Source organism: Streptomyces sp. NPDC042100, from assembly GCF_055582325.1.
Map to the genome: position 1 here is coordinate 259,396 of NZ_JBVJDK010000011.1, position 49,863 is coordinate 309,258.

A 49,863-nucleotide genomic window follows, 5' to 3' on the forward strand; every position below is an offset into this window, starting at 1 on the left:
CCGACTCCGTGCCCGCAGGTTCGGGTGTGTGAGACGAGGAATCGTCCGTGTGCGAGGCCCCGGCCGCTGAGAAGCGGCCGGGGCCTCGCACTGTTCGCTGTAGTGAATAGTTGAGTTGCTGTCGCGAATCCGGTGGAGTGCGGAGCGGCACGCCACCGGCCGTCGCTGGGCCCTGTCGTCACACTCCGGCCTGCCGACAGGCCCTAGGCCCGCAGCAGCGCCCAGATCCCCACGGCGAAGCAGACCAGCGCCGCGCACAGCACGGGGACGGCCACGCGCGCGGGCGGCAGCGGGCGGCGCACGGGAGTGTCGGGGGCATCCGGGGCAGGGCCGGGAGCCGGGGCGTACGCGGGGGCGGTCACCGGCCGCGTGGGCGGCAGGGGGTGCGGCGGGGCCAGGCGGAAGCCGGTGGTGACGGGGGCGGCGGCCGGGGTGGTGACCGGGGTGACCTGAGTGCCGGTCGGGTCGGCGGGGCCGGTGGCCGCGTCCGGGGCCGCGTCCGGGACGGGATCCGGCGCCGGATCCGGTACGTCGGTGGGCTCGCCCACGGGGCCGGGGCCCGGCGGGCGGGCGGGCTCAGGACCGGTCGGGCCGAAGCCGACGGGCAGCGGGCCGAGCTGGTCGAAGACCTCGACCGGCTCCTCGGCGGACGTCGGCTCGGGCAGCAGTTCCAGCGCGGCGCCCAGCGCCTTGCGCGCGCCCGTGGCGGTCCGGAACCGGGCCTGGGGGTCGGGCTGGAGCAGCCCGGCCAGCACCTGCCACAGGGGCTCCGGGATGCCCTGGGGGGCGCCGGGGGTGCCGTGCGCCAGGAAGTACTCCACGAGGGCCGGGCCGTCCGGCTTGCGGCCCTGGAGCAGGTGGAGCGCGACCAGCCCCACGGCGAACAGGTCGGCGGGGAAGTCCGGTTCGGCGCCCTGGAGCTGCTCGGGCGCGAAGTAGCCGGGCGTGCCCATCACGTGGTCCGCCTCGGTGAGCCGGGGCTCGCCCTTGCGCATCGCGATGCCGAAGTCGGAGAGCCGCAGATGCGGCCGCCCGGTCCCGGTCGGGTCCAGCAGGACGTTGGCCGGCTTGATGTCCCGGTGCACCACCCCCTCCGCGTGCACCGCGGCCAGACCGGCCAGCAGCTGGTCCAGCAGCACACATGCGAAGCGGGGCGGCAGGGCGCCGTAGTCCCCGATCAGCCGGGCCAGCGAGCCGCCCGCCGCCAGGTCCATCGTGAAGAGGACCTGGTCGTCGTCGGCGGCCCAGCTGGCCGGGGCCAGGACGTGCGGGTGGTCGATCCGGAGCGCCTGCTCGCGGACGAAGCGCAGGAGGGTGTGGGCGTCGCTCTGCTGGAGCACCTTGGCCGCCACGTACCGGCGCCGCCGGTGGTCCCAGGCGCGCCAGACCGCCCCCACCCCGCCCCGGCCGATCGGGTCGATCAGCTCGTACCGACCGGCGAAGACCTCACCCATCGCGCCGCGCCCGCCCCCCTGCCGACGCGGCCCCCGCCGTCCGGCGTCAGTTCTGGTGCGCCTCGTAGTGCGCGACCGCGTCCGCGGTGCGCCCGGCGCCGTACACCCGGAGGAACTCTGCCAGTTCGGGGTGGGCCGGGGCGAGGGAGTCCGCCGCGTCGATGATGTCGCCGGCCGCGGAGACCGAGCGGAGCAGGGACTGGATCTCGCGGACGACCCGGCGGACCGTGGGCGCCCCCGCGCCGGTGGTGGCCTGGCCGCTGGCGGTCAGCACGGAGCCGCCCTGGGACTTCTTGATCTCGTCCATCCGGTCGGTGGCCTCGGCGGCGCTGACGCTGCCGTCGGCGACCTGGCCGGCGAGCTCCTGGAGGGCCTGGACGCGCTGCACGACCGCGGGGTTGCCGATCTTGGCCCGCTGGCCGCTCATCAGCTGGGAGAGCATGGGTGCCGACAGTCCGAGCACGGCCGCCAGCCTGGCCTGGTTCAGCCCGAGATCGTCGATCAGCCGACGGAAGAGCGCCCCCAGCGGCTCCCCGTACCAACTGCGCTGAAGCTCCCGGGCTCTGGCCGTGGCTTCCTGCTGCGCTGTATCCATCACTTCTCCCCATCCCTGCGGTTCGCCACTGCGAACCTCGATCAGCATCTTACGGAGAGTGGTCGCCGTCGGGGAGTCCCCATCTTTTTGCGGGATACGGCCTCCGACCCGGTACTCTGGTGTCGTTCCGGGGCCTTAGCTCAGTTGGTAGAGCGCTGTCTTTGCATGGCAGATGTCAGGGGTTCGACTCCCCTAGGCTCCACGCGTGCACCCCTTCCAGGATGTGGAAACACAGCCCGGGAGGGGTTTTTCGTCGTTCCGGCCGCTCCCGGTCCCTCCCGGCTGATTCCCGGTCGATTCCCGGTCAATTCCCTTGTCCCGCGCGGGTGTCGGGCTCCCGAGTGGCCCACCTGACGTGCCCCGAAGTGGACCAGAGGCCGTGGGCCACCCCCCACTATCGTCGTGTCCATGCCGAAGATCGCCGGGAACCCCGCCCGCACCCACCGGGTGCTGCTCCTCGCCCAGCTCAGCAACTCCGTCGGGGACGGGGCCTTCTACGTGACCTCGGCGCTCTACTTCTCCCTCGTCGTCGGGCTCTCCGCCGCCCAGATCGGCGCCGGGCTCGCCCTCGCCTGGGGCGTCGGGTCGATCGCCGGGGTCCCGCTCGGCGGGCTCGCCGACCGGCGGGGGCCACGCGGCACCTCCGTGGTGCTCGCCCTGGCCACCGCGGGGGCCGTCGCCTCCTTCCTGTTCATCCGCTCCTTCCCGCTCTTCCTGCTCGCCGCCGCCGCGTACGCCACCGCGCAGAGCGGGCTCGCCGCCTCCCGGCAGGCCCTGCTCGCCGGGCTCGTCGAACCGGCCGCCCGGGTCGGGATGCTGGCGAAGGTCCAGGCCACGCTCAACGCCGGGCTCGCCGTCGGCGCCGCGCTCGGCGGGCTCGCCCTGCACGCCGGCACCCGGGACGCCTACCTCGCCGTCTTCGCCCTCGACGCGCTCGGCTTCCTCGGCTGCGCCCTCCTCCTGCGCCTCCTCCCGGCGCTCGCCGGGAGCGGGGCGGCGGGCTCCGGCGGGGCACGCCTGGAGGTGCTGCGGGACCGCCCGTACGCCCTGCTCACGCTGCTGAACGCGGTGCTGCTGCTCCGGCTGCCGCTGCTCAGCCTGGCGTTGCCGCTCTGGATCACGCAGCGCACGACGGCGCCCGGCTGGACGGTGTCGGCGCTCTTCGTCCTCAACACGGGGGCGGTGATGCTCTTCCAGGTGCGGGCCGCCCGCTCGGTGACCGGGCTGCCCGAGGCGGTGCGCGCGGTCGGGCGCTCCGGCCTGGTGATGCTCGCCTCGTGCGCGGTGTTCGCGGTGACCGCCGCCGGCTTCGGGCCCTGGCCGACGGCCGCCGTGCTGGTGCTGGGCGCCGTCCTCCAGGTGAGTGCCGAGATGCGCCACTCCGCCGGGTCGTGGCAGATCGGCCTCGGCCTCGCGCCGGCCGGCCGGGTCGGGCAGTACCAGGGCTTCTACGGCTCCGGCGTGCCGGTCGCCCGGACCCTCGGGCCGCTGCTCGTCACCACGCTGCTGATCGGCGGGGGAGCGGCCGGCTGGCTGGTGCTGGGCGGGATCTTCCTGGTCACGGGCCTGGTGACGGGGCCCGCGGTGCGCTGGGCGGAGCGCTCCCGGGCGGCGGCCGGGGCGGGCGCGGGACCCGGTGCGGCCCCGGCCCCGGGGGATCCGGTCGGCGCCCGCTGAGCCGGACGGGTGGTGTTCATCGGAAGAACTGCGCGGACGCGGCGTCGCTCCGGGATATCCCGGAGCCCTTCCTCATCATGAGGAAGGTACGAAAAGCGCGCAATCCGAAATGAACCATCCGAGAACGCCCGTAGCATCACGAAAGTGAGGGGTCATGGCCACCGCCAAGGTCAAGCAGTTCTGGACCGCCTTCATCTCCGTCCTCTTCGCCCTGCTCGCCTCCCTCGGCCTGGCCACCCCGGCCGCCGCCGCCCCGCAGCCCGCGCTCCAGCAGGGCGAGGAGCCGGCCGTCGCCGGCGGCACCGGGACCGCCGCCGCGCGTCCCGCCGCCTCCGTACCCGCGCAGCGGAGCCATCAGTGGCGTACGGCGCGGGGCAGCGCGCTGCCGCCGACCATCAAGCAGCGCATCGGCGCCGAGGCGCACGGTTCCTCCCCCGCCGTCCGTCACCTGCGGGCCGCCGCCGCCCAGGCCGGCACCGACGCGGCCGACCCGGCCGACGAGCTCGCCGGCGCGGCGCTGTCGGCGCCGTCCGCGCCGTCCGTGCGGGCCGCTCGCGCCACCCGGGTCGCGCAGGCCGCGTAGGGCGCGGCGGGATCCTCCGCGCGCGCCCTCGCGTCCGACCGTGCTCCGCACGGTGAACGGCCGGCGATCAGCGACGCTCCTCGTCGCGGCCCGCGGCCTCCGCGTCGGCCTCCTTGGCCGCCACCTCGGGATCGAGTGACGCACCGCCGTCGTCGACGGACGACAGCCCGGTCTCCTCGTCCACCTCGGTGGGAGCCGGCGGCTCGACCAGCCAGTCGGGATTGGCCTGCTTGTCCCACCACCTCCAGGCGCAGAACGCGCCGACCGTCAGCACGCCGAGGACCAGCACCCCCTTGGCGAGGCGTCCGGCCCTGGCCCGACGCTCGTGCTGCCGCACGATCTTCTGGATGTCCCCCGGCGTCACCTGACCGCGCAGCGCGGCCCAGGCGGCAGTCGAACGCGACCCGGCCTCGTCGAGGACCGGAGTGGTCGCGGCGACCGCGTGCTCGACACGCGGCACGGTGTAGTCGGTCGCCTGACGGGCGGCCTTGCGGGTCACGGCCGCGGCGCGATGCGCGGCCTCGTCGACCCGCGGCGGCACATGCGGCGCGAGATGGCAGTCGTACTGCCGACGCGCCTGAGCGCGCGCCTGCGACGCGGCCTTCGAGACCTTCGGGCCCAGCCGGTCGCGTGCCTCCCGCCCATACAGCACGGCCTGGTCTCTGGCCGATTCCGCGTACGGCGCCACCACTTCCGCGGCGTGCAGGACGCTCTCCTTCGCCGAATCTGTCGCGGCGCGCACGCTGTCCATGCGGGTCACAGGATTCCTCCTCCTCGGTGGCGATGTCGGTTTTTCACCTTTCCATCCTTTTCGAAATCATGCCTGTCCGACCGTGCTCCGGCATGTGGGGCGGGCATCCGGGGCATGGGAGGATCGGAGCGCGGGCGCAGCCGCGCCGGCGCGAGGTGGAGGAAGGCGGATCGTGCCCCAGCAGTACGCGACTCTGAAGACCAGCCAGGGCGACATCGAGATTCGGCTGCTGCCGTTCCACGCTCCGAAGACGGTCAGGAACTTCGTCGAGCTGGCCACCGGTGAGCGCGAGTGGACGCACCCGGCGACCGGTGAGGTCACCACGGCGCCGCTCTACGACGGCACGGTCTTCCACCGCGTGATCAAGGGCTTCATGATCCAGGGCGGCGACCCGCTGGGGAACGGCACGGGCGGTCCGGGCTACGAGTTCGCCGACGAGTTCCACCCCGAGCTCTTCTTCGACAAGCCCTACCTGCTCGCCATGGCCAACGCCGGTCCGGGCACCAACGGCTCGCAGTTCTTCATCACGGTCGGCGCGACGACCTGGCTGAACCGCAAGCACACGATCTTCGGCGAGGTCGTGGGCGCGGAGAGCAAGGCGGTCGTGGACGCGATCGCGACCGCCGAGACCAACGCGCGCACCGAGCGCCCGGTCGAGGACGTCGTCATCGAGAGCGTCGTCGTCGAGACCCGCTGACCCGTCCCGGCCGCGTCTCGTCGGCCGCGTCCCAGCGGCTGCGTTTCGTCGGCCTCGCCCTTCGGCCGCGTCTCGGCGGCCGCGTACGGGAACCCAGACGCCCCGCCCGTCCGTCAGGAGGGCGGGGCGTCGTCGTCGGCCCCCGCCCGTCCCGCCCCACCATCACGGCACCACCGCCGCACCACCCACTCGTCCCCGGGAGGACGCCTCATGGACCCGCAGTCCGGTCTGCCGCGCTGCTACCGCCACCCGGACACCGAGACCGGGATCCGCTGCACGCGCTGCGAGAAGCCGATCTGTCCGCAGTGCATGGTCTCCGCCTCCGTCGGCTTCCAGTGCCCCGACTGCGTGCGCACCGGCTCCGGCACCGGCCACGCGCCCGACGCCAACCGGCCCAGGACGCTCGCGGGCGGCCGGGTGCGCTCGGACGGGCGGCTGGTCACCAAGGTCCTGATCGCGGTCAACCTGGCCCTGTTCATCCTGGTCCAGGTGCTCGGCGACCGGTTCACGGACCGGCTGGTGATGATCGGGCACGCCTACAACCCGCTGCTCGGCGAGGTCGTCGGTGTCGCGGACGGCCAGTGGTACCGGCTGCTGACCTCGGCCTTCCTGCACCAGGAGATCCCGCACTTCCTCTTCAACATGATCGGCCTGTGGGTGATCGGCGGGATCGTGGAGCCGGAGCTCGGGCGGATCCGCTACGCGCTGGTCTGCCTGCTCTCGGGCCTCTCCGGCTCGGTGCTCGTCTATCTCGTGGCCGCCCCGAACCAGCCCTCGCTCGGCGCCTCCGGCATCGTCTACGGCCTGATCGGCGCCTGGGTGGTGCTCGCCCGCCGGCGGCGCTACGACATGCGCCCGGTCTTCGTCTTCGTGGCGATCTCGCTGCTGCTCACGTTCACTCGTCCGGGGATCTCCTGGGAGGCCCACATCGGCGGTCTGGTGGGCGGCGCGCTGGTGACGTACGTGATGGTGCACGCGCCCCGGGAGCGGCGGGAGCTGGTGCAGTACGGGGTCTGCGCCTTGGTGCTGCTGCTCGACCTGGGGATGGTGCTCTTCCGCACCGCGGCGCTCACCTGAGCGCGAGGGGCTCTGGACGAGCTCTGGAAGGGCTGGGGACGGGCTTCGGCGAAAGCTTTCCCCAGAGTTATCCACAGTGCGTGGCGGGGTGGCCGCCCTGGTCGGGACATGACCGCGCCCCCCGCCTCTGAGCAGGTGTTTTCTCTCAGAGGCGGGGGGCGGGGGAATCCTCGAACGGAGTTCGCGCGGTCGTACCGGCGTCAACACCGTGGGAGTTATCCACAGATCTTCGTAAGTTATCCAGTGCTGTGCACAACGCTGTGGATAACCTCAGGGCAGAGCTTGACGCGTGGCGGGCGAGCCGCTACTTCCACTGCGTCGAGACGCCGAAGCCGGCGGCGATGAAGCCGAAGCCGACCACGATGTTCCAGTTGTTGATGGACTTGAGCGGCAGCGTGCCGTCGGTGACGTAGAAGACCACGATCCACACGAGCCCGATGGCGAAGAGCGCCAGCATCACGGGCGCCACCCAGCTGCGGTTCGTCAGCTTGATGGAGGCGGCCTGCTTGGAGGCGGGCGGCGGCGTGTAGTCGGCCTTCTTGCGGATCCGTGACTTCGGCACGAGGGACTCTCCTGTCGATGCGCTGCGTGACCGCGCAGGGAACTGTGGCTGGCGCCGGGATGTGACGCAGGAGGACCGCTGCGTCCCCCGGGCGTCCGTTAGCGTAGTGGTTCCGCGGCACCGAAGGGGATCAGGGTACGTTGAGCAATTCCGCCGACACTCCCGCAGGGCCGGGCCGAACCGCGAGGTGGCGCCCCGTCCGGGTGCTCACCGCTGCCGTTTTCGCCCTCGCCGGACTGATCTTCGTCACCAGCTTCAACACCGCCAAGGGCACCAATCTGCGCACCGACGCCTCCCTCCTGCGGCTCTCGGACCTGATCGAGCAGCGCAGCCACAAGAACGCGGGCCTCGACGAGACCACCGCCGCCCTGCGCCGCCAGGTCGACGCCCTCGCCGCCCGCGACGACGGCTCCACCCGGGCGCAGGACGAGCGGCTGCGCGCCCTGGAGGCGGGCGCCGGCACCGCCGAGACCGCCGGGCCCGGCCTCACCGTCACCCTCGACGACGCCCCGCCGAACGCCCAGGCCGCCCCCGGCTACCCCGAGCCGCAGGCCAACGACCTGGTCATCCACCAGCAGGACCTCCAGGCCGTCGTCAACGCCCTGTGGCAGGGCGGCGCCAAGGGCATCAAGGTCATGGACCAGCGGCTGATCTCCACCAGCGCCGTCCGCTGCGTCGGCAACACCCTGATCCTCCAGGGCCGCGTCTACTCGCCGCCCTACAAGATCACCGCCGTCGGTGACCGGGGCACCCTGAGCAAGGCCCTCGCCGACTCGCCGGCCCTCCAGAACTACCAGCTGTACGTGAAGGCCTACGGCCTCGGCTGGAAAGTCGACGAGCACAAGGCGGTGACTCTTCCCGGCTACTCGGGCACAGTGGACCTCCACTACGCGAAGCCGGTGAGCTGACCGGTCCGCCGACCGGGAGGGGGCCGGGGTGCCCGTGACGGCGGGAACGAGGGTGCGGCCCGCGGCCGGACCGCCGCCCGGCGGACGGGCCCTGCGGCTGGCTGTACGGACCCTCAGCGAGCTCTGCGTCACCGTCGGCGCCCTGATCGTCCTCTTCGTCGTCTACGTCCTGTACTGGACCGGCGTCCAGGCCGGCAGCGCCACCGCCGGCCAGCTCGACACCCTCCAGCGCGAATGGGTCGACCGCCCGGCGGCCGCCGCACCCCCGGGGGACTCCGCCGGCGCCCCGCGCGCGGCGGCGCCCCCGAAGCCGTACACCCCGGGCAAGGGCTTCGCCGTCATGTACGTGCCCCGACTCGGCGCCGACTGGGAGTGGCCCGTCCTGGAGGGCACCGCCACCGGCGACCTCAAGAAGGGCCTCGGCCACTACACCGGCACCGCCCGCCTCGGCTCCACCGGCAACTTCGCCGTCGCCGGCCACCGGCGCACCTACGGCGACCCCTTCAAGGACTTCCCCCGGCTGCGCCGCGGCGACGCCGTCGTCCTCACCGACGGCACCACCTGGTACACCTACCGGATCGACCGCGCCCCCTACCGGACCGTCCCCACCGACGTCGGCGTCATCGACCCGGTGCCCCGCAAGTCCGGCTTCGACGGGCCCGGCCGCTACCTCACCCTCACCACCTGCGACCCCGAGTGGGGCAGCAGCCACCGCCTCGTCGTGTGGGCCCACCTGGACGCCACCCAGCCCGTCTCCGACGGTCGTCCACAGGCTTTGGACAGCTGACCCCCCAGCGCCCCCGCGCCCCGTACTCTGGTCCCCGTAACGAACGGAAGGGGCGGCGGACGTCATGTACGGATGGATCTGGCGGCATCTGCCGGGCAACGCATGGATAAGGGCGCTGATCTCGGTCGTGCTCGTCCTCGCGGTCGTCTACGTCCTCTTCCAGTACGTGTTCCCCTGGGCGGAGCCGCTGCTTCCGTTCAACGATGTGACGGTGGACGGCCAGTGAGCGCGCGAATTCTCGTCGTCGACAACTACGACAGCTTCGTCTTCAACCTCGTTCAGTACCTGTACCAGCTCGGCGCCGAGTGCGAGGTGCTGCGCAACGACGAGGTGGAGCTGAGCCACGCCCAGGACGGCTTCGACGGCGTGCTGCTGTCGCCCGGTCCCGGCGCGCCCGAGCAGGCCGGCGTCTGCGTCGACATGGTCCGCCACTGCGCCGCCACCGGCGTGCCGGTCTTCGGCGTCTGCCTCGGGATGCAGTCGATGGCCGTCGCCTACGGCGGGGTCGTCGACCGCGCCCCCGAGCTGCTGCACGGCAAGACCTCCCCGGTCAGCCACGAGGGCAAGGGCGTCTTCGCCGGGCTGCCCTCGCCGTTCACCGCCACCCGCTACCACTCGCTGGCCGCCGAGCCCGCCGCCCTGCCGGCCGAGCTCGAGGTCACCGCGCGCACCGAGGACGGCATCATCATGGGGCTGCGCCACCGCGAACTGCCCGTCGAGGGCGTTCAGTTCCACCCGGAGTCGGTGCTCACCGAGCACGGCCACCTGATGCTCGCCAACTGGCTGGAGCAGTGCGGCGACAAGGGGGCCGTCGCGCGGTCGGCGGGCCTCGCGCCGGTGGTGGGCAAGGCCGTCGCGTGACGAGCGGGTCGCCATGGTTCCGGGCGACGGACGTGCCGGAGGGCGAGCCGCGCCCCCAGGAGCCCGGGGACGTGCCGCCCCAGGCCGGATACCCGGCGGGGCCCCCGCCGCCCGCGTACGAGGCCGGGACGGGCGCCTACGCGCCGATACCGGGCCCGGAGGGCTACCAGGCCCCCCAGCACCCCCAGCCGCCCCAGGAGGGCTACCAGGGCGCCTACACGGCCCCGTACACGCCACCCGCGCCGGCCGCCTACGAGACGCCCGCGCCGGCCCCGTACGAGACGCCCGCGCCGGCCGCCGGCTACGAGCAGCCCGCCCAGCCCGCCCAGGCCGCCTACGAGGCACCCGCGCGGGCCCCGTACGAGCCGCGGCCCGCGCCGACGCCGTACGAGCCGCAGGCCGCGCCCGAGCCGACTCCCGCGCCCCGGCCCGGGTCCGGGCGCCGGGCCACCGCGCGGCCCGTGCACGACACGCCGGTCTACGGGACGCCCGTCTTCGAGGAGCCCGGGACCGCCCCCGGCGCCCCGGTACCCGCCCCCGACGGCACCGCGCCGCTCCCCGGCCCCGGCCGGGCCGAGCGCCGGCGCGCCGCCCGCCGCAAGGGCCGCGGCGCCCCCGGGCCCGCCACCGCGGGCACCGCCGCCACCGGCCCCGCCGGGCCGCGCGAGCCCGCCGCCCCGCTCTCCCGCGTCGAGGCCCGGCGCGCCGCCCGCGCCGCCAAGGACAGCGTCGGCGTCGTCCTGAGCCGCGCCGTCGGCGAACTCTTCATCACCTTCGGCGTCGTCATGCTGCTCTTCGTCACCTACCAGCTGTGGTGGACGAACGTCCGGGCCGGCCAGCAGACCGACAAGGCCAAGGAGCAGATCGAGAACTCCTGGTCGCAGGGCTCGGGCGGCGACGGCACGCCCGACGCCTTCGAACCCGGCCAGGGCTTCGCCATCATGTACATCCCCAAGCTGGACGTCGTCGCCCCGATCGCCGAGGGCATCAGCAAGACCAAGGTCCTCGACAAGGGCCTCGTCGGCCACTACGGCGAGGGCAAGCTGAAGACCGCGATGCCCGGCGACAAGCAGGGCAACTTCGCCGTCGCCGGCCACCGCAACACCCATGGCGAGCCGTTCCGCTACATCAACCAGCTCAAGCCCGGCGACCCGATCGTCGTCGAGACCCGCGACGCCTACTACACGTACGCGATGGCGAGCATCCTGCCGCAGACCTCCCCGTCGAACGTCTCGGTGATCGAACCCGTCCCGAAGGGCTCCGGATTCACCGGACCGGGCCGCTACATCACCCTGACCACGTGCACGCCCGAGTTCACGAGCACGTACCGCATGATCGTCTGGGGAAAGCTGGTCGACGAACGCCCGCGCAGCAAGGGGAAGCCGCCCGCGCTCGTAGGCTGATCCCCACGAGACCACCCACTTTCGACGGGACGACCTAGTGGCACGTGCGCGCAACCGGATCGCCGGGATCATCAGCGTCTTCGGCGAACTCCTCATCACCGCGGGCCTGGTCCTCGGCCTCTTCGTCGTCTACTCGCTGTGGTGGACCAACGTGATCGCCGACCGCGCCGCCGACAAGGACGGCGACCAGGTCCGCGACCACTGGGCCGACAGCGGCCCCGGCGCGCTCGACACCAAGGACGGCATCGGCTTCCTGCACGTCCCCGCCATGGGCAACGGCGAGGTCCTCGTGAAGAAGGGCACCGGCAGCGGCGTCCTCAACAACGGCGTCGCCGGCTACTACACCGACCCCATCAAGTCGGCCCTGCCGCAGGACAAGCAGGGCAACTTCACGCTCGCCGCCCACCGCGACGGCCACGGCGCCAAATTCCACAACATCCACAAGTTGAAGAACGGCGACTCGATCGTCTTCGAGTCCAAGGACACCTGGTACGTCTACAAGGTCTACAAGACGCTCCCGGAGACCACGAAGTACAACGTGGACGTCCTCCAGCCGGTCCCCAAGGAGTCCGGCAAGACCCGGCCCGGCCGCTACATCACCCTCACGACCTGCACCCCGATGTACACCTCGGACTACCGCTACATCGTCTGGGGCGAACTGGAGCGCACCGAGAAGGTCGACGCGAAGCGCACCCCGCCCCCCGAACTCAACTAGGACCTGTCGTCCACAGGTCCCAGACCCGCCGCCCCACGACGACGTAAGCCCCGGCATCCAGGATGCCGGGGCTTACTCACGTACCGCGCGGGGTCCTAGCCGAACCAGCCCCCGCCGCCGTCCTTCTCCGTCTTCACGTTGACCGACTGGTTCGGCTGGCCCTGCGTGCCGGGCGTCGGGTCCTGCTCCTTGATGCGGGCGTCGCCGCTCGCCGGACCGTCCACGTTCCCCAGCTGGTAGCCGAGCGCCGTCAGCGTCGCCCGCGCCTGGTCGATCGTCATGCCGACGATCGGCGGGACGGGCTGCGTGTTCTGCTGCGGGCCCTTGGAGACCTTCAGCACGACCTGCACGTCCTTGGACTGGTTCGTGTTCCCGTTCGGGCTCTGGCTGATGACCGTGCCCGCGGGCTGGTCCGAGTCCACGTCCTGCCGGGACACGTTCGTGAAGCCCAGCACCTGGAGCTGCTGCACCGCCACGTCGTACGTACGGCTGGTGACGTCCGGAAGCTGCGACTTCTGCTTCTTCGCCACCGTGATCGTGACCTTGGAGTCCTTCTCCGCCTGGGAGCCGCCCTTGGGGTTCTGGCTCAGGACCTTGCCCGGCTCCTCGTCGGACTCCTCGGTCTTCACCACGACCTGGAAGCCCTTGCCGCGCAGGGTGTCCTCGGCGCGTGCCTGCGACTGCTCGACGACGTCCGGGACCTCGATCTGCGGCGCGCCCTCCGAGACGACCACGGAGATCGTCTCGTTCATGTTCATCTTCGCCGTCGGGTCGTACGCCGGCGTCTGCGAGCAGATCGCGCCCTTCGGCTGGTCACAGCGCTCGGTGCCGGTCTGCGCGACCTTCACCTGCGCGTTGACCGCCAGGCCCTCCGCTTCCTTCAGCGTCTTGCCGACGAACTGCGGCACCGGCACCTGCTGGGCGCCTTCCTTCTTGTCGAAGATCGAGACACCGACGAAGATCGCGCCCACCAGCACCAGCAGACCCGCCAGGATCAGCAGGATCGTCGAGGTGTTCGACTTCTTCTGCCGCCGCCGGTCCGGACGGTCGTCGTACCCGCCGTAGCCGCCGTCGTCCCCGTTCACCGGGGGCAGCATCGTCGTCTGGCCCGCCGGGTCCGCCTGGCGCAGCGCCGTCGTCGGCTGGTCCTCCGGGTAGCCGCCGTAGCCGCCCCCGTACCCGGCCGCGCCCATCGCGACGCTCGCCGCGACCGGCTGCCCGTCGAGGCACGCCTCGATGTCGGCCCGCATCTCGTCCGCGGACTGGTAGCGGTAGTCGGGGTCCTTGACCAGCGCCTTCAGGACGATGGCGTCCATCTCGGGCGTGATCTCGGGATCGAACACGCTCGGCGGCTGCGGCTCCTCCCGCACGTGCTGGTACGCGACGGCGACCGGCGAGTCGCCGATGAACGGCGGCCGGACCGTCAGCAGCTCGTACAGCAGGCAGCCCGTGGAGTACAGGTCGGAGCGGGCGTCGACCTGCTCGCCCTTGGCCTGCTCCGGGGAGAGGTACTGGGCCGTGCCGATCACCGCGGACGTCTGGGTCATGGTCATGCCCGAGTCGCCCATGGCGCGCGCGATGCCGAAGTCCATGACCTTGACCTGACCGGTACGGGTCAGCATCACGTTCGCCGGCTTGATGTCGCGGTGCACGATCCCGGCGCGGTGCGAGTACTCCAGCGCTTGGAGGATGCCGACGGTCATCTCCAGCGTGCGCTCGGGCAGCAGCTTGCGCCCGGAGTGGAGCAGCTCACGCAGCGTCGAGCCGTCCACGTACTCCATCACGATGTACGGGATGGAGACACCGTCGACGTAGTCCTCGCCGGTGTCGTAGACCGCGACGATCGCCGGGTGGTTGAGCGAGGCGGCGGACTGGGCCTCCCGGCGGAACCGGGCCTGGAAGGACGGATCACGGGCGAGATCCGCCCGCAGCGTCTTCACGGCCACGGTGCGGCCGAGCCGGGTGTCGTGCGCGAGGTACACCTCGGCCATGCCACCACGGCCGAGCACCGAGCCCAGCTCGTACCGGCCGCCGAGGCGACGCGGCTCTTCCATAGCTACTCCAGCCCTCTCCGTCTGTCCCGACCGCACCCGTGTGTGGTCCGGCGGTGTGTGCTGTTCGCGCATACGCTACCGGCCGCGGGACGGCGCTTCGTCCGTCGGCCGCCACCTGATACCCGACCGGTATGCGGCCCCGGACCCCGCCACCGGCTCAGCTCTTGCTCTTCAGCACCGCCTTCATCACGGCCTTGGCGATCGGCGCGGCCAGGCCGCCACCGGAGATGTCACCGCGGTCGGTGCCCTGCGAGTCCTCGACGATCACCGCGACCGCGACCGGAGAACCCTGCGCCGTCCTCGCGTACGAGATGAACCACGCGTACGGGCGCTTCGCGTTCTTCTCGCCGTGCTGCGCCGTACCCGTCTTGCCGCCGACCTTCACGCCGTCCATGCCCACGGCGGCGTTGCCACCGGTGCCCTTCTCGACGACGTTCTCCATCATCTGCTGGATGAGCTGCGCGTTCTTCTGCGACAGCGGCCGGCTCATCTCCTCCGGCTCGGTCTTCTTGATGATGTCCAGGTTCGGCGCGGTCAGCTGGTCGATCATGTACGGCTTCATCAGCTTGCCGTCGTTGGCGATCGCCGCCGTCACCATCGCCATCTGCAGCGGCGTCGTCGCCGTGTTGAACTGGCCGATCGACGACAGCGCGTTGCCACCGCGGTCGGCGTTCTTGTCGTACACCGACGCCGCCGAACGCACCGGCGTGAACTGCTCGGCGTTGAAGCCGAACTTCTCCGCCGTCTCCAGCATCTTGTCCCGGCCCACGTCGTCGCCCAGCTTCGCGAAGACCGAGTTGCAGGAGATCCGCAGCGCCTCGTTCAGGCTCGCGTTCGCGCAGCCGCCGTGCTGGTTCTTCATCGGCATCGTCGACAGCGGGATCTTCCAGCCCTCGGGGGTGTCCGTCGCCGCGTTGATGTCCGTGACCTTGCCGCTCTCCAGCGCCGCCGCGGCCGTGACGACCTTGAAGACGGAGCCGGGCGGGTAGATCTCACGCAGCGCCCGGTTCAGCTTGGGCTTGTTCTTGTCCTTCTCCAGCGCCTGCCACGCCTTGGCGTCCTTGTCGTGGTAGCCGGCGAAGGAACCCGGGTCGTACGAGGGGGTGGACGCCAGCGCCAGGATCTTGCCGGTCGACGGCTCGATCGCCACGACCGCGCCCGTCTTGTTGCCGAGCCCGTTGAACGCGGCCTTCTGCGCGGCCCCGTTCAGGGTGGTGACGACGTCGCCGCCCTTCTTCTTCTGCCCTGTGAACATCGACAGCGTCCTGTCGAAGAACAGCCGGTCGTCGTTGCCGGTGAGGATGCCGTCCTCGATCTTCTCCAGCTGGTTGGCGTCGAAGGCCTGCGAGGCGTACCCCGTCACCGGCGCCCACATCGGGCCGTCGATGTACGTCCGCTTGTACGCGTAGAAGTTGTCGCCCGAGTCGACGGAGCCGGTGATCGGCTTGCCGTCGACGATGATGTTGCCCCGCTCGTTGGAGTAGCGCTCGATCTGGACCCGCTTGTTCTTCGGGTTCGCGTTGAGCTCGTCCGCGCGGACGAACTGGAGCCAGTTGTCCCGCACCAGCAGGGCGAAGATCAGCAGTCCGCAGAAGATCGCGACACGGCGCAGCGGCTTGTTCACGGACGGACCACCTGCGTCATCTCGGCGTCGGGGTTCGGGGCGGGGGAGGGCGCGGGCCGCCGCGCGGTGTCGCTGATCCGGATCAGCACACCGATCAGCGCCCAGTTGGCGATCACGGACGAACCGCCGTACGCCAGGAACGGCATCGTCATACCGGTCAGCGGGATGAGGCCCATCACACCGCCGGCGACCACGAAGACCTGCAGCGCGAACGCGCCGGACAGGCCCATCGCCAGGAGCTTGCCGAAGGGGTCGCGGGCCGCCAGGGCGGTGCGTACACCCCGCTCGATGATCAGGCCGTACAGCAGCAGGAAGACCATGACGCCGGCCAGGCCCAGCTCCTCGCCGACCGTGGCGAAGATGAAGTCCGAGTTCGCGGCGAAGCCGATCAGGTCCGAATTGCCCTGGCCGATCCCGGTGCCGAGGATGCCGCCGGAGCCGAAGGACATCAGCACCTGCGTCATCTGGTCGCAGGCGTTTGCCATGTTGGAGCCCTCGGCGGCCGTCTTCAGGCACTCGAACGGGTCGAGCCACGCCGCCACACGCGACTGCACGTGGCTCGCCGTCGACCCCACGACCACCGCGCCGCCCGCCGACATCAGCAGACCGATGACGATCCAGCTCGTCCGCTCCGTCGCCACGTACAGCATGATCACGAACATGCCGAAGAACAGCAGCGAGGTGCCCAGGTCGTTCTCGAAGACCAGGATCAGCAGGCTGACCGCCCAGATCGTCACGATCGGGCCCAGGTCGCGCCCGCGCGGCAGGTACAGCCCCATGAACCGGCGGCTCGCCAGCGCCAGCGCGTCCCGCTTCACCATCAGATAGCCGGAGAAGAACACGGCCAGGACCAGCTTCGCGAACTCACCGGGCTGGATCGAGAAACCCGCGACGTTGATCCAGATCTTCGCGCCGAAGACGTCCGAACCGAGCCCCGGCACCAGCGGCAGCAGCAGCAGCACCAGCGCCGCCACCATCGAGATGTACGTGTAGCGCTGCAGCACCCGGTGGTCCTTCAGCACCAGCAGCACGCCCACGAACATGGCGATGCCGATCGCCGAGTACAGCATCTGCTTCGGCGCGTCCGGACTGAACGAGCCGTACGCGCTCGTCGCCCGCTGGATCAGCCGGGGCGACTGGTCCAGCCGCCAGATCAGCACCAGCCCCAGCCCGTTGAGCAGCGTGCCCAGCGGCAGCAGCAGCGGGTCGGCGTACGGCGCGAACTTGCGCACCACGAGGTGCGCGACGCCCGCGAGCAGGGCCAGCCCCGCCCCGTAGCCGAGCATGCCCGGCGGCACCTTGCCGTCGATCGCCAGACCGACGTTCAGATACGCGAAGACCGGGATGGCGACGGCGAACGCCAGCAGCGCCAGCTCGGTGTTCCGCCGGCTCGGCGCCTCGATGGCGCCGATCGTGGTCGTGTTGGTGACAACGCTCATGTGGTGAAAGGCCCCCTACGGGTCTGCCTACTGCTTGCCGCAGTTCGAGGCCAGCTTCTGCTCTTCCGCGGTCAGGGTCGGACCCGGGGACGGTGCGGCTGTGGTCGGCTTGGCGTTCGGCGAGGCGGTGCCGTCCGCGGGCGGCGGCGTGCTCGCCTTGTCCGCGGCGGCGGCAGCGGCCTTGCGGCGCTCGTCCGACTTCTTGCAGGCCGAGGCCTGCGCGGCGAGCTCGGTGATCTTCGTCTGCGCCTTGTCGAGGCCGCCACCGGCGATGGTGTCCTCGACCTGCTTGCGCTGGTACTCCGGCAGGTACTTGAGTTCGATCTCGGGGTGGTCCTTCTCGACCTCGGAGAGCTTCACCCACGCCAGGTCCTGGCTGATGCCCCGGTACAGCGCCACGTGCTCGTCCTTCGAGCCCACGAAGTACTGGGTCTGCGTCCAGCGCCACCCGCCGTACAGCGCGCCGCCGACCACGGCGAGCGCCAGCACCAGCAGGAACGAGCGCTTCAGCCACACCCGGCCCGCGGACCGGGGCTTCTCGAAGTCGTCGTCCCCGTACGCGCCGAAGGAGCCCTGCGGAGGCATCCCCCCGTAGCCGTGGTCGTCACCGCTGCCGGGCGGACCGAAACCGCCGGCCGGCGGCTGCTGGTGCGGCGCCGGCCGGCCCAGCCCGGAGGCCCGGCCCGCGGGCGTGTGCATCGCACCGCCGTCGTTCAACTGCGCCTGGTTCTCGGCGACCGCGCCCACGATCACGGGGGTGTCGCTCAGATGACCGGCGAGGGTGTCGCCGCCGTCGACGTCCAGGACGTCCGCGACGATCACCGTGATGTTGTCCGGGCCGCCGCCGCGCAGCGCGAGCTGGATCAGCTCCTGCACCGTCTCCTGCGGGCCCTGGTAGCTGGCGAGGGTCTCCTCCAGCGTCTGGTGCGACACCACGCCCGACAGGCCGTCCGAGCAGACCAGATAGCGGTCCCCGGCCCGTACCTCGCGGATCGAGAGGTCGGGCTCCACATGGTCGCCGCTGCCCAGCGCCCGCATCAGCAGCGAACGCTGCGGATGCGTCGTCGCCTCCTCCTCGGTGATCCGGCCCTCGTCGACGAGCCGCTGCACCCAGGTGTGGTCCTGCGTGATCTGCGTCAGCACCCCGTCGCGCAGCAGATAGGCGCGCGAGTCGCCCACGTGCACCAGACCGAGGCGCTGCCCCGTCCACAGCAGGGCCGTGAGCGTCGTGCCCATGCCCTCCAGCTGCGGGTCCTCGTCGACCATCATCCGGAGCTGGTCGTTGGCGCGCTGCACCGCCGTGCCGAGCGAGGTGAGGATGTCCGAACCGGGGACGTCGTCGTCCAGCGTCACCAGCGTCGAGATCACCTCGGACGAGGCGACCTCACCGGCGGCCTGACCGCCCATGCCGTCGGCGATCGCGAGCAGTCGCGGACCCGCGTAACCGGAGTCCTCGTTGCCCTCGCGGATCATGCCCTTGTGCGAGCCCGCGGCGAACCGCAGAGACAGACTCATGCCCACCTGCCCTGTCGGTGCCGCATCGGGGTGCCGTCGGTCTCGAGCCACACTGCCCACCCTCCGGTCGGGAGCACGTAACCGCCCCGGCCCGCTGCCCGGGCTGCCACGCGCTCCCGGCGGCGGCCCTTCGTGGGGACCGTCCCGGGGCGCTCGCTCCGCTCGCGCTCAATCATGACGTAGCACTACTTCCGAAGCTCGATGACGGTCTTGCCGATCCGGATCGGCGCGCCCAGCGGAATCGGCGTCGCGGTGGTGAGACGGGTCCGGTCGAGATACGTGCCGTTCGTGGACCCGAGATCCTCGACGATCCACTGGCCGTCCCGGTCCGGGTAGATCCTGGCGTGCCGGCTGGACGCGTAGTCGTCGTCCAGCACGATCGTCGAGTCGTGGGCCCGGCCCAGCGTGATGGTCTGGCCCTGCAGGGCGACCGTCGTGCCGGTGAGGGTGCCCTCGGAGACGACGAGTTTCGTCGGGGCGCCGCGGCGCTGCCGCCCGCCGCCACCGCCGCCGGCCGCGGCCTGCTGGCCGCGCTGCTGCGGGGGCGCCGCCTGGCGCGCGGTCTGCTGCGGGCGCGCCTCCTGGCGGCGCGAGCCGCGTTGGGTGACCCGCGTGCCGAACAGGTCACTGCGGATGACCTGGACGGCCACGATCACGAACAGCCACAGAACGGCCAGGAAACCCAACCGCATGACCGTCAGGGTCAGCTCTGACATTGCCCCCGCTTCACCCTTCGGCTTGCCGGTAAACGATGGTGGTGCTGCCCACGACGATCCGCGAGCCGTCGCGGAGCGTAGCGCGGGTGGTGTGCTGCCCGTCCACCACGATGCCGTTGGTGGACCCGAGATCCTGGATCGTCGAGGGCGTTCCGGTCCGGATCTCGCAGTGCCGGCGGGAGACGCCGGGATCGTCGATCCGCACGTCCGCGTCGGTGCTGCGGCCGAGGACCAGAGTCGGGCGGGAAATCTGATGACGGGTGCCGTTGATCTCGATCCAGCGGCGCACCTGGCCGCCCGCCGGGGAGGCGGGCCCCGGCCCGCCGGGCCGGGCCGCGGCCGGAGCCGTCGGACGGTGGCCGGGCATCGCGGGGGCACCCGGCGGCGGGGCCGCGGGCATCGGCGGAGCGCTGGCCGGCGAACCGCCCTGCGGATAGCCGTAGCCGCCGCGGGCCGACTGCTGGTGCTGCGGCTGCTGCGGCTGCTGCGGCTGCTGCGGCGCCTGCTGGCCCTGCGGGGACTGTGACGAACTAGACGCGAGCGTACGGCTGCGCACCCGGTACAGACCGGTGTCGAGGTCGTCGGCCTTCTCCAGGTGGACCTTGATCGGGCCCATGAAGGTGTACCGCTGCTGCTTGGCGTAGTCCCGGACCAGACCGGCGAGCTCGTCGCCGAGCTGACCCGAGTAGGGGCTGAGGCGCTCGTAGTCCGGCGCGCTCAGCTCCACGATGAAGTCGTTGGGGACGACGGTCCGCTCGCGGTTCCAGATCGTCGCGTTGTTGTCGCACTCGCGCTGGAGCGCGCCGGCGATCTCGACGGGCTGGACCTCGGACTTGAAGACCTTGGCGAAGGTGCCGTTGACCAGACCTTCGAGTCGCTGCTCGAACCTCTTCAGGACTCCCATGGGGCACCTCCTCCGTCGTTGTCGTCCTGGTACTGCTTACTGATCGTATCCACGCGTCGGGAAATCGGCTGGTTCCCCTTCTCTGCCCTGTGGACGAGTGTCACCCCTCACAGACCTTCCGCAGACCCTCGACGACCTTCTTCGCGGACCTTTCGGCGGGCCGTCCCCACGGATCGTAGAGGCGCCCTGTGGACAGTGTCCCGCACCCGGCGCCGGAGCAGGAGGGCCCCGTGCGTCACTCGTCGCCCACCCGTCCGTCACGACCCCGGGACTCGGCCCGTCCTCCTTCGCCTTCCTTCACCTTCCTTCGCATTCCTCCACCTTCCTCCATCACGCCGTGTCCACTGTCACTGCCCCCTTCCTCCCGCTGCCCTTCCTCCCGCTGTCCTTTCTCCCGTCCTTCCTCCTCCCGCTGCCCTTCCTCCCCACTCCTCGTCATCCCAGGCGGGCCCGAAACAACGGATGTGAATCCACCGCCTCCGACGTGCTAATCTTCAGATGTCGCCAGGCGGACGGGCCGAAAAGCCAAGAAGCTCGGAGACCACCCAATGCGCGGGTGGCGGAATAGGCAGACGCGCTGGATTCAGGTTCCAGTGCCCGAAAGGGCGTGGGGGTTCAACTCCCCCCTCGCGCACCAGACGGAAGCCCCGCAGGTCGAAAGACCTGCGGGGCTTCCGCGTGTTGTGGTCGGGGTCTGGGCTGGTACCGGGGATCGGCGCCGCTGCCGGTCGGTCCGGGTACGGGGTCCGAGGTCGGGGTACGGGGTCGGGGTACGGGCCCGCCGGGGGCCGCTCGGGCAACGACGTTCGTCGGTGCGGGGCGCGACGAAAGAGGACGGCGGGCGGACGAGCGGGCCGCCTATCGTGCGGACGTGGAAGCTCCTCCGAAGATCAGCACGTGGCCCGGCGCCGCCTGGCGATGGTTCGTGTCGCCCGGCGACTGGTCGCGCCGCAGGACCGCCGGCGAAGTGATCCTCGCCCTCGTGATGGGCCTGCTGGCCGCCGGTACGCAGGACGTGCTCCAGGCCGGCGAGGGCTGGGGGCTCGCCGGAGTCGCCCTGGGCTCCGCCGCGTTGTCGCTGCTGCGCCGCAGGCTGCCCGCGACCGTCCTCGTCGTCACGTCGCTCCTCGCGCCCTTCGTGCCCGGACTCCTCGCGCTGCTGATCCTCATCGGCTGGTCCGCGGGCCGCTACATCGCGGGCGCGGGGCGGGCCCTGGCCGCGTTCACCACGGCGTACGTGCTGAACGTGGCGGGCACGGTCGTCGAGGCGTGGGACGAGCGCATGATCCTCACGCTCTCCTTCATCACCACGCTCTACTTCTTCGCGACCACGCTCGCCCCGGGCCTCGCGCACCGTTACTGGACCCAGCGGCGCACCCTGCTGCACGCCCTGCAGCAGCGCAACGCGCAGCTGATCAGGGAGCGGGCGATGGTCGCCGGGCAGGCGCGGCTGCGCGAGCGGCAGCGCATCGCGCAGGACATGCACGACAGCCTGGGCCACCAACTCGCCCTGATATCGGTGCACACGGGCGCCCTGGAGGTCGACCCGAACCTGACCGACCGCCAGCGCGAGGTCGTCGGCGTCCTGCGGAACGCGTCGGTGGACGCCATGCACGAGCTGCGCGAGGTCGTCGGCATCCTGCGGGACGGGGTGGAGGCACCCGACGAGGGCGGGGGCGTCGCGCTGACGCGGCCCGGGGACGAGACGGGCCGGGCGGCGCGCGGCACCGCGGGCATCGAGGGGCTGGTGGCCGCGGCCCGTTCGGCCGGGACCGCCATCGAGCTGGCCCGGCACGGCGAGACCCGGCCGCTGGCACCGGCCGTCGACCACGCCGCGTACAGGATCGTCCAGGAGGGCCTGACGAACGCGTACAAGTACGCGCCGGGGGCTGCCATCTGCGTCGAAGTGCGCTACGAGCCGGACGCGTTCGTCGTCGAGGTCCTCAACGAGCGGGCGACGGCCGAGCCGACCGACGTCGTCAGCGGCGGACAGGGCCTCACCGGGCTGCACGAGCGGGCCCGGCTGGTCGGCGGCATCGTCCACGCGGGCCCGGCGGACGGCGGCGGCTTCCGCGTCGCGGGCGTCCTGCCGTACGGGGCGGTCGAGGCTACCCCGTACGTCGAGCCGGACCCGGTGACGGCGGCCCTCCACCTGGGCGCCACGGCGCACGGGGTCCCGCCGGGCGGCGTTCCCGCCGATCCTTTCGTCGACGCGGCCGACGACTTCCGGCAGCAGTCACGACGGCTCCGCCCGCGGGACGGTGGGCGGACCGCGGTCGGAAAGCCCGACTGGACGGTGACCGAACGGGAGTGGGCGATGGCGATGCGCGCGGGCAGGGGCAGGAGCACGGGCGGAGGGATAGCGATCGGGTGCGGGATCGCCTTCGCGTCCCTGGTGCTGCTGCTGGTGGCGGGCGCCTTCGGCCTCTACTTCCTGATGGGTTCGATGCAGGACGGGATGATCGGGCCGGGCGCGTACGACGCCGTCAAGGTCGGGCAGAGCGAGCAGGAGGTCCGCGAGCGGCTTCCTTCGGGTGACACCATCGCCACCACCGGTCTGCACGGCAAGGGCCCCAAGGAGCCGGAGGGTTCCTCGTGCCTGGTGCTGATGAGCTCGGAGACCGGGGAGAGCTCGCAGAGCGAGCCTGTTTTCCGGTTCTGCTTCAAGGACGGCAAGCTGATCGAGAAGAAGTCGTACGAGGTCGTGCGCTAGACGGGACCGGCGCGGCGCCGACGCGGGAGTCGGGGCGCGAGCCGTTGGGGAGTGGCTGTGGCAGGGCGCCAGCAGATCAGGATCGTGATCGCCGATGACGAACCCCTGATCAGGGCAGGGATCAGGATGATCCTCACCTCGGACCCGGAGATCGAGGTCGTCGCCGAGGCGGCGAACGGCCGGGAGGCGGTCGACCTGGCCCGGGCGCACGCCGCCGACGTCCTGCTGCTCGACATCCAGATGCCGGTCCTCGACGGGCTCTCCGCCCTGCCGGAGCTGCGCCGGGCGGCGCCGTCGACACGGGTCATCGTGCTGACGACGTTCGGCGAGCGGGACAACGTCCTGCGGGCCCTGGAGCACGGCGGCGCGGGTTTCCTGCTCAAGGACACCGCGCCGGCCGAGCTCATCCGCGCCGTGCGGGCCGCGGCGGCGGGGGACGCGTATCTCTCCCCCGCCGCGACCCGCCACGTGGTCGAGCAGCTGGCCTCCGGGCGGGAGGCGTCACGGGCGGAGCAGGCACGGACCCGGCTCACGGCGCTCAGCGAACGGGAGCGGGAGGTGCTGGCCCTGTTGGGCGAGGGTCTGTCCAACGCGGACGCGGGCCGACGGCTGCACATGAGCGAGGCGACGGTGAAGACGTACGTGAGCCGCATCCTGGCCAAGCTGGGCTGCGAGAACCGGGTCCAGGCGGCCCTGCTGGCCCGGGACGCGGGCCTCTGACTCAGCCCTCGGTGCCCGGGAAGCCCGGGGCGCCCGCCGCGTTGTAGCGGAGGAGGTAGGCGGCGAAGCGGGAGAGGTCCTCGGCCGACCAGTCCTTGAGGCGCTCCTCGAAGACCGCCTGGCGGCTGGCAAGGGTGGAGGAGAGGAGCCCGGTGCCCTTCTCGGTGGGGTGGAGCACCTGGACCCGGTGGTCGTCCGGATCGGGGCGCCGCTCGACCAGGCCCAGCTTCTCCAGCGTGCCGACCTGGCGGCTGACCGTCGACTTGTCCAGCAGGTAGTGCGCGGCGAGGTCCGTGGCCCGGCAGCCCTGCTGGTTGTCGATGTGGGCGAGGAGCGTGTAGGAGACCAGCGGCAGCTCCGGGTGGAGGCGGGCCGCCGCGGCCCGCGCCCGGCGGGCGAAGGCGGTCAGCTCCCGTTCGATGGTGTCGAGGGCGGTGTCCCGCGCGCCGTCGCTCATGTGTGTTCCCTGTCGCCGTGGACCCCCGTGGCCCGGCCCGATCTTTCAGTTGTATAGTACAACAGTTATTTAGTTGTAAAAGCCAACCATGGAGGTTTCGTGTCCGCGGGAACGACCACCAAGGGAGCGTTGCGCCACGTCCTCGGGCATCTGCTCACCCCCCTGCTGATGTGCCTCGGCATGGGCCTCGCCTACCTGGGTGCCTTCCACGCCCCCGCACCCCACGACCTGCGCGTCGACGTCGTCGGCTCCGGACCGCGCGCCCAGGTCCTCGCCCAGACCCTCCACGACCAGGGCGCCGGCGCCCTCGACGTCCGCACCGTCCCCGACCGCGCCACCGCCACCGCCCACCTCCGCGACAGGTCCAGCTTCGGCGCCTACCTCCCCGGCGACGGGCACCCCGGCGCCCAGGCCGCAGGCCCCGAACTCCTCGTCGCCTCCGCCTCCTCCGACACCAGCGCCAAGGCCGTCGAGAAGGTCTTCACCAAGGTCGCCGCCGCCCAGGGCGCACCCCTGAAGGTCACCGACGTCGTCCCCGTCTCGTCCGGCGACCCCACCGGGCAGGGCGTCTTCTTCCTGCTCGTCGCCCTCAGCATCGGCTCGTACGCCTCCGTCGCCGTCATCGGCGGCGCCGGAGCCGTCCTGCCCATGCGGATCCGGGCCCTGCTCGCCGCCGCGACCTCCCTCGTCGTCAGCCTCATCGGCGCGCTCTTCGCCGGCCCGCTATTCCACCTCGTCGACCAAGGACTCGCCGGAGTGTGGGCCCTGGCCTGGCTGTACAGCGCGGGCATCCTCCTGATCGGCATCGGCCTGCACACCTACCTCAAGCGCTGGACCACACTCGGCGTGATGGTCCTGTTCGTGATGCTCAACTTCACCAGCTCCGGCGGCATCTTCCGCCCCGAGCTCCAGCCCGGTCTCTTCGGCTCGCTCCACGCCTTCTGGAACGGCGCCGGCTTCGTCGAGGGCGTCCGGGGCCACGTCTACCTCGACGGCCAGGGCCTCGGCCGCGACGTCCTCGTCCTCGCCCTCTGGTTCCTCGCCGGCGTCCTCCTCACGGCCCTCGCCGCCCGGACCGAGGCCCGGCGCGCGATGTCGACAGGTGCCGGCCAGACCCCCGCGGGGCGGGCGAGCGGGCGGGAGCAGGAGAAGGCGACGAGGGAAGAGGCGGAGAAGTCGGCGGAGAAGTCGGCGGAGAAGTCGGCGGAGGAGTCGGAGGAGGAGATGGAGGAGGCCGTAGTGGTCTGACCGGACCCGTGAGCCGAGGGGGCAAGGGCGCCTGGGCGCGGCCGGAACGGTGTTGTCGTGTCCTCCGATGTCGGGGGTGAAGAGTTGTCCACAGGGCGTTATCCACAGGGGAAGACGGCCTGGTGGCCCCGGCTGTACCGTCGTGCCCAGTCGACGAAGTTGATGTTGGCAGCCAGGCAGGCGAGAGTCGGGGGAGGCCGTCCCATGGACGAGATCAGGACAGCGGTTCCGGGGCAGCGCGCACGCACGACGCACGGCGCGGGACGCATCCCGCACGTGCCCGGATTCGCCCGGCGCCCCGAAGCCGGGACCGGCGGAGCCGCCTCCGCCGCCCCCGCGGCCTCCGCCAAAGAGCGTGGCAAGGAGCTGCGGACCGGCGTCCCCCGGGCCTCCCACAGCACGCTCGTCCTCGCCGCCGGACGCCCCGACGCCGTCGCCGCCGTGGAGGAGTCCAGCCGGGGGCGGGTCGCGGCGCTCGCACCGATACGGGTGGGCAGGATGGCGGCCAGCCCCTTCGCCTTCCTGCGCGGCTCCGCCGGGCTCATGGCCCACGACCTCGTCGGCACCCCCGTCACCGGCATAGCCGCCCAGCTCTGCGGGGACGCGCACGCCGCCAACTTCGGCCTCTACGGCGACGCCCGAGGACGCCTCGTCATCGACCTCAACGACTTCGACGAGACCGTCGTGGGCCCCTGGGAGTGGGACCTCAAGCGGCTCGCCACCTCCCTCGTGCTCGCCGGGCGCGAGGTGGGCGCCGACGAGGAGATGTGCCGGGCCGCCGCCTTCGACACCGTCGGCGCCTACCGCCGCACCATGCGCCTGCTGGCCCGGCTCCCCGCGCTCGACGCCTGGAACGCCATAGCGGACGAAGAGCTCGTCTCCCACACCGACGCCCGCGACCTCATAGGCACCCTGGAGCGGGTCTCGGCGAAGGCCCGCAACAACACCAGCGCCCGGTTCGCCACCCGCTCCACCGAGGCCGTCCCCGACGAGGAGGGCGGCGGCAGACGCTTCGTCGACGCGCCGCCCGTGCTGCGCCGGGTCCCGGACCGGGAGGCGGCGGCGGTGGCCGCGGCCCTCGGCGAGTACGTGGAGACCGTCTCCGAGGACCGGCTGCCGCTCCTCGCGCGGTACGCGGTCCATGACGTGGCCTTCCGCGTGGTCGGCACCGGCAGCGTCGGCACCCGGTCCTACGTGGTGCTGCTCCTCGACCACCGGGGCGAGCCGCTGGTCCTCCAGGTCAAGGAGGCCCGCCCCTCGGCGCTGCTGCCGTACCTTCCGGCGGCCGGCTTCACCGTCCCGGACGAGGCCCACGAGGGCCGGCGGGTGGTGCTGGGGCAGAAGCGGATGCAGGTCGTGAGCGACATCCTGCTCGGCTGGACGACCGTGGAGGGGCGGCCGTACCAGGTGCGCCAGTTCCGTAACCGCAAGGGCAGCGTGGACCCGGGCGCCCTGACCGCCGAGCAGGTCGACGACTACGGGCGCATGACCGGCGCCCTGCTCGCCCGGGCCCACGCCCACAGCGCGGACCCGCGGCTGATCGCCGGCTACTGCGGCAAGAACGAAGAGCTCGACGAGGCCGTCGCGGCCTTCGCCGTCACCTACGCGGACCGCACCACCGCGGACCACGAGGACCTGCTGTCGGCGATCCGCACCGGGCGCATAGCGGCGGAGCTGGGCGTCTGACGTTCTGCCTTCGCGGTGGGGCTGGGTGGGGCGGGGCGGGTGGTGTGAGGTGGGGTGGGGTGGGGTGGGGGCTGATGGGCGGGGTGGGGGGAGGGGGAGGGAGGGGGAGCCCCCCTCCCCGGGAGGACCGTAGGCTTGGTGGGTCGAGCCGGAACGAGGACGTGGACGGGCGTGGACGTGAGCGTGGACCAGGGCGTGGGTGGCGGGTCCGGGGATGAGCGGCCCGAGGCTCGGTTGGAGCAGGCTGTTCGGGTGGCCGAGCAGGCGCTGATCGAGTTCGAGATCGCCGTCGAGACCTTCCGGGTCGAGGTGGAGAACTTCTCCCGGCTGCACCACCAGCGGCTCGGTCCGATGTACGCGCGGCTCGACGAGCTGGACGCGCGGATCGCGGAGGCGCGGGCGGCGCGGAGCGGTGATCCGGAGGATCTGCGGCGGGCGCGGGAGGCGCGGGCCGCGGTCATGCCGATGCCGGGTGTCGAGGAGCTGTTCCACGACTGGGTGGACTCCGACGGGCTCTCGGCGGAGGCGGCGGCGATGCTGACGGACCGGCCGGTCCAGCCGCCGAAGCGGGTGCGGCCGTCCGACGAGGTGCGCAAGCTGTACCGGGAGCTGGCGCGGCAGGCGCATCCGGACCTGGCCCGGGAGGAGGGCGAGCGGCGGCGGCGCGAGGAGTTCATCACGCGGGTGAACGCGGCCTACGCCCGTGGGGACGAGGCGCTGCTGCGGGAGTTGTCCGAGGAGTGGGCGGCGGGGCCGGTGGCGGAGCAGCGGCTCAGCGAGAGCGAGGAGCTGTACGCGCGGCTGGAGTGGCTGGCGGACCGTAAGGAGATGCTGTCGTCGGCTGCCCGGGAGCTGGAGGACAGTGCGATCGGGGCGATGCTGCGGATGGCCCCGGACGATCCGGACCGGCTGCTGGAGGAGATCGCCGAGCAGCTGCTGGCGCAGGTGTCGGAGCGTGAGGCGGAGCTCGCCCTGCTGGCGGGGCCGGTGCAGTAGGTTTCGATGGTTCGGCGTCCGCTTCCGTCGGGTGCCCCCGCTGTGTGAGAAGGAAGGCCTGTTCCATGAATTTCGCCCCGCTGCCGTCGGTGGACGCCGCCTCCGTGCCGGCCGATGCCCTGGTGCTGGACGTCCGTGAGGACGACGAGTGGGCGGCCGGTCATGTCGAGGGTGCGCTGCACGTGCCGATGAGCGGTTTCGTGGCGCGCTTCGGTGAGGTGACGGAGGCCGTGGCCGAGGGGCGGCGGGCGTTCGTGATGTGCCGGGTGGGTGGCCGTTCGGCGCAGGTCACGCAGTATCTGGTGCAGCAGGGCATCGACGCGGTGAACGTGGACGGCGGGATGCTGGCCTGGGAGGGTGCGGGGCGCCCGATGGTCGCGGACGGCGGGAGCCCCGCGTACGTGCTGTAGGTCAGGCGAGGGGGTGGGCGGCGATGAGGTCGCCCAGTTCCTCCTCGTGGGCCGCCGCGGGGCCGAGGACGAGTTCGAGGTGTTTGGCCCAGGCGTGGAAGCGGTGCAGGGGGTAGTCGGTGTCGGCGCCGAAGCCGCCGTGGAGGTGCTGGGCGGTCTGGACGACGCGGCGTACGCCTTCGGAGGCCCAGATCTTGGCGACGGCGATGTCCCCGCCGGTGGGCAGCGGTCCGCCGGCGTCGGTGGTGAGGCGCCAGGCGGCCTGCCAGAGGGTGGCCTCCATGGCGCGTAGGTCGATGTAGCGGTCGGCGGCCTGGACGGCGACGGCCTGGAAGGTGGCCACGGGGTGGCCGAACTGTTCCCTCTTGCCGGTGTACTGGCTGGTCATCGTGAGGACCTGTTCGCCGAGGCCGAGGGCGAGGGCGCAGGTTCCGGTGGCGAGGTGGTCGCGGAGGTGTTCCCAGGCGCCCTCGGTGTCGATGACGTCGGCGGGGCCGAGGCGGACGCCGTCGAGGTGGAGGTCGGCGAGGAGTTCGCCGTGGGTGCCGTACTGGTCGGTGAGGTCGAGGCCCTGGTGGGTGCGGGGGATCAGGGCGAGGACGGTGCGGCCGTCGGGGGTGTGCGCGGGGACGGCGATGCGGTCGGCGTGGTGGGCCCAGGGGACGTGGCCGGTGTGGCCGTCGAGGGTCCAGCCGGTGGTGTCGTGGTGTGCGGTGACGGCGAGGGGGGCCGGGTCGTGGCCGGTGTCGCCGTGGGCTGCCGCGGTGAGGACGAGTGCGCCGCGGGTGACCTGGGGGAGCAGTGCGGCGGCGGTGTCGGCGGGGGCGTACCGCTGGATGGTGAGGGCGACCGCGGTGGTTTCCAGCAGGGGGACGCGGGCGAGGACGCGGGCGGATTCGCGGAGGACCAGGCAGAGGGCTATGGCGTCGAGTCCGGCGCCGCCGTGTGCGGGGTCGAGGAGGAGGCCGAGGAGGTCGGCGGTGGCGAGTCGGGCCCAGAGGGGCTGGTCGTGGCTGTCGGCGACCGCGCCGGGGGTGAGGGCGGGGCTGGGTACGGCGTCGGGTGCGACGTCGGAGAAGACGGCGCGGGCCGCCTCGACGGCTGCGTGCTGTTCTTCGGTGAAGGTGAAGTCCACTGCCCTGTCCCTTCCGGCCCTGTGATCTGACGGATCGTCAAGATAGAACAGGTTCTACCGGAAGGGAATGGGCGGGCTCGGCCTGCCCGGCCGGTCAGCGGTCGAAGTCGAGTTCCACCTCGGGGGTCGCCGGGTGGGACTGGCAGGCCAGGACGTATCCGGCCTCGGTCTCCTCGGGCTCCAGGGCGAAGTTGCGGTCCATGCGGACCTCGCCGGAGACGAGGAAGGCGCGGCAGGTGCCGCACACGCCGCCCTTGCAGGCGTACGGGGCGTCCGCCCGGGCGCGCAGCACGGTCTCCAGGAGCGACTCGCCGCGCTGGACGGGCCAGTCGCCGGAGCGGCCGTGCAGGGTGGCGGTCAGCCGGGCGTGCGCGGGGGCGTCCGCCGGGGCGGCCGGGGCGGGGGCGGTGCCGTCGTCGACGTGGAAGATCTCCTGGTGGACGCGGCCGCGGTCGACGCCGAGCTCGCGCAGGGCCCGCTCGGCGCCCTGGATCAGGCCGTAGGGGCCGCAGAGGAACCAGCCGTCGATGCCGGTGACGGGGAGCAGGGCGGGCAGCAGGGTGGTGAGCCGCTCGTGGTCGAGCCGGCCGGAGGGGAGTCCGGACTGCTGTTCCTCGCGGGAGAGGACGGTGACGAGCTGGAAGCGGTCGGGGTAGCGGTCCTTGAGGTCGGCGACCTCGTCGAGGAACATCGTGGAGGCGGCGGTGCGGTCGCTGCGCACGAGGCAGAACGTGGCCTGGGGCTGCCGGGCGAGCAGGGTCGCGGCCATGGACAGGACCGGGGTGATGCCGCTGCCGCCGACGACGGCGGCGAAGTGTCCGGGGCGCGGGGCGAGGACGAAGCGGCCCATGGGCTCCATGACCTCGACGGTGTCGCCGGCGGCGAGCTCCTTGAGGGCGTAGGTGGAGAACGCGCCGCCTTCGACGAGGCGGATGCCGACGCGGAGGACGGGGGGCTCGCCTTCGGGGGCGGCGGGGGCGCAGATGGAGTAGGTGCGGCGGATCTCCTGGCCGTCGGCGCCGCTGCGGCGCAGCGCGAGGTGCTGGCCGGGGGTGTGGCGGTAGTGCTCGCGCAGCTCGGGCGGGACGGCGAAGGTGACGGCCACGGAGTCGTCCGTGAGCTGCTCGACCTCGCTGACCCGGAGCGGGTGGAAGCCGGCCCGTCCGGTCTTTGAGGACTGCATCTACAACTCCTTGAAGTGGTCGAACGGTTCGCGGCAGGCGGTGCAGCGGCGGAGGGCCTTGCAGGCGGTGGAGGAGAAGCGGCTGAGGAGCTCGGTGTCGGCGGAGCCGCAGTTCGGGCAGCGGATCGCGAGGGTGAGGGGGACGGGGCCGCTGCCGCCGGGGCCTTGGGGGCGGGGCGGGGCGATGCCGAACTCGGTGAGTTTGCGGCGGCCTTCGTCGGTGATGTCGTCGGTGGACCAGGCGGGGCTGAGGACGGTGACGACGGTGACGTCGGGCATTCCGTGGGTGTGGAGGGCGTGTTCGATGTCGGCGGACATCGCCTCGATCGCCGGGCAGCCGGTGTAGGTGGGGGTGAGCTTGACCTGCACGCGGCCGGGGCCGAGGACGTGGACGCCTCGGACGACGCCGAGTTCGGCGAGGGTGAGGACGGGCAGCTCGGGGTCGGGGACGGCGCCGGCGACGCGGGCCAGCTCGGCTTCGAGGGCGGTGGGGGCGGCGGTCACCATGTCGCCCCCGGGTGGCTGCGGTGCAGGTGCTGCATCTCGGCGAGCATCCGGCCGAAGGATTCGGTGTGCAGGCCCTCGCGGCCGGCTCCGGCCTTCCAGGCTCCGGTGCGCGGGCCGGTGGGGACGGTGAGGGTGGCCCGCTGGAGGACGGCGGTGACGGAGTCGAGCCAGTCGCTCTCCAGGGCGGCGACGGCGGTGGGGTCCAGGCCGAGGCCGTCGAGGGGCTGGAACAGTTCGCCGGTGTAGCGCCAGAGGGCGTCGCAGGCGTGCTGGGCGCGCCGGTGGCTCTCCTCGGTGCCGTCGCCGAGGCGCAGGGTCCAGTGCTCGGCGTGGTCCTGGTGGTAGGCGACCTCCTTGACGGCCTTGGCGGCGAGGCCGGCGAGGGGGCTCTCGCCGGTGGCGAGGGCGGCGTAGAGGAGGCGCTGGTAGGTGGAGAAGTAGAGCTGACGGACGATGGTGTGGGCGAAGTCGCCGTTGGGCTGTTCGACGAGCTGGCAGTTGCGGAAGGCGCGCTCTTCGCGGAGGTAGGCCAGCTCGTCCTCGTCGCCTACGAGGGAGAGCAGGATGCGGGCCTGGCCGAGGAGGTCGAGCGCGATGTTGGCGAGGGCGACCTCTTCTTCGAGGACGGGCGCGTTGCCCGCCCATTCGCCGAGGCGCTGGGCGAGGACGAGGGCGTCGTCGCCCAGGGCGAGGGCGGCGGGGGCGGCGGCCGGTGCGGTGGGCCGGGTGCTCACAGGTGCTTCACCCCGTCCGGGATCTCGTAGAAGGTGGGGTGCCGGTAGGGCTTGTCCGCCGAGGGTTCGAAGAAGGGGTCCTTCTCGTCGGGGGAGGAGGCGGTGATGTCGGCCGAGGGGACGACCCAGATCGACACGCCCTCGCTGCGGCGGGTGTAGAGGTCGCGCGCGTTGCGCAGGGCCATTTCGGCGTCCGGGGCGTGGAGGCTGCCGGCGTGGGTGTGGGACAGTCCGCGGCGCGAGCGCACGAACACCTCCCACAGCGGCCATCCGTCGGTGGTCATGCCCGTGCCTCCCCGTCCGTGTGCTGCGCCGCGGTGTGCGTCGCGGTGTGCTTGGCGGCGTAGGCCGCCGCGGCGTCCCTGACCCAGGCGCCGTCCTCGTGTGCCTGGCGGCGCTTGGCGAGGCGCTGCTCGTTGCACGGGCCGTTGCCCTTGAGGACGTCCCAGAACTCGGCCCAGTCGATGGGGCCGAAGTCGTAGTGCCCGCGCTCCTCGTTCCACTTCAGGTCGGGGTCGGGGAGGGTGAGGCCGAGGGATTCGGCCTGCGGGACGGCGATGTCGACGAAGCGCTGGCGCAGCTCGTCGTTGGAGTGGCGCTTGATCTTCCACGCCATGGCCTGGGCGGAGTGGGTGGATTCGTCGTCCGGCGGGCCGAACATCATCAGCGAGGGCCACCACCAGCGGTCGACGGCGTCCTGGGCCATGGCGTGCTGGGCCTCGGTGCCGCGGGAGAGGGCGAGGAGGGCCTCGTACCCCTGGCGCTGGTGGAAGGACTCCTCCTTGCAGACGCGGACCATCGCGCGGGCGTACGGGCCGTAGGAGCAGCGGCAGAGGGGGACCTGGTTGGTGATGGCGGCGCCGTCCACCAGCCAGCCGATCGCGCCGACGTCGGCCCAGGTCAGCGTGGGGTAGTTGAAGATCGACGAGTACTTCTGGCGGCCGGAGTGGAGCTTGTCGAGGAGCTCGTCGCGGCTGGTCCCGAGGGTCTCGGCGGCGCTGTAGAGGTAGAGGCCGTGGCCCGCCTCGTCCTGGACCTTGGCCATGAGGATGGCCTTGCGCCGCAGGGAGGGGGCGCGGGTGATCCAGTTGGCCTCGGGCTGCATGCCGATGATCTCGGAGTGGGCGTGCTGGGCGATCTGGCGGACCAGGCCCGCGCGGTAGGCCTCGGGCATCCAGTCGCGGGGCTCGATGCGCTCGTCGGCGGCGACGGCGGCGTCGAACACCGCTTCGAGGGCGGCCTGCGTCGTCGCCTCCGTCATCGCCGGTGTCGCTGTCGTCTCTGCCGTGCCTGCGGTCATCGGACCCCCTACCGACCGATCGTTCGGTTGAATGACTTCAATGGTCGTTCGGCGGCCCGTATGGTGTCAACCTCTGTGGATAAGTGCTTGGGCCGATCGGGAGCGGGGCGCGATGGACTCGTACGACGACGGGGGCGTGCGCGAGGACCCTGGCGGGGCGGCCGGGCAGGCGGACGGGCCGTCGTCCGCGCAGGCCGGAGGGCGGGCGGACGGGCCGTCGGCCGGGCACGGGGACGAGTCCCCGGCCGGGCAGGGCGACGAGCCCCCGGCCCAAGGACCCGGGGGCCCCTCCGCCCCCCGCCCGGTGGCCGGCATCGCGGCTCTCTCCCTGCCGTACCAGGTGGCCGCCGCCGTCGCGCTCGCCGTGCTCGGCGTCTTCGCCTGTGTGCACCTCGCGATGGTGTTCCTGCACGTCGCCCCGTCGAACACGCTGACCAAGCAGCACGGCGAGGCCGTCGACGACTGGATCTACCCCGAGTTCGAGCAGAACTGGAAGCTCTTCGCCCCCAACCCCCTCCAGCAGAACATCGGCGTCCAGGTCCGCGCCCAGGTGAACGGCGACGGCGGGCGCCGGACGACCGGCTGGATCGACCTCACGGCCCAGGACGCGGCGGCCATCCGCGGCAGCCTGCTGCCGAGCCACACCGAGCAGAACGAGCTCCGCCGGGCCTGGGACTTCTATCTGAACACCCACACCGACGACCACCGGGCCAACGGGACGCGCGGCGAGCTCTCCGAGAGCTACATGCGGCGGATCGTGATGCTGCGCCTCGACGGGCAGCGGCTCGGCGGCACGGTCGAGAAGGTCCAGCTGCGCTCCGTGACCCGCCCCGTCCCGTCGCCCTCGTGGAGCGGCGAGAAGAACGGCACCGAGCCGTCCTTCCGCAGCTACCCGTGGTGGCGGATCACCGATGCCGACCGTACGGAGGCGGGCCGATGAGCCCCACCCCCGCTGCGCCCGCGCAGCCCCGTGTCCCCTTCGAACGGCGGCTCGCCCGGGGCGTCCAGAAGGTCACGGCCGAGGCCCTCGGCCCGTACCAGACGGCGATCGTCCGGATCGGCTTCTCCCTGACCTGGCTGCTGTTCCTGCTGCGCGAGTGGCCGCACCGGCTGGAGCTGTACGGGCCCGACGGCCCCTGGTCCTGGGAGATGGGCCGTCGGCTGGTCGCCGACAACCACGCCTTCACCGCCCTGCTGTGGTCGGACGGGCGGCTGTGGTTCGAGGTCGTCTACGGGCTCGCGGTGCTCTCCTCCGTGCTGCTGTTGCTCGGCTGGCACACCCGGGCCGTGTCCGTCGTCTTCATGGCCGGCGTGCTGTCCCTGCAGAACCGGTCCATCTTCATGGGCGACGGCGGCGACAACGTCGTCCACATCATGGCGCTCTACCTCGTCCTCACCCGCTGCGGCCGGGTCTGGTCGCTCGACGCCCGCCGGGCGGCGCGGCGCGCGCGGGACGGCGCCGGGGACGCACCGGAGCGGGACCTCGTGGGGCCCCTGCTGTGGACGGTGCTCGGCACGCTCCTGATGGGCGCCACCTGGTTCTCCGACGTCACCGGCGAATGGTGGCTCGTGGTGCTGATGTGGGTGCTGTGGCTGGGGCAGGGGCTGTGGTGGCTGGTGTGCCGCTACGCCGCCGACGAGCCGCGCACCCTGCTCGACGTGATCGCCAACCTCACCCACAACGCCGCCCTCGTCGTGATCATGGCCGAGGTCTGCCTGATCTACGCGACGGCGGGCTGGTACAAGGTGCAGGGCTCGCGCTGGCAGGACGGCACGGCGCTGTACTACCCGCTCAAGCTCGACTACTTCTCCCCCTGGCCCGCGCTCTCCGACCTGCTGGGCTCCAGCGGCCTGATGGTGCTGCTGCTGACCTACGGCACGGTGATCGTCCAGGTCGCCTTCCCCTTCACGCTCTTCCACCGCAAGGTCAAGAACGTCCTGCTCGCGGTGATGATGCTGGAGCACACGGGCATCGCCCTCCTGCTGGGGCTGCCCTTCTTCTCGCTCGCGATGATCTCCGCCGACGCGGTGTTCCTGCCCACGGCGTTCCTGGTCTGGCTGGGCGCGCGGGCGGCGCGCGGCCGGGACCGGCTGCTGCGGAGGGGGCGGCCGTCCTCGGAGCCGGTGCCCGTGCCGCCTCCCCGTACCCTCGTCGGGTGAGCAGCGCCGAGGAACAGCAGAACGAGCCGGTCCAGTACGACGAGGGCTTCGCCCCCGAGGTCGGCGTCGGGCCGCACCCGGAGCCCTGGCCGCGGGGCGGGCGCTACGACCCCGAGCTGCTGGCCGGCGGTGACCGGCGCAACGTCGTCGACCGCTACCGCTACTGGACGCGGGAGGCGATCGTCGAGGACCTCGACACCCGCCGCCACGACTTCCACGTGGCCGTGGAGAACTGGGGCCACGACTTCAACATCGGGTCCGTGGTGCGGACCGCCAACGCCTTCCTCGCCAAGGAGATCCACATCGTGGGGCGGCGGCGCTGGAACCGGCGCGGCGCCATGGTCACCGACCGCTACCAGCACGTGCGCCACCACCCGGACACCGAGTCGCTGACGGCCTGGGCGGCGGCCGAGAACCTGCCGATCATCGGCATCGACAACCTCCCGGGCTCGGTGCCGCTGGAGCGGACCGTGCTGCCGCGCCGCTGCGTGCTGCTGTTCGGCCAGGAGGGTCCGGGCCTCACCGAGGAGGCCCGGAAGCACGCGGCGATGGTCTGCTCGATCGCCCAGTTCGGCTCCACCCGCTCCATCAACGCGGGGGCGGCGGCCGCGGTCGCCATGCACGCGTGGGTGCAGCGGTACGCGGTCATCGACGGCTGAGACGGCTGAGACGGCCGGGTCGGGTCGGCCGGTCGGCGGGACCGGACCGCCCGACCCGTCGGCCGGGCGGGCCGGGCCGGCCCGTCGGTCACGCCTGGCGGCGGACCTCCACCACGCGGAAGCGGTTGGAGACGAAGGCGCCGTCGCACAGCGCCGCGTTCGCCGCCGGGTTGCCGCCGGAGCCGTGGAAGTCGGAGAACGCCGCCGTCTGGTTCACATAGACGCCGCCCGTCAGGTTCAGCGAGAGCTGCGCCGACTCCTCCAGGCAGACCTCCTCGACGGCCCGCTCGGTCTCGGCCGAGGTCGTGTACGCGCCGACCGTCATCGCGCCCTTCTCGCGGACCGTGCGCCGCAGCAGCTCCAGCGCGTCGGCGGTCGAGTCGACCGAGACGGCGAAGGAGACCGGGCCGAAGCACTCGGAGAAGTACGCCGCCTCCGCGTCCGGCTTGGAGCCGTCCAGCTTCACGATGACGGGGGTGCGCACGACGGCCTCGGGGAAGTCCGGGTTCGCCACCTCGCGCGAGGCCAGCGCGACCTCGCCCAGGCCCGCCGCGGCCTCCAGGCGCGCCTTCACGTCCGGGTTGACCAGGGCGCCGAGCAGCGCGTTCGCCCGCGCGTCGTCGCCGAGCAGGCCGCCGACCGCGCCCGCGAGGTCGGCGACGACCTCGTCGTACGACTTCGGGCCCTGGTCGGTGGTGACGCCCTCGCGGGGGATCAGCAGATTCTGCGGGGTGGTGCACATCTGGCCGCTGTACAGGGACAGCGAGAACGCCAGGTTGGACAGCATGCCCTTGTAGTCGTCGGTGGAGTCGACGACCACCGTGTTGACCCCGGCCTTCTCCGTGTAGACCTGCGCCTGGCGGGCGTTGGCCTCCAGCCAGTCGCCGAAGGCGGTCGAGCCCGTGTAGTCGATGATGCGGATCTCGGGGCGGACGGCGAGCGTCTTGGCGATGCCCTCGCCGGGGCGCTCGGCGGCGAGCGCCACCAGGTTCGGGTCGAAGCCGGCCTCGGCGAGGACCTCGCGGGCGACCCGGACCGTGAGGGCCAGCGGGAGGACCGCACGGGGGTGCGGCTTGACCAGGACCGGGTTGCCCGTGGCCAGGGAGGCGAACAGGCCCGGATAGCCGTTCCACGTCGGGAAGGTGTTGCAGCCGATCATGAGCGCGATGCCGCGGGCGACCGGGGTGAACTCCTTGGACAGCTCCAGGGGGTCGCGCTTGCCCTGCGGCTTCGACCAGTCGGCGCGGCCCGCGGGGGTGCGGGTCTGCTCCTCGTACGCGTACGCCACGGCCTCCAGGCCGCGGTCCTGGGCGTGCGGGCCGCCGGCCTGGAACGCCATCATGAAGGCCTGGCCGCTGGTGTGCATGACGGCGTGCGCGAACTCGTGGGTGCGGGCGGAGATCCGGGCCAGGATCTCCAGGCAGACCAGGGCGCGGGTCTCGGGGCCGGCGTCGCGCCAGGCGCCCATGCCGGCGCGCATCGCGGGCAGCAGGACATCGATGTCCGCGTGCGGATACGTGATGCCGAGGGCCGGCCCGTACGGCGAGACCTCCGCGCCGGTCCAGTCGTCGGTGCCGGGCTGGTCGAGCTCGAAGCGGGTGTCCAGCAGGGCCTGGTAGGCGCCGAGCCCGGCGGCCGCGTCGAGCGAGCCGTCCTCCCCGTACGCCTTGGGGTGCTCCGGGTAGGGGGACCAGTACGCGCGCGTGCGGATGGTGGCGAGGGCCTGATCGAGGGTGGACCGGTGCTTGTCGGCCAGACGGTCGGTGGTCAGCTGAGCGGCGGCCATGGGCGCAACTCCTCAATGAGCTGGGCAGGGGCAGGCATACGGAGTTAGAGTAACCGAACGATCGGTCGGGACAAGGGGGTCCGTCGATCCTGTGGAAAACCCATCGGGGAGGATCACTCCTATGACCGCCAACACGACCGTCCGGGGGAGCGACGCGGTGTCGGCCGACGGATCCGGGCCCGTCGGTCCGGGCCGCGCCGTCGCCGTCGTCGGAACGGGCACCATGGGCCAGGGCATCGCCCAGGTCGCCCTCCTCGCGGGCCACCCCGTCCGCCTGTACGACAGCGTCCCCGGCCGCGCCGGGGAGGCCGTGGCGGCCGTCGCCGGGCGCCTGGACCGGCTGGTGGCGAAGGGCCGGCTCGCCGCGGGAGAGCGGGACGCGGCCGTCGCCCGCCTGCACGCCGCGGGCGCGCTCGCGGGGCTGGCCGACGCCGCCCTGGTCGTGGAGGCCATCGTCGAGCGCCTGGACGTCAAGCAGGGCCTCTTCGCCGAGCTGGAGGGGATCGTCGGCGCGGACACCGTGCTCGCCACCAACACCTCCTCCCTCTCCGTCACCGCCATCGCGGGCGCCCTGCGGCTGCCCGGGCGCTTCGTCGGGATGCACTTCTTCAACCCCGCCCCGCTGCTGCCGCTGGTCGAGATCGTCAGCGGCGCCGCCACGGACCCGGCCGCCGCCACGCGCGCGTACGAGACGGCGAAGCGCTGGGGCAAGACGCCGGTGCGCTGCGCCGACACCCCCGGTTTCATCGTGAACCGGATCGCCCGCCCCTTCTACGCGGAGGCGCTGCGCGTCCACGAGGAGGGCGCGGCCGACCCCGCCACCATCGACGCTGCGCTGCGCGGGTCCGGCGGCTTCCGGATGGGCCCCTTCGAGCTGACCGACCTGATCGGCCAGGACGTCAACGAGGCCGTGACCCGGTCCGTCTGGGAGTCCTTCTTCCAGGACCCCAAGTTCACCCCGTCGCTCGCGCAGCGGCGGCTGGTCGAGTCGGGGCGGCTCGGCCGCAAGTCGGGGCACGGCTGGTTCCCTTACGGGGAGGGTGCCGCGCGCCCCGAGCCGCACACCGCGCCGCCGGCGAAGGCGCCCGCGGCGGTCACCGTCCACGGCGACCTGGGGCCCGCGCGGGTGCTGGCGGAGCTCTTCGAGGGGGCCGGGATCGAGGTCCGGCGCGAGCGCGGCGGGGCCGACGGCCACATCGCCCTGCCCGGCGGCGGGCGGCTCGTCCTGGCCGACGGGAAGACCTCGTTCGAGCACCCGGGCGGGACGGTCGTCCGCTTCGACCTCGCCCTCGACTACGCCTCGGCGGACCGGATCGTGCTGTCGGCCGGCGCGCGGACCGCTTCCGAGACCCTGGAGGAGGCCGTCGGGCTCTTCCAGGCGCTCGGCAAGAAGGTCTCCGTGATCGGCGACGTGCCGGGCATGATCGTCGCCCGTACGGTCGCCATGCTGGCCGACCTGGCCGCCGACGCGGTCGACCGGGGCGTCGCCTCCGCCGAGGACGTCGACACCGCGATGCGGCTCGGCGTCAACTACCCGGCCGGGCCCCTGGAGTGGGCGGCGAAGGCGGGCCACCGGCGGCTGGCCGCGCTGCTCGGCGCGCTCCACGAGCGCTACCCCACCGGTCGCTACGCGCCGTCGCTCGCCCTCGCGCGGCGCGGTTCCGACGAACAGGCCGCAGAGGCGGAGGAGAGCCGATGACCACCGCGCGACGCGACACGTACACCCCCGACACGCTGCTCTCGGTCGCCGTGCGGGTCTTCAACGAGCGCGGCTACGACGGCACGTCCATGGAGCACCTGTCCAAGGCGGCCGGGATCTCGAAGTCCTCGATCTACCACCACGTGGCGGGCAAGGAGGAGCTGCTGCGGCGCGCGGTCAGCCGGGCGCTCGACGGGCTCTTCGCGGTCCTCGACGAGCCCGGCGCGGGCCGGGGGCGGGCCGTGGAGCGGGTCGAGTACGTGACCCGGCGCACGGTGGAGGTGCTGATCGCGGAGCTCCCGTACGTGACGCTGCTGCTGCGGGTGCGGGGCAACACGTCGACCGAGCGGTGGGCGATGGAGCGCCGCCGGGAGTTCGACCACCGGGTGGCCGAGCTCCTGAAGGCCGCGGCGGCCGACGGCGACCTGCGGGCGGATCTGGACATCCGGCTGGCGACCCGGCTGCTCTTCGGCATGATCAACTCGCTGGTGGAGTGGTACCGGCCGCATCCGGACGCCCCGGCGGAGCGGGAGCAGCTCGCGGAGACCGTGGTGCGGATGGCCTTCGGAGGGCTGCGGACGGCCCGCTGAGGGGGGGGCCGGGGCCCCCGTACCCCCCACCCCCCTGCCCCCTTGGGGGAGTGGGGGCCTGGGGGACTGGGGGCTTTGTGGGCCCGGTGGGCCCGTCAGGGGCGGTGGTTCGGGTCCGGGTCGAGGTCGGTCTCCTCGAAGACCAGCAGGGTGCGGGTGGAGAGCACCTCCGGGATGGACTGGAGCCGGGTGAGCACCAGCTCCCGCAGGGTGCGGTTGTCCGGGGTGTGCACCAGCAGCAGGACGTCGAAGTCGCCGCTGACCAGGGCGATGTGCGCGGCTCCGGGGAGGGCCTGGAGCTGCTCGCGGACGGTGCGCCACGAGTTCTGGACGATCTTGAGCGTGATGTAGGCGGAGGCGCCGTGCCCCGCCCGCTCGTGGTTGACGCGGGCGCTGAAGCCGCGGATCACCCCGTCGTCGATGAGCCGGTTGATCCGCGCGTACGCGTTGGCGCGGGAGACGTGGACGCGCTCGGCGACCGAGCGGACCGAGGCGCGTCCGTCCGCCTGGAGCAGGCGCAGGATGTCCCGGTCGATCGCGTCCAGCGGGCGCGGCGGCGGTATCGGGGAGACCATGGCAGGGCCGACAGGGCCCGGAAAGGCTCCCGCCGGGCCCGCCGGAGCGCCCGCCGAGGGGGCGGCTCCGGGGGGCGCGTTCAGGAGCTCGTCGATGGTGCGCTCCCCGACGTCGGCCATTTGTTCATCCGCCATGTCCCCCCGCCTCTCTCCCATGGACGACCTGCACTCATCCCAAGCTGTGGAGAACCGTTTGTCCACAGGCTGGAGGTGCCTGTAGCCAAAATGCCTCCTCGACCGAACAATCGGTAGGTGAGGCGCGCCACATTTCCGCGCCACCCGCCTTCGGGTCTTATGCCCGCTCCCACGAGGAGGTGGACTCGTTGCAACAGCGCAGTTCGACAGTCCAAGAGCCCCCCGGTGCCGCTCTCGCCTACCGGCCCACCCCGCCGCCGGCCTGGCAGCCCCGCACGGACCCCGCCCCGCTGCTGCCGGACGCCGAGCCGCTGCGCGTGCTCGGCACCGACGCCGTCGCCGACACCGACCCGGAGCTGCTGCGCCGCCTCTACGCGGAGCTCGTCCGCGGCCGTCGGTACAACGCGCAGGCGACCGCCCTCACCAAGCAGGGCCGCCTCGCCGTGTACCCCTCCACGACGGGCCAGGAGGCCTGCGAGGTGGCCGCCGCGCTCGCGCTGGAGGAGCGGGACTGGCTCTTCCCCTCGTACCGCGACACGCTCGCAGCGGTCGCCCGCGGACTCGACCCCGTCCAGGCGCTGACCCTGCTGCGCGGCGACTGGCACACCGGCTACGACCCGCGCGAGCACCGCATAGCGCCGCTCAGCACGCCGCTCGCCACCCAGCTCCCCCACGCGGTGGGCCTCGCGCACGCGGCGCGCCTCAAGGGCGACGACGTGGTCGCCCTCGCCATGGTCGGCGACGGCGGCACCAGCGAGGGCGACTTCCACGAGGCGCTGAACTTCGCGGCCGTGTGGCAGGCCCCCGTGGTCTTCCTCGTGCAGAACAACGGCTTCGCGATCTCCGTGCCGCTCGCCAAGCAGACCGCGGCGCCGTCCCTCGCCCACAAGGCCGTGGGGTACGGGATGCCCGGCCGGCTCGTCGACGGCAACGACGCCGTCGCCGTCCACCAAGTGCTCACCGAGGCCGTGACCCGCGCGCGGCGCGGCGGCGGGCCCACCCTCGTCGAGGCCGTCACCTACCGCATCGACGCCCACACCAACGCCGACGACGCCACCCGCTACCGCGGTGCCGGCGAGGTCGAGACCTGGCGGGCGCACGACCCGATCCTCCTCCTGGAGCGGGAGCTGACCGCGCGCGGACTCCTCGACGAGGACGGCCGGCGGGCGGCGGCCGAGGCCGCCGAGACGATGGCGGCGGCGCTGCGCGAGCGCATGAACGCCGACCCCGTGCTGGACCCGATGGACCTGTTCGCCCACGTGTACGCCGAGAAGACCGCGCAGCTGCGCGAGCAGGCGGAGCAGCTGCGGGCCGAGCTCGACGCCGAGAGCGAGGCGGGATGACCACCCACGCGACCGCGCGGCCCGCCGCCAAGGCGCAGGCCAAGCCGGCCACCATGGCGCAGGCCCTCCAGCGGGCCATGCGCGACGCGATGGCCGAGGACCCGACCGTCCACGTGATGGGCGAGGACGTCGGCACCCTCGGCGGCGTCTTCCGCGTCACCGACGGGCTCGCCAAGGAGTTCGGCGAGGACCGCTGCACCGACACGCCGCTGGCCGAGGCGGGCATCCTCGGCGCGGCCGTCGGCATGGCGATGTACGGGCTGCGGCCGGTCGTGGAGATGCAGTTCGACGCGTTCGCCTACCCGGCGTTCGAGCAGCTCATCAGCCACGTCTCCCGGATGCGCAACCGCACCCGGGGCGCGATGCCGATGCCGATCGTCGTCCGCGTGCCGTACGGCGGCGGGATCGGCGGCGTCGAGCACCACAGCGACTCCTCCGAGGCCTACTACATGGCCACCCCCGGCCTCCACGTCGTCACCCCGGCGACCGTCGAGGACGCCTACGGGCTGCTCCGCGCGGCCATCGCCTCCGACGACCCGGTCGTCTTCCTGGAGCCCAAGCGGCTCTACTGGTCGAAGTCCGACTGGTCCCCCGAGGCGCCCGCCGCCGTGGAGCCGATCGGCAAGGCCGTGGTGCGCCGCCGCGGCACCGGCGCCACCCTGATCACCTACGGCCCCTCCCTGCCGGTCTGCCTGGAGGCCGCCGAGGCCGCGCAGGCCGAGGGCTGGGACCTGGAGGTCGTCGACCTGCGCTCGCTTGTCCCCTTCGACGACGAGACCGTGTGCGCGTCCGTGCGCCGCACCGGCCGCGCGGTCGTCGTCCACGAGTCGGCCGGTTTCGGCGGGCCGGGCGGCGAGATCGCCGCGCGGGTCACCGAGCGCTGCTTCCACCACCTGGAGGCGCCGGTGCTGCGCGTCGCGGGCTTCGACATCCCCTACCCGCCGCCGATGCTGGAGCGGCACCACCTGCCCGGCGTCGACCGGGTCCTGGACGCGGTCGCCCGGCTCCAGTGGGAGGCGGGGAGCTGATGGCCCAGGTGCTCGAATTCAAGCTGCCCGACCTCGGCGAGGGGCTCACCGAGGCCGAGATCGTGCGCTGGCTGGTGGACGTCGGCGACGTCGTCGCCATCGACCAGCCCGTCGTCGAGGTCGAGACCGCCAAGGCGATGGTGGAGGTGCCCTGCCCGTACGGGGGCGTGGTCACCGCCCGCTTCGGCGAGGAGGGCACCGAACTGCCCGTCGGCTCGCCGCTGCTGACGGTCGCGGTGGGCGGGGCGGACGGGGGGTCCGGCGGGACCGGGACCCTCGGGGCCTCGGCCCCGGCCTCCGCCGCCGCCTCAGCTGATGCCGCCGGGGCCGCCGCCTCCGCAGTCTCCGCAGTCTCCTCTGAGTATTCCGGCAACGTGCTCGTCGGGTACGGCACCGCCGGGCCCGCCGCACGCCGTCGCAGGGTCCGCCGGGAGGCGCCCGCCGCCGCGGCCGTCGCACCGGTGCCGGTGCCGGTGGCCGTGCCCGAGGCCGTGCCCGTGCCCGCCGTGGCCTCGGGGCCCGTGCCCGTCATCTCGCCGCTGGTGCGGAAGCTGGCCCGCGACGAGGGGCTCGACCTGCGGGAGGTGCGCGGGTCCGGCCCCGAGGGGCTGATCCTGCGCGCGGACGTCCAGTACGCCCTCTCCGTCCGGACCGGGTCCGTACCGGCGCCCGCCGCTCCGGTCGCCCCCGCCGCTCCGGTTGCTCCGGCCCCTCCGGTCGCGAGCGGGACCGGCGCCGTCGCCGGTGAGCGGATTCCGCTGCGCGGGGTGCGCGGTGCGGTCGCCGGCAAGCTGTCCCGCAGCCGTACGGAGATCCCCGACGCGACCTGCTGGGTCGACGCCGACGCCACCGAACTCATGGCGGCCCGCGCGGCCATGAACGCGGCGGGCGGGCCGAAGATCTCCGTGCTCGCGCTGCTCGCCCGGATCTGCGCGCACGCCCTGGCCCGCTTCCCGGAGCTCAACTCCACCGTGGACACGGCCGCGCGGGAGATCGTCCGGCTGCCGTCGGTCCACCTGGGCTTCGCGGCCCAGACCGAGCGGGGCCTCGTCGTCCCCGTCGTCAAGGACGCCGGCGGGCGCACCGCCGAGTCGCTGACCGCCGAGTTCGCCCGCCTCACGGAGTCGGCCCGGCAGGGGACGCTCACGCCGGCGGACCTGACCGGGGGCACGTTCACCCTGAACAACTACGGGGTGTTCGGCGTCGACGGCTCCACGCCGATCATCAACCACCCGGAGGCGGCCATGCTCGGCGTGGGACGGATCGTCCCCAAGCCGTGGGTGCACCGGGGCGAGCTGGCGGTACGTCAGGTGGTGCAGCTGTCGCTCACCTTCGACCACCGCGTCTGCGACGGGGGGACGGCGGGCGGCTTCCTCCGGTACGTCGCGGACTGCGTCGAGAATCCGGCGGTGCTGCTGCGCACGCTGTGACACGACTCCGCCGGGGCGGACGCCGACCGGGGCACGGGGCCCCGCCGGTTCCCGGCGGCTCCGTCCGGGACCCAACCCCACGCCGGGTCCCGGACACGTCCCGGCGGACCATACTGCTGGGATGACGATCGAGTACGACGCCCTCGTGCTCGCCGGCGGCGCCGCCCGGCGCCTCGGCGGGGCCGACAAGCCGGGAGTGCGGGTCGGCGGGCGGAGCCTGCTCGACCGGGTCCTCGCCGGCTGCCGCGACGCCGGGACGACCGTCGTCGTCGCCGCGCCCCGGACCACCTCTCGCCCCGTCGCCTGGACCAGGGAGGACCCGCCGGGCGGCGGCCCCCTCGCCGCCCTCGACGCGGGACTGCGGCGGCTGGCGGAGGCGGATCCCCGGGTGCGGAGCGCCTTGGAAGGGGCGGCCGACGGGGCGGGGGAGGTCTCCCGCGCCGCCTCCGGCGGCCCCGTCGTGCTCGTGCTCTCCGCCGATCTGCCGTTCTTCGGGCCCGGGGCCGCCGGGCGGCTCGTGGCGGCCGTGGGGGACGGGGACGGGGCGGTGTTCGTCGACGGGGAGGGGCGGGAGCAGCCGTTGGTGGCGGCGTACCGGGTCCGGGCCCTGGGGCGGGCGGTCCGCGAGGTCCGGGAGGAGCGGGGCGGTCTCGCGGGGCTTCCGCTGCGGCTGGTGACCGGGCGGCTGGCGCTCGCGCGGGTGGCCGCGGAGGGTTCCGACGCCTTCGACTGCGACACCTGGGGGGACATCGCCGCAGCCCGGGCACGGATCAGGGAGCATGGGACCGTGCTGGATGAATGGATCACCGCAGTCAAGGACGAGCTGGGCCTGGACCTGGACGTCGACACGAGCCTGCTGCTCGACCTCGCCCGCGATGCCGCCCACGGTGTCGCCCGGCCCGCCGCGCCGCTGACCACCTTCCTGGTCGGGTACGCGGCGGCCCGGGCCGACGGCGGGCCCGAGGCCGTGGCGGAGGCCGCCCGCAAGGCCGCGGCGCTCGCCCAGCGCTGGGCGGCCGAGCAGGACGCCGCCGGATGACGATGCGGGAGCGACTGCCCGACGACGGGGTGGAGGACGCCCTCGCCCTCGTCGGCCGGCCCCGTGAGGACTCCCCCCGCCCCGGGGCGCACCGCGCCACCCCCTGGCCCGAGGCCCGCGCCCGCGCGGCCCGCGCCGGGCAGGCCGGGGCGGCGGCGCGTGGCCCCGTCCGGGTGCCGCTCGGGCAGGGCCTCGGGCGGCTGCTGGCCGAGCCCCTGCGCGCCCTCACCGACCTGCCCTCCTTCGACACCTCCGCGATGGACGGCTGGGCGGTCGCCGGGCCCGGCCCCTGGCGGACCGACCCCGAGGGCGCCGTCCTCGCCGGGCACCTCCCGGCCGACGGGCTCGCGGACGGCGACGCCGTACGGATCGCGACCGGGGCGCGCGTCCCGCGCGGGGCGACCGCCGTGGTCCGCTCCGAGCACTCCCGCACCGACACGGCCGGGCAGCTGCACGCCCTGCGCGAGGTCGTCCACGGGCAGGACATCCGGCCCCGGGGCCAGGAGTGCCGCGACGGCGATCCGCTGCTGCCGGCCGGGAGCGCGGTGACCCCCGCGGTCCTCGGGCTGGCCGCCGCGGCCGGCTACGACGAGCTGGCCGTCCGCCCGCGCCCCCGGGTGGAGGTGCTGGTCCTCGGCGACGAGCTGCTCGCGGACGGACTCCCCCACGAGGGCCTGATCCGGGACGCCCTCGGCCCGATGCTCGGCCCCTGGCTCGCGGCCCTCGGCGCGGAGGTGCTCGCCACCCGCCACGTCGGCGACGACGCCGAGGCCCTCTACGCGGCGGTCACCGGGTCCGCCGCCGACGTGGTCATCAGCACCGGCGGCACGGCGGCCGGTCCCGTGGACCATGTCCACGCCGTGCTCGGCAAGGCGGGCGCCACGCTCCTCGTCGACGGCGTGAAGGTGCGGCCCGGCCACCCCATGCTGCTGGCCCGGCTGGCGGACGGCCGGCACCTCGTCGGGCTGCCCGGCAACCCGCTCGCCGCCGTCTCCGGGCTGTTCACGCTCGCCGCGCCGCTGCTGCGCGCGCTCACGGGCCCGGACGCCGCCCCGGGCGCCGGCCCCGCCCCGTACCGGCTGCCCGTGGGCGCGGAGGTGCCGGGGCATCCGTACGACACCCGGCTCGTCCCCGTCGTCGTCCGCGATGGGGCGGCGGAGCCCCTGCACTACAACGGGCCCGCGATGCTGCGGGGCATCGCCGCCGCCGACGGCATGGCCGTGGTGCCGCCCGGAGGGGCACGCCCCGGGCAGCCGCTGGAAGTACTGGATCTACCCTGGCAGGTCGAGTCGGTCGAAGGCGCGGGCGGCGGAGCCCAAGGAGTGTGTTTCACGTGAAACTTCCCAGCCGGGACGTGATGGCCCGCCAGGCCGATGAGAAGGTCTCGGGTTCCAAGGTCAAGCTGCCCCGGCGGGTGGTGGAGAAGCCGCTGCGGCAGGTCGGGAAGCGCCTGCTGATGGCGCTGGGCGTGCTGATCGTGACGGTCCTCATCGTCTACATCGACCGGGACGGCTACCACGACAACGCCAACGGGACCGTCGACTTCCTCGACTCCTTCTACTACGCGACCGTCACCCTCTCCACCACCGGGTACGGCGACATCGTCCCGTACAGCGACTCGGCGCGGCTCGCCAACATCCTGCTGGTCACGCCGCTGCGCGTGCTGTTCCTGATCATCCTGGTCGGTACCACCCTTGAGGTCCTCACGGAGCGGACCCGCGAGGAGTTCCGGCTGAAACGCTGGAGGTCCGCCTTGCGCGATCACACCGTCATCGTCGGCTTCGGGACGAAGGGGCGTTCGGCGATCCAGACGCTCTGCGCGACCGGGCTGCGCAAGGATCAGATCGTCATCGTGGACCCTTCGACCAAGGTGATCGAGGCGGCCAACGCGGACGGCTTCGTCGGCGTCATCGGCGACGCGACCCGCAGCGATGTGCTGCTCCGCGCCGAGGTCCAGAGGGCCCGTCAGATCGTCATCGCCACCCAGCGCGACGACACCGCCGTCCTCGTCACCCTGACCGCCCGCCAGCTCAACCGCGCGGCGAAGATCGTCGCCGCGGTCCGTGAGGAGGAGAACGCGCCGCTGCTGCGCCAGTCCGGCGCCGACGCGGTCATCACCAGCGCCTCCGCCGCCGGACGGCTGCTCGGCCTGTCGGTGCTCAGCCCCAGCGCCGGCACCGTGATGGAGGACCTGATCCAGCAGGGCTCCGGGCTCGACCTCGTGGAACGCCCGGTCACCAAGGCCGAGGCGGGGCGGAGCGTCCGGGAGACGGAGGACCTGGTGGTGAGCGTGCTGCGCGGACACCGGCTGCTCGGTTACGACGATCCCGCCGCCAGCCCGCTCCAGTTGACGGACCGTGTGATCACCATCGTGCGGGCCGCGCCGGTCACCCCGCTCACCACCCCGAGCGACGACTAGGGCCTGACGGGGGCTGGGGGCGGCTGGCGGGGCCTGACGGGCTGACGGGGGCTGGCGGGGGGCTGTCCGGGCCCGTTCGGCCCGTCCCGCCCCGGGCGCGAGTAGCCTCGCCGCCATGTATGCGATCACGATTCCGGAACCGGGCGGGCCCGAGGCGCTGGTCTGGTCCGAGGTGCCCGATCCCGTGCCCGCCGAGGGCGAGGTGCTCGTCGAGGTGACGGCGAGCGCCGTGAACCGAGCCGACCTGCTCCAGCGGCAGGGCTTCTACGACCCGCCGCCCGGCAGCTCCCCGTACCCCGGCCTGGAGTGCTCCGGCCGGATCGCCGCGATCGGGCCCGGGGTCTCCGGCTGGTCGGTCGGCGACGAGGTGTGCGCGCTGCTCGTCGGCGGCGGTTACGCCGAGAAGGTGGTCGTCCCGGCCGGGCAGCTGCTCCCGAAGCCCGAGGGCGTGGACCTGGTGACCGCCGCCGCGCTGCCCGAGGTCGCCTGCACGGTCTGGTCGAACGTCTTCATGCTGGCCCATCTGCGGCCGGGCGAGACCCTGCTCGTGCACGGCGGGGCGAGCGGCATCGGCACGATGGCGATCCAGCTCGCCAAGGCGGTCGGCGCGCGGGTCGCGGTCACCGCGGGCAGCCCGGAGAAGCTGGCGCGCTGCGCCGAGCTGGGCGCGGACATCCTCATCGACTACCGCGAGCAGGACTTCGTCGAGGAGCTGCGCAAGGCGACGGACGGTGCCGGGGCGGACGTCATCCTGGACATCGTCGGCGCGAAGTACCTGGAGCGGAACGTCAAGGCGCTCGCCGTCAACGGCCGGCTGGTCGTCATCGGCCTCCAGGGCGGCGTCAAGGGCGAGTTGAACCTCGGCGCGCTCATGGCCAAGCGCGCGGCCGTGCTGGCGACCACGCTGCGGTCCCGCCCGCTGGGCGAGAAGGCGGCCGTCGTGGCGGCCGTCCGCGAGCACGTCTGGCCGCTGATCGCGGCGGGCACGGTCACCCCGGTCGTCGACCGGGCCGTGCCGCTGCCGGACGCCGCCGCCGCCCACCGGGCCGTCGAGTCCAGCGACCACGTCGGCAAGATCCTGCTCCGCGTGCCGGGGAAGTAGGCCCACCGGCCCCGCCCTTCCCCCCCCGGCCCCCCGGCCCCGCCCCGTCCTGCCCGCCGGTCCCGCCGGCGGGACCGGCGGGCAGGGAAAAGGCCCGGCACCTTCCCCGTGCCGGGCCTTCGTCCCTCCGCGCTCCACGCGCTCCGCGCCTAGCTGTATTGACCCGCTGGGTTGTTGACGCGGGTGATGGGCGGGTGTCCGTTGAGTGCGGTGTGGCTGCGGTGGTGGTTGTAGGTGTGGAGGAAGTGTGCCAGGGCTTGGGTCCGCTCGGTGTTTGAGGTGTAGGGCCGGATGTAGGCCCATTCGTCGAGCAGGGTGCGGTTGAAGCGTTCGACCTTGCCGTTGGTCTGGGGCCGGTAGGGGCGGGTGAGCTTGCCGGTGGCGCCGAGGTTGGCCAGGACGTTCTTCCAGGCCAGGCCTTTGCGGTAGGCCCAGGCGTTGTCGGTCAGGACCCGTTCGATGCGGGTGATGCCCTGGGTGTGGAAGA

At 72.9% G+C, this 49,863-nt stretch carries 49 protein-coding genes and 2 tRNA genes (1 of these 51 only partly in view); 31 read left to right on the top strand and 20 right to left on the bottom strand.

Annotated features, from left to right (window positions below):
- On the top strand, window positions 1–32 hold the 3' end of the coding sequence (locus tag ACZ6J5_RS25370) for a DLW-39 family protein (RefSeq protein WP_003958712.1). 103 nt of this gene lie to the left of the window's left edge; only the last 32 of its 135 coding nucleotides appear in the window; its start codon lies beyond the left edge, outside the window; its stop codon occupies window positions 30–32.
- A 171-nt stretch (window positions 33–203) separates the two neighbouring features.
- On the opposite strand, the gene ACZ6J5_RS25375 is transcribed toward ACZ6J5_RS25370, so the two are convergent.
- Together ACZ6J5_RS25375 and ACZ6J5_RS25380 are read right to left on the bottom strand one after the other, a co-directional pair.
- A complete protein-coding gene (locus ACZ6J5_RS25375) occupies window positions 204–1,454 on the bottom strand; it encodes a serine/threonine-protein kinase (protein ID WP_469395139.1) in 1,251 nt (416 codons plus the stop codon).
- A 46-nt stretch (window positions 1,455–1,500) separates the two neighbouring features.
- Entirely contained in the window at window positions 1,501–2,049 is a 549-nt protein-coding gene (locus ACZ6J5_RS25380; protein ID WP_469395141.1) for a helix-turn-helix domain-containing protein, read from the bottom strand.
- A gap of 129 nt (window positions 2,050–2,178) precedes the next feature.
- Between ACZ6J5_RS25380 and ACZ6J5_RS25385 the strand changes: the two genes are divergently transcribed.
- The 3 genes from ACZ6J5_RS25385 to ACZ6J5_RS25395 all read left to right on the top strand — a co-directional run bounded on the left by ACZ6J5_RS25385 (window position 2,179) and on the right by ACZ6J5_RS25395 (window position 4,309).
- Window positions 2,179–2,251: transfer RNA gene (locus ACZ6J5_RS25385), tRNA-Ala, on the top strand.
- Between the two features lie 206 nt (window positions 2,252–2,457).
- Window positions 2,458–3,726 (top strand): MFS transporter, encoded by a 1,269-nt coding sequence (locus tag ACZ6J5_RS25390; protein ID WP_469395142.1) that lies wholly within the window; start codon window positions 2,458–2,460, stop codon window positions 3,724–3,726.
- Between the two features lie 154 nt (window positions 3,727–3,880).
- A complete protein-coding gene (locus ACZ6J5_RS25395) occupies window positions 3,881–4,309 on the top strand; it encodes a DUF6344 domain-containing protein (protein WP_469395144.1) in 429 nt (142 codons plus the stop codon).
- A gap of 67 nt (window positions 4,310–4,376) precedes the next feature.
- Here the strand turns inward: ACZ6J5_RS25395 and ACZ6J5_RS25400 are convergent, their stop codons facing one another.
- On the bottom strand, window positions 4,377–5,069 hold the full coding sequence (locus ACZ6J5_RS25400) for a DUF5324 family protein (RefSeq protein ID WP_469395146.1): 693 nt from the start codon (window positions 5,067–5,069) through the stop codon (window positions 4,377–4,379).
- 160 nt (window positions 5,070–5,229) lie between these two features.
- Between ACZ6J5_RS25400 and ACZ6J5_RS25405 the strand changes: the two genes are divergently transcribed.
- On the top strand, window positions 5,230–5,757 hold the full coding sequence (locus tag ACZ6J5_RS25405; protein WP_469395239.1) for a peptidylprolyl isomerase: 528 nt from the start codon (window positions 5,230–5,232) through the stop codon (window positions 5,755–5,757).
- Window positions 5,758–5,967: 210 nt separating this feature from the next.
- Window positions 5,968–6,834 carry a rhomboid family intramembrane serine protease gene (locus tag ACZ6J5_RS25410; protein WP_469395148.1) on the top strand — a complete coding sequence of 289 codons (867 nt, stop codon included), beginning with the start codon at window positions 5,968–5,970 and terminating at the stop codon, window positions 6,832–6,834.
- Between the two features lie 304 nt (window positions 6,835–7,138).
- Here the strand turns inward: ACZ6J5_RS25410 and crgA are convergent, their stop codons facing one another.
- Complete coding sequence (gene crgA, locus ACZ6J5_RS25415) at window positions 7,139–7,396, bottom strand: cell division protein CrgA (protein ID WP_382539123.1); 258 nt, start codon at window positions 7,394–7,396, stop codon at window positions 7,139–7,141.
- Window positions 7,397–7,536: 140 nt separating this feature from the next.
- Here crgA and ACZ6J5_RS25420 point away from each other — a divergent pair, with 140 nt between their 5' ends.
- From ACZ6J5_RS25420 to ACZ6J5_RS25445, 6 genes are all read left to right on the top strand, one after another.
- Window positions 7,537–8,304: a DUF881 domain-containing protein gene (locus ACZ6J5_RS25420; RefSeq protein WP_469395150.1), complete on the top strand. Its 768-nt coding sequence runs from the start codon at window positions 7,537–7,539 to the stop codon at window positions 8,302–8,304.
- A 34-nt stretch (window positions 8,305–8,338) separates the two neighbouring features.
- The gene (locus tag ACZ6J5_RS25425) at window positions 8,339–9,091 is read left to right on the top strand and encodes a class E sortase (protein ID WP_469395152.1); all 753 of its coding nucleotides are present in this window, start codon (window positions 8,339–8,341) and stop codon (window positions 9,089–9,091) included.
- Window positions 9,092–9,155: 64 nt separating this feature from the next.
- Window positions 9,156–9,317: a hypothetical protein gene (locus ACZ6J5_RS25430; protein ID WP_469395154.1), complete on the top strand. Its 162-nt coding sequence runs from the start codon at window positions 9,156–9,158 to the stop codon at window positions 9,315–9,317.
- Window positions 9,314–9,952: an aminodeoxychorismate/anthranilate synthase component II gene (locus ACZ6J5_RS25435; RefSeq protein WP_469395156.1), complete on the top strand. Its 639-nt coding sequence runs from the start codon at window positions 9,314–9,316 to the stop codon at window positions 9,950–9,952. The genes ACZ6J5_RS25430 and ACZ6J5_RS25435 overlap by 4 nt, the downstream gene beginning before the upstream one ends.
- Window positions 9,949–11,355: a class E sortase gene (locus ACZ6J5_RS25440; protein ID WP_469395158.1), complete on the top strand. Its 1,407-nt coding sequence runs from the start codon at window positions 9,949–9,951 to the stop codon at window positions 11,353–11,355. The genes ACZ6J5_RS25435 and ACZ6J5_RS25440 overlap by 4 nt, the downstream gene beginning before the upstream one ends.
- Before the next feature lie 37 nt (window positions 11,356–11,392).
- Window positions 11,393–12,070 carry a class E sortase gene (locus ACZ6J5_RS25445; protein ID WP_469395160.1) on the top strand — a complete coding sequence of 226 codons (678 nt, stop codon included), beginning with the start codon at window positions 11,393–11,395 and terminating at the stop codon, window positions 12,068–12,070.
- A gap of 95 nt (window positions 12,071–12,165) precedes the next feature.
- Here the strand turns inward: ACZ6J5_RS25445 and pknB are convergent, their stop codons facing one another.
- The 6 genes from pknB to ACZ6J5_RS25475 form a co-directional block, all read right to left on the bottom strand.
- A complete protein-coding gene (gene pknB / locus ACZ6J5_RS25450) occupies window positions 12,166–14,124 on the bottom strand; it encodes a Stk1 family PASTA domain-containing Ser/Thr kinase (protein WP_469395161.1) in 1,959 nt (652 codons plus the stop codon).
- A 157-nt stretch (window positions 14,125–14,281) separates the two neighbouring features.
- A complete protein-coding gene (locus ACZ6J5_RS25455) occupies window positions 14,282–15,748 on the bottom strand; it encodes a peptidoglycan D,D-transpeptidase FtsI family protein (protein ID WP_469395163.1) in 1,467 nt (488 codons plus the stop codon).
- On the bottom strand, window positions 15,745–17,187 hold the full coding sequence (locus ACZ6J5_RS25460) for an FtsW/RodA/SpoVE family cell cycle protein (protein ID WP_469395165.1): 1,443 nt from the start codon (window positions 17,185–17,187) through the stop codon (window positions 15,745–15,747). Before ACZ6J5_RS25460 ends, ACZ6J5_RS25455 begins: the two co-directional genes overlap by 4 nt.
- A 27-nt stretch (window positions 17,188–17,214) precedes the next feature.
- Window positions 17,215–18,702 (bottom strand): Stp1/IreP family PP2C-type Ser/Thr phosphatase, encoded by a 1,488-nt coding sequence (locus ACZ6J5_RS25465; RefSeq protein ID WP_469395166.1) that lies wholly within the window; start codon window positions 18,700–18,702, stop codon window positions 17,215–17,217.
- Between the two features lie 185 nt (window positions 18,703–18,887).
- A complete protein-coding gene (locus tag ACZ6J5_RS25470; protein WP_469395168.1) occupies window positions 18,888–19,418 on the bottom strand; it encodes an FHA domain-containing protein FhaB/FipA in 531 nt (176 codons plus the stop codon).
- 10 nt (window positions 19,419–19,428) lie between these two features.
- A complete protein-coding gene (locus ACZ6J5_RS25475) occupies window positions 19,429–20,322 on the bottom strand; it encodes an FhaA domain-containing protein (protein ID WP_469395170.1) in 894 nt (297 codons plus the stop codon).
- Between the two features lie 550 nt (window positions 20,323–20,872).
- Between ACZ6J5_RS25475 and ACZ6J5_RS25480 the strand changes: the two genes are divergently transcribed.
- From ACZ6J5_RS25480 to ACZ6J5_RS25490, 3 genes are all read left to right on the top strand, one after another.
- A tRNA-Leu gene (locus ACZ6J5_RS25480) sits at window positions 20,873–20,959 on the top strand.
- 234 nt (window positions 20,960–21,193) lie between these two features.
- Window positions 21,194–23,035, top strand: coding sequence for a sensor histidine kinase (locus ACZ6J5_RS25485; protein ID WP_469395171.1), 1,842 nt, complete (start codon window positions 21,194–21,196; stop codon window positions 23,033–23,035).
- 57 nt (window positions 23,036–23,092) lie between these two features.
- A complete protein-coding gene (locus ACZ6J5_RS25490) occupies window positions 23,093–23,755 on the top strand; it encodes a response regulator (protein WP_469395173.1) in 663 nt (220 codons plus the stop codon).
- A 1-nt stretch (window position 23,756) separates the two neighbouring features.
- On the opposite strand, the gene ACZ6J5_RS25495 is transcribed toward ACZ6J5_RS25490, so the two are convergent.
- A complete protein-coding gene (locus ACZ6J5_RS25495) occupies window positions 23,757–24,212 on the bottom strand; it encodes a MarR family winged helix-turn-helix transcriptional regulator (RefSeq protein WP_469395175.1) in 456 nt (151 codons plus the stop codon).
- 168 nt (window positions 24,213–24,380) lie between these two features.
- Between ACZ6J5_RS25495 and ACZ6J5_RS25500 the strand changes: the two genes are divergently transcribed.
- The 4 genes from ACZ6J5_RS25500 to ACZ6J5_RS25515 all read left to right on the top strand — a co-directional run bounded on the left by ACZ6J5_RS25500 (window position 24,381) and on the right by ACZ6J5_RS25515 (window position 28,552).
- Window positions 24,381–25,460, top strand: coding sequence for a hypothetical protein (locus ACZ6J5_RS25500; RefSeq protein ID WP_469395240.1), 1,080 nt, complete (start codon window positions 24,381–24,383; stop codon window positions 25,458–25,460).
- A 204-nt stretch (window positions 25,461–25,664) separates the two neighbouring features.
- Window positions 25,665–27,146: a DUF2252 domain-containing protein gene (locus ACZ6J5_RS25505; protein ID WP_469395177.1), complete on the top strand. Its 1,482-nt coding sequence runs from the start codon at window positions 25,665–25,667 to the stop codon at window positions 27,144–27,146.
- A 171-nt stretch (window positions 27,147–27,317) separates the two neighbouring features.
- Window positions 27,318–28,142 (top strand): hypothetical protein, encoded by an 825-nt coding sequence (locus ACZ6J5_RS25510; protein ID WP_469395179.1) that lies wholly within the window; start codon window positions 27,318–27,320, stop codon window positions 28,140–28,142.
- 65 nt (window positions 28,143–28,207) lie between these two features.
- The gene (locus ACZ6J5_RS25515) at window positions 28,208–28,552 is read left to right on the top strand and encodes a rhodanese-like domain-containing protein (protein ID WP_362468076.1); all 345 of its coding nucleotides are present in this window, start codon (window positions 28,208–28,210) and stop codon (window positions 28,550–28,552) included.
- A 1-nt stretch (window position 28,553) separates the two neighbouring features.
- On the opposite strand, the gene ACZ6J5_RS25520 is transcribed toward ACZ6J5_RS25515, so the two are convergent.
- The 6 genes from ACZ6J5_RS25520 to paaA all read right to left on the bottom strand — a co-directional run bounded on the left by ACZ6J5_RS25520 (window position 28,554) and on the right by paaA (window position 33,411).
- The gene (locus ACZ6J5_RS25520; protein WP_469395181.1) at window positions 28,554–29,687 is read right to left on the bottom strand and encodes an acyl-CoA dehydrogenase family protein; all 1,134 of its coding nucleotides are present in this window, start codon (window positions 29,685–29,687) and stop codon (window positions 28,554–28,556) included.
- A 94-nt stretch (window positions 29,688–29,781) separates the two neighbouring features.
- Window positions 29,782–30,870, bottom strand: a complete 1,089-nt coding sequence (locus tag ACZ6J5_RS25525; RefSeq protein WP_469395183.1) for a 2Fe-2S iron-sulfur cluster-binding protein — start codon at window positions 30,868–30,870, stop codon at window positions 29,782–29,784.
- The gene (gene paaD, locus ACZ6J5_RS25530; protein ID WP_469395185.1) at window positions 30,871–31,377 is read right to left on the bottom strand and encodes a 1,2-phenylacetyl-CoA epoxidase subunit PaaD; all 507 of its coding nucleotides are present in this window, start codon (window positions 31,375–31,377) and stop codon (window positions 30,871–30,873) included. It lies immediately after the preceding gene.
- Window positions 31,371–32,111: a 1,2-phenylacetyl-CoA epoxidase subunit PaaC gene (gene paaC / locus ACZ6J5_RS25535; RefSeq protein ID WP_469395186.1), complete on the bottom strand. Its 741-nt coding sequence runs from the start codon at window positions 32,109–32,111 to the stop codon at window positions 31,371–31,373. The genes paaD and paaC overlap by 7 nt, the downstream gene beginning before the upstream one ends.
- On the bottom strand, window positions 32,108–32,395 hold the full coding sequence (paaB, locus tag ACZ6J5_RS25540; protein WP_362467547.1) for a 1,2-phenylacetyl-CoA epoxidase subunit PaaB: 288 nt from the start codon (window positions 32,393–32,395) through the stop codon (window positions 32,108–32,110). The genes paaC and paaB overlap by 4 nt, the downstream gene beginning before the upstream one ends.
- The gene (paaA, locus tag ACZ6J5_RS25545; protein WP_469395188.1) at window positions 32,392–33,411 is read right to left on the bottom strand and encodes a 1,2-phenylacetyl-CoA epoxidase subunit PaaA; all 1,020 of its coding nucleotides are present in this window, start codon (window positions 33,409–33,411) and stop codon (window positions 32,392–32,394) included. The genes paaB and paaA overlap by 4 nt, the downstream gene beginning before the upstream one ends.
- A gap of 112 nt (window positions 33,412–33,523) precedes the next feature.
- Between paaA and ACZ6J5_RS25550 the strand changes: the two genes are divergently transcribed.
- Genes ACZ6J5_RS25550 through ACZ6J5_RS25560 form a run of 3 tightly spaced genes read left to right on the top strand, consistent with a single transcriptional unit; the run spans window position 33,524 to window position 36,230 of the window.
- Complete coding sequence (locus tag ACZ6J5_RS25550; RefSeq protein ID WP_469395190.1) at window positions 33,524–34,351, top strand: DUF5819 family protein; 828 nt, start codon at window positions 33,524–33,526, stop codon at window positions 34,349–34,351.
- Window positions 34,348–35,571, top strand: a complete 1,224-nt coding sequence (locus tag ACZ6J5_RS25555) for an HTTM domain-containing protein (RefSeq protein ID WP_469395192.1) — start codon at window positions 34,348–34,350, stop codon at window positions 35,569–35,571. The genes ACZ6J5_RS25550 and ACZ6J5_RS25555 overlap by 4 nt, the downstream gene beginning before the upstream one ends.
- Window positions 35,568–36,230 (top strand): TrmH family RNA methyltransferase, encoded by a 663-nt coding sequence (locus ACZ6J5_RS25560; protein ID WP_469395194.1) that lies wholly within the window; start codon window positions 35,568–35,570, stop codon window positions 36,228–36,230. The genes ACZ6J5_RS25555 and ACZ6J5_RS25560 overlap by 4 nt, the downstream gene beginning before the upstream one ends.
- 88 nt (window positions 36,231–36,318) lie before the next feature.
- Here the strand turns inward: ACZ6J5_RS25560 and paaN are convergent, their stop codons facing one another.
- Window positions 36,319–38,016 carry a phenylacetic acid degradation protein PaaN gene (gene paaN, locus ACZ6J5_RS25565; RefSeq protein ID WP_469395196.1) on the bottom strand — a complete coding sequence of 566 codons (1,698 nt, stop codon included), beginning with the start codon at window positions 38,014–38,016 and terminating at the stop codon, window positions 36,319–36,321.
- A gap of 121 nt (window positions 38,017–38,137) precedes the next feature.
- Between paaN and ACZ6J5_RS25570 the strand changes: the two genes are divergently transcribed.
- Window positions 38,138–39,715 (top strand): 3-hydroxyacyl-CoA dehydrogenase, encoded by a 1,578-nt coding sequence (locus tag ACZ6J5_RS25570; protein ID WP_469395198.1) that lies wholly within the window; start codon window positions 38,138–38,140, stop codon window positions 39,713–39,715.
- A complete protein-coding gene (locus tag ACZ6J5_RS25575; protein WP_469395200.1) occupies window positions 39,712–40,305 on the top strand; it encodes a TetR/AcrR family transcriptional regulator in 594 nt (197 codons plus the stop codon). Before ACZ6J5_RS25570 ends, ACZ6J5_RS25575 begins: the two co-directional genes overlap by 4 nt.
- Window positions 40,306–40,400: 95 nt before the next feature.
- On the opposite strand, the gene ACZ6J5_RS25580 is transcribed toward ACZ6J5_RS25575, so the two are convergent.
- Window positions 40,401–41,000 (bottom strand): Lrp/AsnC family transcriptional regulator, encoded by a 600-nt coding sequence (locus ACZ6J5_RS25580; RefSeq protein ID WP_469395242.1) that lies wholly within the window; start codon window positions 40,998–41,000, stop codon window positions 40,401–40,403.
- Between the two features lie 194 nt (window positions 41,001–41,194).
- On the opposite strand from ACZ6J5_RS25580, the gene pdhA reads away from it, so the two are divergent.
- The 7 genes from pdhA to ACZ6J5_RS25615 all read left to right on the top strand — a co-directional run bounded on the left by pdhA (window position 41,195) and on the right by ACZ6J5_RS25615 (window position 49,376).
- Complete coding sequence (pdhA, locus tag ACZ6J5_RS25585; protein ID WP_469395201.1) at window positions 41,195–42,358, top strand: pyruvate dehydrogenase (acetyl-transferring) E1 component subunit alpha; 1,164 nt, start codon at window positions 41,195–41,197, stop codon at window positions 42,356–42,358.
- The gene (locus ACZ6J5_RS25590; protein ID WP_362467563.1) at window positions 42,355–43,386 is read left to right on the top strand and encodes an alpha-ketoacid dehydrogenase subunit beta; all 1,032 of its coding nucleotides are present in this window, start codon (window positions 42,355–42,357) and stop codon (window positions 43,384–43,386) included. The genes pdhA and ACZ6J5_RS25590 overlap by 4 nt, the downstream gene beginning before the upstream one ends.
- On the top strand, window positions 43,386–44,816 hold the full coding sequence (locus tag ACZ6J5_RS25595) for a dihydrolipoamide acetyltransferase family protein (protein ID WP_469395203.1): 1,431 nt from the start codon (window positions 43,386–43,388) through the stop codon (window positions 44,814–44,816). Before ACZ6J5_RS25590 ends, ACZ6J5_RS25595 begins: the two co-directional genes overlap by 1 nt.
- 121 nt (window positions 44,817–44,937) lie before the next feature.
- Window positions 44,938–45,855, top strand: a complete 918-nt coding sequence (locus ACZ6J5_RS25600) for a DUF6457 domain-containing protein (protein WP_469395205.1) — start codon at window positions 44,938–44,940, stop codon at window positions 45,853–45,855.
- Window positions 45,852–47,192 carry a molybdopterin molybdotransferase MoeA gene (locus ACZ6J5_RS25605; RefSeq protein WP_469395207.1) on the top strand — a complete coding sequence of 447 codons (1,341 nt, stop codon included), beginning with the start codon at window positions 45,852–45,854 and terminating at the stop codon, window positions 47,190–47,192. Before ACZ6J5_RS25600 ends, ACZ6J5_RS25605 begins: the two co-directional genes overlap by 4 nt.
- Window positions 47,189–48,274 (top strand): potassium channel family protein, encoded by a 1,086-nt coding sequence (locus ACZ6J5_RS25610; protein ID WP_469395209.1) that lies wholly within the window; start codon window positions 47,189–47,191, stop codon window positions 48,272–48,274. The genes ACZ6J5_RS25605 and ACZ6J5_RS25610 overlap by 4 nt, the downstream gene beginning before the upstream one ends.
- A 115-nt stretch (window positions 48,275–48,389) precedes the next feature.
- Entirely contained in the window at window positions 48,390–49,376 is a 987-nt protein-coding gene (locus ACZ6J5_RS25615) for an NAD(P)H-quinone oxidoreductase (RefSeq protein ID WP_469395211.1), read from the top strand.
- Between the two features lie 149 nt (window positions 49,377–49,525).
- Here the strand turns inward: ACZ6J5_RS25615 and ACZ6J5_RS25620 are convergent.
- Window positions 49,526–49,863, bottom strand: a 338-nt coding sequence (locus ACZ6J5_RS25620) for an integrase core domain-containing protein (protein WP_469395213.1), incomplete at its 5' end; no start/stop codon positions are given.

What these genes read in the sequence shown, in the direction of transcription:
- ACZ6J5_RS25375 (WP_469395139.1), bottom strand. Translation starts at nt 1,454, where the DNA reads ATGGGTGAGGTCTTCGCCGGTCGGTACGAGCTGATCGACCCGATCGGC.
- ACZ6J5_RS25380 (WP_469395141.1), bottom strand. Translation starts at nt 2,049, where the DNA reads ATGGATACAGCGCAGCAGGAAGCCACGGCCAGAGCCCGGGAGCTTCAG.
- ACZ6J5_RS25390 (WP_469395142.1), top strand. Translation starts at nt 2,458, where the DNA reads ATGCCGAAGATCGCCGGGAACCCCGCCCGCACCCACCGGGTGCTGCTC.
- ACZ6J5_RS25395 (WP_469395144.1), top strand. Translation starts at nt 3,881, where the DNA reads ATGGCCACCGCCAAGGTCAAGCAGTTCTGGACCGCCTTCATCTCCGTC.
- ACZ6J5_RS25410 (WP_469395148.1), top strand. Translation starts at nt 5,968, where the DNA reads ATGGACCCGCAGTCCGGTCTGCCGCGCTGCTACCGCCACCCGGACACC.
- ACZ6J5_RS25430 (WP_469395154.1), top strand. Translation starts at nt 9,156, where the DNA reads ATGTACGGATGGATCTGGCGGCATCTGCCGGGCAACGCATGGATAAGG.
- pknB (WP_469395161.1), bottom strand. Translation starts at nt 14,124, where the DNA reads ATGGAAGAGCCGCGTCGCCTCGGCGGCCGGTACGAGCTGGGCTCGGTG.
- ACZ6J5_RS25460 (WP_469395165.1), bottom strand. Translation starts at nt 17,187, where the DNA reads ATGAGCGTTGTCACCAACACGACCACGATCGGCGCCATCGAGGCGCCG.
- ACZ6J5_RS25465 (WP_469395166.1), bottom strand. Translation starts at nt 18,702, where the DNA reads ATGAGTCTGTCTCTGCGGTTCGCCGCGGGCTCGCACAAGGGCATGATC.
- ACZ6J5_RS25470 (WP_469395168.1), bottom strand. Translation starts at nt 19,418, where the DNA reads ATGTCAGAGCTGACCCTGACGGTCATGCGGTTGGGTTTCCTGGCCGTT.
- ACZ6J5_RS25475 (WP_469395170.1), bottom strand. Translation starts at nt 20,322, where the DNA reads ATGGGAGTCCTGAAGAGGTTCGAGCAGCGACTCGAAGGTCTGGTCAAC.
- ACZ6J5_RS25495 (WP_469395175.1), bottom strand. Translation starts at nt 24,212, where the DNA reads ATGAGCGACGGCGCGCGGGACACCGCCCTCGACACCATCGAACGGGAG.
- ACZ6J5_RS25500 (WP_469395240.1), top strand. Translation starts at nt 24,381, where the DNA reads ATGTGCCTCGGCATGGGCCTCGCCTACCTGGGTGCCTTCCACGCCCCC.
- ACZ6J5_RS25505 (WP_469395177.1), top strand. Translation starts at nt 25,665, where the DNA reads ATGGACGAGATCAGGACAGCGGTTCCGGGGCAGCGCGCACGCACGACG.
- ACZ6J5_RS25515 (WP_362468076.1), top strand. Translation starts at nt 28,208, where the DNA reads ATGAATTTCGCCCCGCTGCCGTCGGTGGACGCCGCCTCCGTGCCGGCC.
- ACZ6J5_RS25525 (WP_469395183.1), bottom strand. Translation starts at nt 30,870, where the DNA reads ATGCAGTCCTCAAAGACCGGACGGGCCGGCTTCCACCCGCTCCGGGTC.
- paaD (WP_469395185.1), bottom strand. Translation starts at nt 31,377, where the DNA reads ATGGTGACCGCCGCCCCCACCGCCCTCGAAGCCGAGCTGGCCCGCGTC.
- paaB (WP_362467547.1), bottom strand. Translation starts at nt 32,395, where the DNA reads ATGACCACCGACGGATGGCCGCTGTGGGAGGTGTTCGTGCGCTCGCGC.
- paaA (WP_469395188.1), bottom strand. Translation starts at nt 33,411, where the DNA reads ATGACCGCAGGCACGGCAGAGACGACAGCGACACCGGCGATGACGGAG.
- ACZ6J5_RS25550 (WP_469395190.1), top strand. Translation starts at nt 33,524, where the DNA reads ATGGACTCGTACGACGACGGGGGCGTGCGCGAGGACCCTGGCGGGGCG.
- ACZ6J5_RS25555 (WP_469395192.1), top strand. Translation starts at nt 34,348, where the DNA reads ATGAGCCCCACCCCCGCTGCGCCCGCGCAGCCCCGTGTCCCCTTCGAA.
- paaN (WP_469395196.1), bottom strand. Translation starts at nt 38,016, where the DNA reads ATGGCCGCCGCTCAGCTGACCACCGACCGTCTGGCCGACAAGCACCGG.
- ACZ6J5_RS25570 (WP_469395198.1), top strand. Translation starts at nt 38,138, where the DNA reads ATGACCGCCAACACGACCGTCCGGGGGAGCGACGCGGTGTCGGCCGAC.
- ACZ6J5_RS25575 (WP_469395200.1), top strand. Translation starts at nt 39,712, where the DNA reads ATGACCACCGCGCGACGCGACACGTACACCCCCGACACGCTGCTCTCG.
- ACZ6J5_RS25580 (WP_469395242.1), bottom strand. Translation starts at nt 41,000, where the DNA reads ATGGCCGACGTCGGGGAGCGCACCATCGACGAGCTCCTGAACGCGCCC.
- ACZ6J5_RS25590 (WP_362467563.1), top strand. Translation starts at nt 42,355, where the DNA reads ATGACCACCCACGCGACCGCGCGGCCCGCCGCCAAGGCGCAGGCCAAG.
- ACZ6J5_RS25595 (WP_469395203.1), top strand. Translation starts at nt 43,386, where the DNA reads ATGGCCCAGGTGCTCGAATTCAAGCTGCCCGACCTCGGCGAGGGGCTC.
- ACZ6J5_RS25600 (WP_469395205.1), top strand. Translation starts at nt 44,938, where the DNA reads ATGACGATCGAGTACGACGCCCTCGTGCTCGCCGGCGGCGCCGCCCGG.
- ACZ6J5_RS25605 (WP_469395207.1), top strand. Translation starts at nt 45,852, where the DNA reads ATGACGATGCGGGAGCGACTGCCCGACGACGGGGTGGAGGACGCCCTC.
- ACZ6J5_RS25615 (WP_469395211.1), top strand. Translation starts at nt 48,390, where the DNA reads ATGTATGCGATCACGATTCCGGAACCGGGCGGGCCCGAGGCGCTGGTC.